Genomic DNA, 57,671 nt, shown 5'->3' on the forward strand with positions numbered 1-57,671 from the left:
TTTGGCCACATTTTTGAGATCTATTACGACACGGTCCGTTATCAGGCGCCCGATGACCAACGACCGTCGCTGAAAAACCTGTCTCAGCGTTACCATGCGCGTGGCGCCTGTCCGCGTCGTCTGGATCACCTCAATCTGTTGGCTGCCGATGTCAGTGAATTCAAGCGCTTTATGGAAACCTGCTTAGGCTCGCGCGTCACAGAGATGATTCAGTTGGATAATGGGCGGATTGGTGGCTGCTGGTTCACCATCAATAATAAAACCTATGATTTGGCCTGTACCGAAGAGCACGGTGGCGGCAACGGACGACTGCATCATGTGACCTACGCCACCGACACGCGTGAAGACATACTGCGCGCGGCCGACATCTTCCTGGAAAACGGCGTGCACATTGAAACCGGCCCACACAAGCATGCCATTCAGGGCACGTTTTTCCTGTATGTCTGGGAACCGGCGGGGAATCGCGTCGAGCTGGCCAATTCCGGGGCCCGACTGATACTCGCGCCAGACTGGCAGACGGTGGTCTGGACGGAAAGCGAACGCAAGAAAGGCCAGGCGTGGGGCCTGAAAACCATTGAGACATTCCATACGCATGGCACACCGCCGATGCCAAAACCGCAAAATCATTAACTTCTTCAACCGAACATCGGATAGCGGTGCTGTCCGATGCGTCATTACATTTCTCCATAGTTATCAGTGGAAAAAATCGCAGCACAGCGCTTATCGCTCCTCTAGGGTGAACTTCCCTACAAGGAGAAAATAACCTATGAGCCTCATCACTTCCGGCAACCGCCGGGACTTTCTTTCCGCTGGCATCAAACTGACGGCAGCAGGTACTCTGCTCGGTGTCGGATTAAGTGGTCGCACTGCTGTGGCGGCGGCCTGTACCCCTGAAAACCTGACGCGCATCGACGTCAGCCACTTTCTGTTGCGCAATGTACGTCTGGAAGAAGCTTTTGTGCGCCATCAGGGCGTTATCACCGCAACGCGCACCGGCTTGTACGATATTGAAGTCAACGGCGATAATATTGCGGGTATCCACGCGGCGGGTTTCAGCAGCACCCTCCCCGCCTGGGATGCGGCGGGTCATATTTTGCTGCCTGCAACGCGCGATATGCACATCCATCTCGATAAAACCTTCTATGGTGACGGCTGGCGCGCCCCGCTGCCGCGTAAGAGCGTGATTGATATGATTCATCAGGAAGAGCAGATTCTTCCTGAGATCGTGCCGACCTCCGAAATGCGTGCCGAGAAGCTGATTGGCCTGCTGCAATCGAAAGGCAGCACCGAAGCGCGCAGCCACTGCAATATCGACCCGATTAGCAAACTGGACGGGTTGGCGCACTTGCAACAGGCGATTGCTAACCACCGTCAGGACTTTACCGTGAAGATTGTCGCCTTCCCGCAGCATGGACTGTTGCGGTCCAGGGTCGAAGGCATGATGCGTGAAGCGATGAAAATGGGCGCCAATTTTGTCGGCGGCCTGGATCCGACCAACGTTGATGGTGCGATGGAGAAATCGCTGGATACGATGTTCAGCATCGCACTGGATTTTGCTGCGCCGGTGGATATCCACCTGCACGAAACCGAGCCGCACGGTGTGGCCGCGATACGCTACATGCTGAAAACGGTTCGTGAGAATCCGCAGCTAAAAGGCAAAGTCACCATCAGCCATGCGTTTGCGCTGGGCACGTTATCGGGGAGTGAACTGGATGCGATGATCGAGGAACTCAAAGCGCAGCAGTTCAGCATCGCCACCACCGTGCCGATTGGGCGCGTGATCATGCCATTGCCGCAACTACGTGCGGCGGGCGTACCGGTATGGTCCGGCACCGATACCATTGCCGACCACTGGCAACCTTTTGGCAGCGGCAGCATGCTGGAAAAAGCCAATGTCTATGCACAGTTGTATCGTGGCCCGGATGAGTTCTCATTGAGTCGCGCCTTGGGTATCGCCACCAATGAAGTGCTGCCGCTGAATAGTCAGGGTGAACAACAGTGGCCGAAGGCGCAGGATAGCGCAACGATGATGTTAGTGGCGGCGAGTTGTTCTGCCGAAGCGGTGGCGCATGTTGCACCCGTGATAGCAACCTTCCATAACGGCAAACAGGTATTTGGCCAGTTAAAGAAAATTTAATCGGAGAATAAAAAGAAGGTTTAAAAGTTATTATTTCGTCGCGCATTGAGTGCGCGACGAAATAGATCAGCAGGATGAATCAACGACTCACTTCATGACCAATCAAGCCACCGATGGCTGCACCACCCAGCGTACCAAAGGTGCTTCCGCCGGTTAATACCGCGCCACCCACAGCACCAACACCCGCACCAATTGCCGTATTACGACCACGATGGGACATACCACAGGCGGTAACTGATAAACAGACTAAAGCGACAATGGCGATACTGCAGCTGCGTTTTAAAAGCATCGAAATCCTCATTACCATTAAAAAATGGAATGCAATTGTTTTTAATTTGATTGTTGTTAAGACACCAAATCGTTGGCGACTTGCACTGCTCGTCGGCGCTAATTTAAGAGGATTTGTGAAGCGATGAAAGGTAAAAATTCCTATTTTCAGGCGGTACTGGCGAAGCGGTGAGAAAGCGCGCGAAACGCCCCTACCCGGCCTCTCACGGAGGTTTAAACCTGCTGTGCTTTACTGCAAATTCCTCCCTTGACTGCCAGCCTACCAACTAGTAGATTAATATTTATTCGGCTGACCTTAGCAACGATTTCAGGGGGCATTGTGAGTGTGATTCATTTTCCTAACCAATATCCTGACTGCCGTCCTTCAGATTGTGAATCAACGCAAGCGGATAAACAGAAGGTTCGCGAATTTGCGTTGAACATTGCTGCGCAATTACGCAACGATCCTGAATTAAATAAGCAGGCACCTTATCTGGTGGATAAAGTGATTCTGTTGTTGATGAAAGAGTCGCGAAGATAAATGGCCGCAAAGCCATTAAACGGAAATAACCAGACTGTTAAGCACCGGTTTAATCATGGGTAAGAACAGTTCGGGGTTATTAAACGCGCGCGCGGCAATCATCGCACCATGCACCGTCGCCATCAGCGATTTGGCCTCCATTTCCGCCCCTTCACGCAGAATAAACACCCCGCGCTTTTCCCCCTTCTGCAACACACCGGCCAGCCACGCGGACAGATCGGCGAAATGTCCGGTGACTTGTGCCGCCACCTCTTCCGGTAAGGTCGGCAGCTCCACTGCCAGCATCACGCAAATACAGAACGGTGAGCTGTTTTCCTTAATGCAGGTTGCCCAGAAGTTCACATATCCGTTCAGCTCAGCCAGCGGATCATCACTGAAATGCTCACTGGTCGCGGCCATGCCGGCTCGTGCCTCCTCACGATAATCATTGACCACCGCCAGCACCAGGTCGGCTTTGCCCGGAAAATGATGATGAATACTGGCTTTACGGATTTGTACGCGTTCTGCCAAATCGGCATAGCTGAAACTTTTATAACCACCAGCTGTGAGCAGCGCTCGGGTGTGGTTAATGATTTCAGTGGCTTTAGGCGAACGTTCAACGGTCATGCAGGGCTCCGGCAGCAAAGATGAAATGGCTGCAAATCAGCAAATTGGCACTGAACCTACTGACCTGCAGCGGTGATGTCAAGGCGCTTCAGAACGCTTACGGCGGCCGGTCATACTTCTGAAGACGCCATCACGCAGAATCAGCGCATGGAACAACGCGGCGGCAAGATGCAGCATCACCGTAACGAACAAGGCTAAAGCAACCCAGGTATGCAGCGGACGCAACCAGGCATACAGATCATTACTGATTGGCGTGATGGGTGGCAGCACCAGACTGCCTCCCAGACTGATCGGATAGCCCGCCGCCGACAGCATCGCCCAGCCGATAAGAGGTTGCGCAAGCATCATTACGTACAACGCCCAATGCGAAAGGTGTGCCAGCGCTTTTTGCCCGTTTGATAACGTCTCCGGCAAGGCCGGTTTGGCGGTGGTAAAACGTAGCCACAATCGCACCACCACCAGCAGCAATATCATTAAGCCCAACGGCTTATGGATCGCCACGAGCAAGCTGTGCAGTGACGAGACGGTGGCGACCATGGCCACGCCGATAAACAGCATGGTCATAATAGCGGCAGCCATCAGCCAGTGAATCGCGCGCAACGCCGGATGGAAAGTCTCTGTGTGTTTCATCAGTGTTCTCCTGCCTGTTCACGGGTACGGGCGTTGTAGGATTTGGCATAAGCCGATGAACGTGCATTGAGGATCGGATCATCCGAGGCGGTGATGCCCTCGGGCAGAATTAGCGGATCGTAATTGATATCGTTACAGGCGCCCTGCTGCTGCGGCGTGGTTTGGTTGATAGTCAGGGTTCCTGCATTGATGGTCTGCCGGTCCGCTGGCCAGGCAATCGAAGCATCGCTGCTTTTATCCTGCGCGTCTGCGACAGTGATGATCAGGTCCCACTGCAGCGGCCCTTTGGCAAGACGCTGTTGCAGATCGTTCTGCAGGAAGTCGCTGTCATTCTTATCGGCGGCATTGATGGGCTGATACTCGCTGTGCGGCACCATACTCCAGCGCACCACATGGCTCTTGCCGGCCGAATCAATAAAGTTGAAGGCGTTAAGGCTATTGTAGCGATCGCTGGCCCAGCTAGAGGAAGGAACATACTGCTGCGCCCAGCCGAAGAACGGTTTGATTTCGGGATGTTTTTCTACAAAGGCCTGAATCTTCGCGGGATCGGGCTTGCCTGTTTTGGCATCCGGCAGCGTGGCGATTTGCAGATCGTAAAACCCTTCCACGCTCTTCACCGGAAACATCGGCATGGCATTCATCCCGGTGCGCCACTGCTGACCATCTTTTTGGTAAAACGCTAACGCCATGCTGCGCACCGGCACGGCATAATCCGGAGCGTTCGGATTGCCACCGGCAATAGCAAAGCGCCCGATCACCGGGGTTTCGCCCGGTGCAAACAGCCCGGCGCGCGACAACACGCTGGCATTGCCGTTAGCGGCAAAGCTGCCGTTTATGCAGACGCCTTTGGCATGATTGCGACGGTAGCCGGGATGCTCCCCGCCTGATTTTTGTAGCACGGTAATGAGCTTATCGGAGGACAACTTATCCGGTGTTAACCAGCCGCCAGCCCAGAGAAATAACGCGATGACTATCAATGGTACCACTGCAATAGCGGCCAGACGGGTGAGTGTCTGGCCGGTCGTCAGAGAAGGCTTGTTCATAGATTCGCTCAACATGGCATAAATTAAGACAAGGCAGTTACCCGAGCTGAATGATTAGCGCGTGGCAATTAATTACACCGTCTTCGTTCACGGCGGTAGAGTCATCAATCTACTAGTAGGTAGATTGCATTGTCAAACGCATTTGAATAGGCCGATGCACCACTGCCGCAGCCGACAGTGAGTGCCTCAGGTTATCTGAAAGAATAAGTTTACAGGTGAATCAGGATTCTTCGCGCGATCCAGCGTGGGTCTTCATCGGTGCAACCACGACATTCACACCCAGATCCTGCAGACGACGCAGAACTGGCACCGGCGTGCCCTGATTGACAATCACCACATCGAACTCGCTGAGATGGGCAAAACGATGCAGCGCCCGGCGTTCAAATTTGGTGTTATCCATCATCAAAATACGTCTCTGTGCAGCATCAAACATCGCTCGTTTGGTTTCGACGGTTTCCGCTGACTGATGAAAGACCGTGTCATCGATGATGGCTGACATGCTGACGAAGAACACGTCGGCGCGCAGGCTGGCGATTTCTTCACGGGTCATGCGACCCATAAAGGCATTACACCAGTGATAAAACTGACCGCCCAGCCCCATCAGCGTGATATCGCGCCCGTTGCGCAACTCATTCATCAGCGTCAGTGAGTTGGTGATCACCGTTAACGGGGCGCGCGCGTGTAACAAGCGCGCCATCTGCAATACCGTGGTGGAATCATCGAGGAAGATCGCCTGTCCTGGCTCCAGGTAAGTGGCCGCCACCTCAGCGATGGCTTGCTTCTCTTCCAGTTGACGCGTCGCGCGGTAGATATCGCTGGACTCGACCAGGCTGGTTGGCGTGGCGGAGACCACCCCACGCGATTTATGCAGCAATCCGCGTTCGACCATCTCATCAATATCACGGTGCGCGGTCATCAGACTGATGCCGAAACGGTCGGTAATATCTTCAATGCGAATAGCGCCTTCTGCCATCACGGCTTCCGCGATCAACTGGCGTCGCGCCAACTGCCGCGCCTGACGGCTGTCGCTGGGTAAGGGTTCGGCCATGAAGACGTTGAGAGAAGAGTCCTGCGGGTTGTGCGCCATATTTCGTCCAGAAAGTGATGCAGAAATGCGGGTTCCAGGTGATTACAACGCGGAAACGCGCCTTTTGCAAATGGTGTGGTGTTTGGACTCACGAGAAGGGTTACAGCGACGCACCGGAGTGCGTCCGCTGAGCAGTATGCGGCCCGCAAGCCGCACGTCATGCATTACTGCTTCAATACAAACGGTGATACGAAATTGCCCGCGTTCTCTTTGGTGATCAAAATGCAGTCAAACAGCTGTTTTTCCGATGCTGCGCCGGTTTTACCGGTTTTCAGGAAGCTGTCAGCCTGCTCTACCGCTTTCTGCGCGAACTGCGCCACGGGCTGCATCACGGTATACGCCAGCGTACCGGCTTTTACGGCATCAACGGCATCCGGCGAGCCATCAAAACCACCGACTTTGATTTGGTTCAGCTTGCCGGCTTCTTTCAGTGCGGCAATCGCCCCCAGCGCCATTTCATCGTTGCCGCTGATCACGCCTTTGATGTTCGGGTTAGCCTGCAGCAGTGACTGCATCTTGTTGAAGCCCTGGGTACGGTCCCAGTTGGCGACTTCCTGACCCACTTTCTTCAGCGTCGGGTACTGTGACAACACGGTATCAAAACCATTGGCACGCGTTGCCGCGTTGTTATCGGATGGTGGGCCCACTAATTCAACATAGTTGGCGGTATCGCCTACCTGTTTCACCCACTCCATCGCGCCCACCGCCGCGCCCTGCGCATTGTTAGAAACCAACTGCGCTTTGGCCAATCCGCTCTGATTCAGCTCAGCGTTAATGATAAACACCGGGATATTCGCCGCGATGGCTTTTTTCACTGAACCGACAGAACCATCGGCGTTAGCCGGATCAAGAATAATCGCCTTGGATTTGTTGGTGATCGCCGTATCAATCAGCTGGCTTTCGGTATTGGTATCACCTTTGTGCGCGCTGACTTTTGCGCTGTAGCCAAGTTTTTCAGCGGCTTTTTGCGCGACCTGACCTTCTGTCAGCCAGTAAGGGTTGGATGGATCGTTGACGATGATGGTCATCAACCCGTTATCAGCCCAGGTCGGTGCAGCGAAGGTGGTGATCGCCATCGCTGCGGCAGCAATAAACAAACGTTTTGTGAACATAGGTGCTCCGTTATTATTTAGGGTACAGGTTTTACGGATAACCGCGCGCTGCCAGACAGCGCGCGTGAGTTAGCGACTGCGTTTGCCGTATTGCAGGGTGTTGAGCAATACTGCCAGCACAATCACGGCGCCAGTGAACACCGTCTGCCAGTAGGCAGAGACGCCGATAATCACTAAGCCATCAGAGAGAAAACCGATTACAAAAGCGCCCAGCAGCGTGCCGCGCACGTTACCGCGACCACCGGTTAAGGCCGCACCGCCAATCACCACCGCGGCAATCGCGGTCAGTTCATAAGTGGTGCCCGCCGTTGGACCGGCTGAAGTGAGCTGTGAAGAGAGCACCAGCCCCGCCATCGCGGCACAGATACCCGACAACACATAAACGCTGATTTTGATGCGTTTCACCGGCACGCCGGAGAGGTCGGCGGCGCGCTCATTACCCCCCGAGGCATAGAGCCAGCGTCCAAACGCCGAACGGCTCAGCAGAAAACCACAGGCCAGTGCTACCACACCCAGCACCAGCACACCGACCGGGATATTGAAGATGCGATTGAAGCCGAGCCAGTCAAAGCCGGTGTTGCCTAGCGCATCACTTCCAGAGAGTTTGTTGTAGGTCAGACCATTGGTGATCAGCAATGCGATACCGCGTGCCACATACATGGTGCCGAGCGTGGCAACAAACGCCGGAACGCGGAACCAGGCAATCAGCACGCCATTCACCAATCCCACCAGCGCGCCAATCACCAGCGTCAATATCGCCACCGCCCACACGGGCAGATACAACACGACACCTAGCGCGTCGAGGTTAATCCCCTGCATCATAAAGCCGGCCATCACGCCAGCCAGACCCAGCGTTGAACCGACTGATAAGTCAATACCGCCATTGAGGATCACCAGCAACATGCCAATGGCGGGTAAGCCAAAAATCGCCACATGCGAAGCCATGGTCAGGAAGTTGGCGCCGGTAAAGTAGTTAGGTGAGAGCAAGGAAAAGGTGATAATAATCACCAGCAACGCAATAAACGCACGCCCTTCCAGCAGCAATCGCGCCAGATTGAGACTTTTATCGGCCTTCTTTTTACTCGCGACGGGCGGCGAATCCAGCGTGTGTGTTCTGTCTGTCATACCGTTTGCTCCGTTTTTCATGTCATGCCACCAGAGACTCGCCTGAAGCGGCCATAATGCGTTCTTTACTCACGCTGGAATCGAAAATGGCGTTAATGCGCCCTTTGCTCATCACCACAATGCGATGCGCAATACTCAGGCATTCGCCCACTTCCGAGGTGGTATACACCACCGCCAGCCCCTTTTTGGCGTTTTCCGCCAGCAGACGAAACACTTCCGCTTTGGCACCGATATCAATGCCGCGGCTGGGTTCATCCAGCAGAATCACTTTGGGACGGGTGGCCAGCATTTTGCCGATCACCACTTTTTGTTGATTGCCACCGGAGAGCGATCCGATGGCCGCCTCGCCGCCAGCGGTTTTCACCGTGACGTTGCGAATACTGTCCGTCACCAGCTGCTTTTCACGTCGCGGTGACAGCACCAAACCGCGCACAAATTCGTTGATACTGGCGAGCGACAGGTTTTCGCCCACTGACATGGTTTGCACCAGACCGTCGCGTTGCCGATCTTCGGGCACCAACGCAAGGCCGATTTGAATACGTTGTTGAATGGTTAAGCCGCTGACATCGGTATCCTGCAGCAGAACGCGGCCCTGGCTTTGATGAATACGCCCGGCGATACACTCCAGCAGTTCGGTGCGCCCCGCGCCCATCAGGCCATAGATGCAGACAATTTCACCGGCTTTCACTGACAGTGAGAGGTTATCCACCAGCCGAATCCCGGTTTTGCTTTTCACCGTCAGGTCTTGCACGGTCAACGCCTGGTCACCAAACTCATACCCTTGCGGCGGCGAACCCAGGTCAAAGTGATCGCCCACCATATTGCGCACGATCCACTCGAGATCGATCTCATCGCGTTTCGCGTACGCGGTCATCACGCCATCACGCAGCACCACGGCGCGATCGGTGATCTCCAGTGCCTCTTCGAGATGATGTGAGATGTATACAATGGCTACACCCTGACTGGTGAGATCGCGGATCACCTGGAACAGCACCGCGACTTCCGCAGCACTGAGCGCCGATGTCGGTTCATCCATGATCAGAATCTGTGAATTCACCGACAATGCACGGGCGATTTCGACAATCTGTTGTTGGCCCAGACGCAGGTTTTCCACCGGCGTCAGCGGATCAATTTCCTCCTCCAGCGCCGCCATCAGATGGGCGGTTATGCGGGCTTCTTCCGCGTAGTCCACCCCACCCGGCTTCATGATTTCGCGCCCCATAAAGATGTTGTCGCGCACGTTCATGTTGGGAGCGAGATTCAGCTCCTGATGGATAATCGAGATGCCGCAATCGCGTGCTTCAGTGGCAGAGCGAAACACTTTCTCTTCGCCGTTGTAGAGAATTTCCCCGGATGTTGGCGTAATGACGCCCGACAAAATTTTCATTAGCGTGGATTTACCTGCGCCGTTTTCACCAAACAACGTGGTGACTTCACCGCGACGGATCTCAAAATTCACGCCTTTAAGTGCATGGGTCGATCCATAGATTTTGCTGATGTTGCGCGCTTCAAGGATCACTTCGCCTTTTAGTAGCGCCGGGTTAACGTTGAATGGTTTCATTTCACCTCCAGACTGACTGGCGTCACCATCCAGTTATTCGGCGCGAGCAAACGGAACACCCCGACCACCTGCACGGTTTTCCCGGGCAGCGCATCACGATCCAACTTATCCAGTACTTTGGCTTTCATGGCGCGATTGATCGCCGAACCGGCGTTTTGATACTCAATCTGGTTGGTAAAATCGCCGAACTGGATTTTTCCGCTGGCATCACGTAAATCGGTGCCGGTAATGGCCGGGCCCGTTTGCAGGCGAATCACATTTCCTTCCGGTAAACCGGCCACTTTCAGTGGGAAAATGCCCATTTGACCGGGCTGCACCACGCCTTCCAGCTTGACGGGGATCACCGGGAGCGGCGAACCCACACCGTATTTCTGTACCGCTTCCTGTTGATTGGCTTTCAGCGCATCGGCGAGGGTTTTGGCATCCACCGCACGCGCTTCCACATCCTGCTGAATACCGGGGAAGGTTTTCTCCCCGTAGCTATCCGGCGAGAAACCTTGCTCTTGCACATCTTGCTCGGAACCGATTTTCACCACTTTTGTGTCAATGGCCATGGCGGCAATCACCGCAACCACCACAACACCGATGATGCTGTAGCGGCGGATGCGCTTGCGGGAGAGCTGCTGTGCCAGCATTGAGACATCGGACATAACGTGACCTCTCACTGTTATCTGCTGCGATAATCGCCGCATTAAATGTTATAAATGTGATAACTCTTGTGATGAGGATTGTGCTGATGTGACTAAATTGTCAACAGGGGGTTCACGAATTTTTCAGGAGCGCGATCTGGATCGCTAAATTCACACCCTAACGCCTTCATCGCTAATAAAAGCCCGCCATACAAGCCTTATTCATGTGATATCTCATTTCATATTGTCGTGTACTACCGCCATTTTCGTGATCAAACTCGCTAACTGAAGTGAAATTTATTCGTTTTATCGAAAAATAATACATTGGATATGTTATCTCCATGAGAAGTGGTGTAAGACATTATTTAGCAAATTCATCACAAGGAATTAACACGACGTGATGGGTCAACTTTTCTTCCCTTCGGAGGTGTACGTGGGTAACAGCGATATCATTCTGGGTCTGGATTCCGGCACCTCCGTGGTGAAAGCGGTGGCGTTTGATCTGGAAGGCACACAGCTGGCGTGCGCCTCCGTGCGTAACCGCTATTACCGCAGCGAAGGTGGTGCCGCGCAGCAATCCATGTCGCAGACCTGGCAAGATGCCGTGGACGCGATACGGATACTGGGCGAGCGTGTGGAAAATCTCTCTTCCCGCGTGGTGGCCGTGGCCGTCACCGCACAAGGGGATGGCACCTGGCTGGTGGGCGCCAATAATCAGCCGGTAGAGGATGCCTGGATTTGGCTGGATGCGCGTGCAGCACACACCGTCGATGCCCTAAACCAGCACGCCCTTGCAGCCGAGCGTTTTAAGTCCACGGGCACCGGGCTGAATACCTGTCAGCAGGGTTCGCAGATGGCGCATATGGACCAGCACTTTCCTGAGCTACTGGCGAAGAGCGAAGTGGCACTGCATTGCAAAGACTGGCTTTACCTCAATCTGACGGGCGTGCGTGCCACCGATCCTTCTGAGGCCAGCTTCACTTTTGGTAACTTCCGCACCCAGCGTTATGACGATACCGTCATCGCAGCGCTGGGACTGGAACATCGACGTCATCTGCTGCCGGAAATTATCGATGGCACGCAAATCACCCATCCATTGACCGCTGAGGCCGCAGCCCTCACCGGCCTGCGCGCGGGCACACCGATATCGCTGGGTTATGTGGATATGGCGATGACCGCGCTGGGCGCAGGCGTGCACACCGGCGAAGCCCATACCGCCTGCTCAATTGTCGGCTCTACCGGGGTGCATCTGCGCAGTGTGACCATTGATGAGGTGTGGTTGAATCCAGCGCAAACTGGCTATGTGATTCCTCTGCCCTGGCCGGGCTATGTGACGCAGGTGCAGACCAATATGGCGTCTACCCTCAATCTCGACTGGCTGTTGAATGTGGCCAGTGAGTTGCTGAGCAGTTTTGGCTGTGAAATTGATCATGCGCGGCTAGTGGCGCATATCGACCAGTGGCTCAACAAAGCCGAACCCGGCACCCTGCTGTTCCATCCCTACATCTCAATTGCCGGTGAACGCGGGCCGTTCGTCAACGCCGACGCGCGCGCCAGCTTCACCGGACTTAACTATCAGCACAATTTTGCCGACCTGGTGCGCGGCGTGATTGAAGGCATCGGCATGGCCGCGCGTGATTGTTATCAGGCGATGGGCAGTACTTTGCCGGGTGAAATTCGTCTTACCGGCGGCGCGGTGCGTTCTCAGCCGTTGCGGCAGATCCTCTCTGCCTGCATTGGCGCACCAGTGCGTATCAGCCAGCGTGATGAAGCCGGTGCAGCGGGCGCCGCGATGATGGCAGCGGTGGCGATTGGCGCCTATCCCTCCATGGCGCAGTGCGTGGAAACCTGGGTGCGCCCGTTGCTGGATGCGTCTGAACCGCCTTCCGCTGAACTGTCGCAGCGCTATAACCAACTGTTTCCCCATTATCAGCAGATCCGCAGCGATCTCCCTGCCGCCTGGCATGCACTGAATAAGTTTTAAGGAGTACACCATGAGTGAAAATACGCTGGATCTGTTTGTCATTGGCGGTGGCATTAATGGCGCGGGCATCGCACGTGATGCGGCCGGGCGTGGCTTGTCCGTGATGATGTGTGAAAAAGATGACCTGGCACAGGGTACCTCCTCGCGCTCGGGCAAACTGGTGCACGGCGGGCTGCGCTATCTCGAATATTATGAATTCCGACTGGTACGCGAGGCGCTGATCGAGCGAGAAGTGTTGCTGAATGCCGCACCGCATATTATCTGGCCGATGCGCTTTGTGTTGCCGCATAGCCCGACCGATCGTCCGGCGTGGCTGGTGCGTTTAGGGCTGTTCCTCTATGACAATTTAGGCGGGCGCAAAAAGCTGCCCGGCACGCGATCGCTTGATCTGATGCGCGATCCCGAAGGCGCCCCAATCCTCGATAGCTACAGCAAGGGCTTCGAGTACTCCGATTGCTGGGTCGATGATGCACGCCTGGTCGCACTGAATGCCGTGGATGCTGCGGAACGCGGCGCCACGATTCTGCCGCGTACCCGCTGTGTGTCGGCCAAACGTATCAGCGGCAAGTGGGAAGTCACGATTCAGGATGAGACCAGCGGTGCACAGCGCACGGTTTATGCCAAAGTGCTGGTGAATGCGGCCGGCCCGTGGGTACTGGATATCGTAAATCAGGTCACCCAGACCAAAAGCAACCGCAGCGTGCGGCTGGTTAAAGGTTCACACATCATCGTGCCGAAATTCTGGGAAGGCCAGCAGGCGTATCTGGTGCAAAACACCGATAAACGCGTCATTTTCATCAACCCTTATGAAGGCGATAAAGCCCTGATCGGCACCACCGATATTCCGTGGCAGGGCAAAGCGGAAGCGGTGACCGCCGATGACAGCGAGCAGCAGTACCTTATCGATGTGGTCAATCGCTACTTCAAAGTAAAACTGCGCGCCAGCGATGTGATTACCCGATTCTCGGGTGTGCGTCCGCTGTTTGACGATGGCAAAGGCAACCCTTCTGCCGTCACGCGTGACTACGTGTTCGATCTCGACGATCAGCAAAACGCCCCGCTGCTGCATGTGTTTGGCGGCAAAATCACCACTTTCCGCAAGCTGGCAGAACACGCTATCCAGAAGCTTGCGCCCTTCTTCCCTGATATGGGTAAAGACTGGACACGCGAGGCCACTTTGCCGGGCGGTGATATGGCAAATGGCGATTTCGAGAGCTTCCTTGAGCAAGTGAAAACGCGCTGGCCATGGTTACCAGCGCCGCTACGCAAACACTATGCGCGCCTGTATGGCACGCGCATTGAGAAAGTGCTGGGTCACGCCCGTGAGATAAACGATCTGGGCCGCCATTTCGGCGCACAGTTGTATGAAGCCGAAGTGCGCTACCTGGTAGAAAATGAGTGGGCGCAGCAGGTGGAGGATGTGCTGTGGCGTCGCACTAAGCACAAGTTGCATCTGACCGAAGTTCAGCAGCAGGCCTTTAGCCAATGGTTTGACGCGACCTATGCTGCGGCCGTGCCGCTGCGTAAGGAGGCGTAATCATGCCCTTAACGCTTTCGCTCAATACCAACCCACTGGTGAATCGTTTTGCCGATCCGCAGGATCTGATTCACACCGTGGCACAACAGATCCGTATCCGCGATCTGCAGTTAACCCATGAATTTATCAATCCTGGCTGGCCAGCCGCCACCATCAACCGCATGTCGCGCCAGATGCAGAAGGCGTTGCGGGCAACCGGGGTGCGCGTGACATCGGGTATGACTGGTCCCTATGGCCGCCTCAATCATTTTGGTCATCCGGACGTTGACGTGCGACGCTACTACGTTGACTGGTTCAAAACCTTCGCCGATATCACCGCAGAACTGGGGGGCGAGGCGGTTGGATCGCAGTTCGCCATTTTCACCCAGCAGGATTTCAACGATGCGGCGAGGCGGGATGCCTTGATCGATATCGCGATAGACTGCTGGGCCGAGGTGGCGGAGCATGCGCAATCCGCCGGATTGAAATACCTGTTTTGGGAACCGATGAGCATCGGACGCGAGTTTGGTGAGACCATTCCGGCTTGCCTCGCACTGCAGCAGCGTTTGAGCAGTGAGTCCTTTGCCCTGCCGATGTGGATGATGGCGGATATCGATCACGGCGATGTCACTTCAATCGACCCGCGTGATTACGACCCTTACGCGTGGGCTGAAGCGGTGCCGCGCTATTCGCCGATTATTCATATAAAACAAAGCATGATGGACAAAGGCGGCCACAGACCCTTCACATTGCAGTACAATGCGGGCGGCCGTATTCAGCCCCAGCCGCTGCTGGACGCGCTGGCGCGCGGTGGCGCGCAGGATAACGAAATTTGCCTCGAACTGAGTTTTAAAGAGCGTGAACCCACTGACCGCCAGGTGGTGGCGGATATCGCGGAAAGCGTTGCGTTTTGGGCATCGCACATTGATACGGGCGTGCAGGATTTGCATCTGGCTTCCTAAGCCTATTGATCAGGAAATGAAACATGAAACCGGCTCCTACTCCCGCTGAACGCGATGACTCTTTAGCCCTGCGTGCCGCCTGGCTGCACTACGTGGGCGGCCTGACCCAGGCTGAAGTCGCCAAACGTCTGGGATTACCGTCTGTCAAAACCCATCGCATGATTGCCAAGATGGTCGCGGAGGGTGCGGTGAAGGTGTCGATTGATGGCGATATCATGGCGTGCGTGGCGCTGGAAGATCAGCTGCGCGAAAAGCACGGACTGCGTTTTTGCCACGTTGCGCCTGACCTTGGTGAAGAGGGATTGCCAGTGCGAACGCTGGGTATGGCGGGCGCGGATTATCTGCGCAATCTCCTCACGTCGCAGCCTGCGATCACCCTGGGGCTGGGGCACGGCCGCACCCTTTCCGCCGCTATTCACCAACTCTCGCGCATTGACGCCCCGCATATGCGATTCGTTTCGCTGCTGGGCTGTCTGACGCGCAACTACGCGCTCAATCCCCACGATGTTATGCATCGCATAGCGGAAAAAACCGGTGCGCAAGCTTACATGATGCCGGTGCCGTTTTTCGCCAACACGCAGGAAGATCGCGACGTGCTGCTTAAGCAGCGCGGCGTCAGCGAAGTGTTTGCCATGGCGGCGCAGAGTGAGGTGAAGCTGGTGGGGATCGGCACCGTGGAACCTGCCGCGCAACTGGTCGAAGCCGGGATGATCGACGAAGACGAGATCAACGATATCTCGGCTTCTGGCGCTGTCGGTGAGCTGCTCGGTCATTTCTTTGACGCCAGCGGGCAGATGATTCACAACAGCCTGACAGCGCGTACGCTCTCGGTGGATTTAGAGCTTGCCCACCGCGCCGAGATTGTGGCGCTGGTGGGGGGATTAAGCAAAGTCGACGCGATCCGCGCGGTATTGGCCAGCGGGTTGGTGACGGGATTAATTACCGATGAATTAACGGCACAGGCGTTAATCGCAGGTTAGAGTGGCCTCCATTCGTCCGCGAATAATCCAAATACCCAATCGTCGCGCCACTCACCCGCGAGATGATAGCTTTTCCGCAAGGTGCCCTCCTGCTGGAATCCCACTTTTAATAGTGTCCTGCGTGAGGCTTCATTTCCTGCGGTCACAGTGGCAATCAGCTTGCGAAAGCCCAGTTCATTCAGCGCATAACGCGCAATATCGTGAAGTGATTCCGTACCAAATCCCTTGCCCTGAGCTTCTGCTGCCAGCAAAAAACCGACTTCCGCTACGCCGTCACCGCGATCGATAAATCCGGTGACGCCTAACGGCGCTGATTGCCCCTGTTCCATCATCACCAGACACAGCCAATGGGTGCTGCCTTTCTGCCAATGGGGCAATCTTATCTCGAACCTGTCACGTCGAATCTCTTCTTCAGGCTGCGGATCGGCCACATAGCGCATCACACGCTCATCCTGTTGCAGCGAGAGAAAGAATCGCCAGTCATCCGCAACTAACTGGCGATAGTGCAGTCTTTTAGAGGTGATGTTGGGGAACATGTGATCCTTCATTATGACAATGATGATTGTCGACGCTGATGAAAAGTGCCCCTAAATCAGCGTTAACTCCATTGGCTGCTGGCGCAATATTTCCTGATACACCGGCGACAGTTGGCTATCTGTAATCACCTGCTTAAAGGGCACGGTCGGTGCCAGAGCGAAGGGATGTATCTGACCAAACTTTGATGAATCGGTGAGCGCCACAGTGTGCGTCTGCTTTTCCATGATGGCGTTGACCACGTCGCAGCGCAGCATATCACGACCGGTAAAACCGGTGATGGCATCCCAGCCGTCGATACCGATAAAGGCTTTATGGAAGTTGAGGTGCTGGATGCACAATCGCGTCAGCGGCCCGACTACCGACTCACTGCTCTTCTGGAACAGCCCGCCAAGAATGATCACATCACCGCCCTGTTCCCGCAGCAATCCCGCGATGTAATGGCTGACGGTGATAATCGTGATATCACCGCGTTCGCTCAATTCGCGTGCCAGCAACGCGTTGGTGCTGCCGCCTTCAATAAACACCGTTTCACCCGCGTTAACCAGCGAAGCGGCGTACTCCGCCAGACGTTTTTTGACGGCAAAACGCGTTTGCATGCGTGCGCCGACATCGTCGCTTTCTGGCGCCACGGCTGAACCGTGCACGCGGCGCAGAAAGCCGCCCTTTTCCAGAACATTCAGATCCTGACGCACCGTCACCTCGGAAACGCCGGTGGTTTGCGCCAGTTCACTGACGCTGACGCTGCCGCGTTCGCTGACCAGTTGGATAATGTGCTGATGACGTGCGTTCATAGTGCCTGCTTTAATTAAAATTTTATCCAGCTTACCAGAAACTTACTCTAAGCCGAGACTGCGACGACCGTTGCTGTTTAACGCGTCCAAAGTGAATCGATCGCGCCAGCTGGCTTCATAGTCCTCTTTCGGGAAATCACCCGGTGAGGCACCGGTTGCCAGCGCCTCAGCAACCTGAGTGGCGTAAGCGGCATTCTTCTCACACAGGGGTGCAGCCGGAATGTACATCACATTGCCCCAACCTTGCTGATTCTCAACCGGTGCAACCGAATGGATAACATCACAGTGCCACCAGACAGAATCACCCGCTTCCATTGCTGGAATGGAACACAGTCCCTCGATGAGTTCCGGATGCCACTGCTCTGAGATGGGTAATACTTTGCCCGGTGCAACACCGCAGAGTTCATCCTCTGGTACATCTTTCAGCAGCGGACGCAGCAACAGATACGCCATCGCTTCCGGAACCGGCACCACATGCAGCAAGCCCTGACCCAATTGCATATCTGACAATGCAGTCCACCCCTGGAAAGTGCGGAAGACTGAACATTTGGTAGTGGTGCCAGCCTGATATTCATTCACTTCTGTGCGATGTGCCGCGTCCCAGGGATTATATTGATCGAATTGATTATTAAAGATTTTGCTAAACACCTGTTGGTAAGCTGGCAGTAACCAGCGTTCCAGCGCCCCGGAATCCGTATGCGCGCCCAGCCCTTTTGATGTGGTGCCCGGTAAACGACGGCGAATACGATCCGGATAGATGATGCTGACATCAGGGTCAAACCAGCGCGTTCCGTTGGATTCGTAGGTCCACAGGCGATTCAGGAAGGATTGGGTTTGTGCCATGGCGTCGCTCTGACGCGCCGACATCTGTGCTTCGCTCCAGTAGATCGGATAGATTTCAGGGCGTGAGGCATCGAGGCTGCCAAAGAAGTTGTCACCCGGCCCTTTATAGACTTCATCGAAATCATTTTTATCAAGGTATTCCAGCATCGACGCATCCCAGCCCAACGCCTGCTCGCGCGTAAAGGTCTGTTTCACCACCACACAGCCGCGACGACGAATGCGATCCTTCACTTCATCGGAAATGCGCCCTGCGGCGATGTCATCCCAACGTACCTGTGGCCATGCCGTGCCGTTTCGCGCTTCTTCCTCACGAGCTACAGCAATTTCGCTGAGGATTTTACTTCTGACCTGCTCAAACAGGCCCTCAACATCGCCGATTTGCGCTCTGAGCACCTGTTTCATCAAGCGGATATGCTGCTTTGCATCTTCAGGTTGTTGTAAAGAGGTAAAGGATGTATTCATTTTGTCGCTCCGATTGTTTCGAATGAAACATAAGTTAGCTTCATTCATAACAATCTGTCGGCATTTCACCTAACTGCAGCGCACGATTTTAAGAAACCCATCACAAAAAAATTAAGAACAACGTCCAACCGAAGGTGCACCGGAGTGGCTCTCCGGTGCCGGGAAATGAGGAAAAATGTCGGGAAATCAAGAGGAAAAAGACGGTGGTATGTGGGAAGGAAATGGCCTGGCAGGTACTATTCCAGCCAGGCGTGATACCGCTGATGGAGTTCAGCCAGATTTTTTACATTGAGTTTGCGCATTGCAGACTGTTTTTGGCTGCTAATGGTTTTAATACTTTTGTCTTTGGCAACAGCAATATCCGTTACGGTACGACCGCGATAAATGGAGCGGATGATCGTTCTTTCCGTGGTACTGAGTGAAAGCATCGCTTCTTCATACATTCTTGATGAGAATACCTGTCGTAAAGATGAACCCTTTTGCGGTGCAGTGGGTTTGACTTCAAATCCCCAGACTCGGTGTTCAAGTACTGCCGTCACCGCATCTTCAACCTCGCGCTGATTGCATTTCCTGTTTAATATGGCTTGCACACCTGATTTTTTATATTTTTGTAATAGCCTGATATCCGATGCGCGGGTTAAAATTATCACTGATGCTGTGGGCAAGTAAGATTTTATCAGCATAGAAATAACATCTGCATTGCCAACCTCAGTATCGATAATAATCAGATCCAAATCTCTATCAATGATGTTGATCTGTTCATCATGGGTTTGGATGGGATGGTGAGTCACCGTCACAGCATTTAATGTTGTCAACATGGCGCGAATACCATAATAGGTGATCGCGCTGGGTGTCATAATAGCGATATTTTTATTTTTGATTTTGCTTGTCGTTATTTTAATGACGCTATGCATTGTTGATGTTCCTCAATTGTGATCACGCCAATATGCAATTATTACAGATTCATCTGAACGATATTAGCCGATGCCATGCGATTAATCCGATGCGGATATTATTGGCTAGATTGAAGGCTTTCAACATACTGGCGTAAATGTCACTTAAAAGTCACCAGCATGGAGATAATTCACATATTAATCATATAGATAACCCTGTGACAAAGCTGTTACCTACCTGATTGTCATCATCAGCATGCCCTTTTGTCAGACCGTGTTATAATCAGCCGCATGAAAAGTGTGCGTTGAAGATGCGCCGTGGGGATCAGGCAGAAGTGACCATTATTTTTTTTACCGATACCGGTCTGATCAGGCTGGAAGATAAAGAGATTATTCTTAGCAGGCAAAGTAAAATATGCCTGACGTACCTGTGTGAGCATGAAGGTAATATCGTTTCCAAAGAAGCATTACATGACGCTTGCTGGAGAAACCATGGTGCTGTGGTCTCCGATAATACCGTACGACAAACCCTTTTTCGCATCCGGAAATCACTCGCCTCACTGGAAGTAGAAGGCGAAATTCTTGAAACACTGGGATACATGGGATATCGCTTAAAACCCGGTTGCATCACTCTCGTTTCAGACTCACAAAATTATTCGTTACCGGAACGCCAGGATGGTTTGAATCAAAAACAAGAAACATCAGCGATCTCTGTTTCTGATACATCGAAATCAGCGCTTAAGAATAAACCGACAAAGATAAAACTCAGGGTACTTACGCTGCTGCTTTGCTGCCTGTTTTTTATCGTGGGCACTGTGATTCGTGGCCAACAACTTATCCACCCATTGCGGTATGGCGAACCACTTCTGCTTGATGGGCACAGCTTTCTGTTTTCGCAATACGTGGAAAATGACAAACATGACTCGGCAAGACGCGTGAGTTACTGGCTTAACAAAATGCAGGTTTCCATTACGCCGCACAGCAAAATCTACATTAATGCCGATCGTGGCAACGCGATTAATTTCTTTGTGTGTAAAGGCGAAATTGAACTGGCGACAACATCTTGCCAGACATTTGCGGTTATCGGGAGAAACCATCCATGAGAATGGCTGTTTCCGCGGCATGTTGCCTGTTGGCATTGTTGCTGGGTTGGTTTTCGCTGCCCTATTTTGTACGGCCATTTTCTGGCGATTGCCGGGCCGAGACCTATATCATCTATGACGAACCTGACCGGACCGTAGTCAGTCATGGCTACTGGGATATTTTAAGCGGCAGTCGTGAAGGTCATTTAAATGCTTATCTGGCATTTATGTCGCCGCAGGGGCTTGAAAGCAGGATTAATGTTGATCGCACCGTGAATCTTGATTATGACTACCATCCTGATTCCGTAACGGTTTCCACTCGCAAATCTTTTCGTATTGCGGGTCCTGATACGCAGGATCCCGTTATCGGAAAATATATTGATCCGCTGGCGGACGAGAATTTCACCGCCCGCATCTACCTGTTTAAAGTGGGAAACCAGGTCATTTCAGGCTTCCATTATCGGCCGCTTAACCGGTGTATGAAACCTGGATTTTGAAGCGAGTCAGACCGGTCGATCATTTGTTCTGGTAAAAATCCCAACGGTTGCCGTACAAATCCTCGAAAACCACAACCGTGCACACCACGAAATAATTGCTCAGCTTTATCTTCGCAACCCGGTTTTGCCGTTAGCAATGCCACTACAGGAACGGTCATTTTCATCTCCCTTTTAAATACAATAAGCCAAGCCAAACTAACGCAGCTTATTCCTGTTGTCAGTCTGAAAACGTGCGTTGCCTGATATGCCTGGTTCGCGCCATAATCGCGAAAATAACGCAAGGAGTGTTGCATGCCAGAACTGTCGAGTTGGTTAGCCTTTGCATTGGTGGCGTTGGGATTGGTGCTTACGCCCGGCCCCAATATGATCTACCTGGTTTCGCGTTCGCTGTGTCAGGGCAAGCGGGCGGGTTATATTTCCCTCGGCGGCGTGGCGTTAGGTTTTGTGTTTTATATGCTGTGCGCGGCGCTGGGTATCACCGCGTGGTTGCTTGCCGTTCCATGGGCCTATGATGCGCTGCGTTTCAGTGGCGCACTCTATTTGCTGTATCTTGCGTGGCAGGCACTCGAGCCTGGCGGCCGCTCGCCATTTGCCGTGCGCGATCTCCCTGCCGACAACCCGCGTAAATTGTTCACCATGGGTTTCCTCACCAACCTCGCGAACCCAAAAATCGCCATGATGTTTCTGTCGCTATTACCGCAGTTTATTAGCCCGCATCACGGTAGTGTGCTGATGCAGTCGCTGATATTGGGCGTCACCCAAATTGTAATTAGCCTGACGGTCAATGCGATTTTCATTACTACCGCTGGCCAGGTGTCGACATTTTTACTGACGCGCCCCAGCTGGCAGCGTTTGCAGCGCTGGCTGATGGGCACGGTGCTGGCGGGCATGGCCGTCAAACTCGCATTGGATGCACGAAAGTAAGTTGCGATTTAATTGGGCGCGTCGGGGCGCGCCCAACAATCCGTTAGTGAGCCAACATCTGAATGATTTTGTACGCCGCGATGACGCGATCGTCATTCGGGAACCATTTATTCGCCAGCATAATCACCGCAATCTTCTGTGACGGAATAAACACCCCGTAGGTTGAGAAACCATTGGTCGAACCGGTTTTGTTATACCACGCCTGTTGTGGCGCAGCCTGCGGTGGCGTGATCAACGTGGCCGACATCCCTTTCATGATGCGCTGACCGCTGTTGCCTTCCACCAACTGCTTTGATGAGACAGGCAACGGATAGTATTCCCACATCATCGCCTGCGTAAACGCCTCGGTTTTGAAGTAGCCCTGATGCGTGGTGGCGATCGCCTGCTGCCACTCCGTCGCGACCTTCTGTTCATCAAGTTGAATCGCCAGCCAGCGAATCAGATCAGCGGATGTCGATTTCAACCCATACGATTCAGCATCCAACGGGCCTGGCGTCACACGTACCGGCTTGTCTTGTTTATTGTAACCTTGCGCATATTGGCCCATCTCTGACTGAGGCACCTGAATATAAGTGTGCTTCATGCCCATCGCGGGTAACAGTTGCTGCTCCATCGCGCTGATAAACGGCTGATGCAAGCTTTTGGCGGCAATCATGCCGAGCATACCAATCCCCAGATTGGAGTAGACACGCTGAGTGCCCGGCTGAGCCGGCGGTTGCCAGTTTTTGTACCAGTTCATCAACTGCTGCTGATTGGTGACATCGTCCGGCACAAACAGCGGCGTGCCCGTGGTGTGAGTAGCAAGGTTAAGCAGTGACACCTGATCAAACGCACTGCCCTTTAGGTCGGGCAACCATGTACTGGCTTTGTCACTAAACTGCAGTTTTTTCTGCTGAGCCGCATAGCTCGCTAAGGTAGCGGTAAAGGTTTTGCTGAGTGACCCGATTTCAAACAAGGTCTGCGCGGTAATTGGCTGCTGAGTCTCTTTGGATGCCACACCGTAATTGTAAAACTCGGTTTTGCCATCGTGCAGAATAGCCACCGCCATGCCAGGGATTTGATATTGCTGCATCAACGGTTTGATGATGGCGTCAGGTGAAGGGGTTTGTGCGAGGACGCTGGTGCTTGCCAGCAGCGTTAGCGCAGTAAGAGATAAGCGCATGAAAATTCCTTTTATTTCAGTTAAGCCACAATTTCAGCACGTGATTATAAAATTCCGTCACGGTTTCTCCTAACCAAATATTCTGCTATCTGCGGGAAAGTGAAGGCGATCACAAGCGAGAAACATTTCATTAACCATTAATTGATCTTTTCCCCGCCAGCTTTTATAGCTTATGAAAATTATTTCACGAATCAGAAATAATTTTCAAAACGTACCCCGGCTCGTTTTTCCGCGTTAAGTCGTCACGGCTGAGCCTCTAAATTCAGCGTCTGCTCCGGGGAAAAACATGAAAAAAATCGCCATCCTTCTTTCCAGCCTTGCGTTAGCGGGCACACTCTCCAGCACCGCACGTGCCGCCGATGAATCACCACAGTTCCGTTGCAAACCTGGCGAAACTTACTACATGAACGTCATGGTGACCGGTGTTGAATACTGGTTTCCGGTGTACGAGATGTTTAAACAAGCTGCGCATCAGCTGGGCTGCAAAACCGTTTATGGTGGCACGCCCGCTTATGACGTCAACCAGCAGTTAGCCAGTTTCGAACAGATTCTGGCGCAGAAACCCGCCGGGATTTTCCTCCATCCGATGAATCCCGACCCCTTTATCGAGCCAATTAATCGTGCGGCAGAGATGGGCATTCCGGTGGTAACCTTTGCCGCTGATTCCCCCAACAGCAAGCGTGTCGCTTACATCACCTCAGACAACTTCCGTGAAGGTAAAGCCGCCGCCGATGAACTCGGTAAAGCCATGGGCAAAGGCGCGGAGTATGCGGTGCTGGAAAATCCAGGGCAGGATAATCATGACCGTCGGGTTACGGCTTTTATCAATGAGATGAAAACCGCGTTTCCTGACAGCAAGCTGGTTGCGCGCGCCGCCACTAATCAGGATCCATCAAAAGCCTACAACGCCGTGCTGTCGATGCTACAAGCGAATCCAAACCTGAAAGGCATCTTCATGCCTGAAGCCAGTTCCGCAATCGGTGCCGCACAGGCAGTGGTGGAAAACGGTGGCAAAGTGAAAGTGATGACGGTGGACGTCAACGCCAAAGTACTGGATATGATCAAAAGCGGCGAGGTATTTGGTGCTATCAACCCCAATCAGGGAATACAGGGCTACATGGGCTTTATGACGCTGTTCCTTGCCGCCCACCCAGAATTGATTGACCCCATGAATGATGCCAAACGCAACGGTGTGAATCCCTTCTCGTTCCCAATCCTCGACAATGGTTATGCCGTGGTGACTAAAGAAAATGCCGATGATTTCCGCTGGGACCGTTACCTGAAACGTCGTGGAACCAAAGGCATCAACGAGTAAGGGGAAAGATGATGACGGCACTGCTTGAGTTACGCAGCATCAGCAAACGCTTCGGCGCAGTACAGGCGTTACAGGACGTTGATCTTACGCTAAGGTCCGGTGAAATTCATGCGCTGGCCGGTGAAAACGGCGCGGGTAAGTCTACTCTGATGAATATCATTGATGGCATTCTGCGCCCCGACTGCGGTGAAATAGTGTTGGAGGGGCAATCCGTAACCATACGCTCGCCGCGTGAGGCGCAGCGGTTAGGCATCGGGCTGGTGCATCAGGAGATCGCGTTGTGCCCGGATATTACTATCTATGAAAATATCTGGATGGCGCATCAGCAGCGCGGCTTTCTATTACCGCATAAAACCTTGAGGGAAAAAGCGCAGCAGGTTATGAATCGTCTTGCGCCGATTCCAGTGAGTAAAAAGGTTAGTGAACTGTCGTTGTCACAACAGCAACTCGTAGAGATTGCCAAAGCACTGACGCTGGATTGTCGTTTGCTGATTCTGGATGAGCCCACTGCAGCGCTCACGGAACCAGAAGCGCAGACGCTGTTCACCATCGTGCGTCAACTGCGCGATCAGGGCATCACGGTGGTGTATATCAGTCATCGTATGGCCGAGATTTTTGCGCTTTGTCAGCACATCACCATTCTGCGCGATGGCCGGACGGTGCACAGTGCGCCATTGAACAGCATGACACCGGATGAAGTCATTACGCGCCTTGTCGGTCGCGAATTGTCGCAACTCTATCCCGATAAACGCCCCTCTCATCGTGCCGCACCGCTGCTGGAGGTACGATCTCTTAGCGATAGTCAGCGTTTTTACGATATCAACTTCGAGCTGTATCCCGGCGAAATTCTCGGCATAGGTGGCTTGATGGGCGCCGGCCGTAGCGAAATCGCTCAGGGCGTGTGCGCATTACAGCCGGTAACTCACGGCACGATACGTATCAAAGGGCAGCCAGCAACACTGAAAAATTACGCCGCCAGTATCCAACAGCACATGGTTTATTTATCCGAAGATCGTAAGGACGCCGGGCTGTTTTTAGCAATGCCAATTGACTGGAACATCTCGGCGCTGGATGTCCGCGCGATTAGCCATCGCGGTTTGACGCTAAGCCCAAGCCGCGAGCGTGCGCAAGCGGAAGCGCTGGCGTATCAGGTCAAACTGAAACGCGGCAAATTGAGCGACCCGGTGTCATCGCTTTCTGGCGGCAATCAGCAGAAAGTGGCGCTAGCGCGCGTGCTGTCGGTGCACCCCGAAATCATCTTTCTTGATGAACCGACGCGCGGCGTTGATGTCAGCGCCAAGGCAGAGATCTACCAGATCCTCGCCCAATTAGCACATAACGGTGTCGGACTGGTGGTGATTTCATCAGAGTTACCTGAGCTGATTGGTTTATGTGACCGCATTATCGTGATTCATGAAGGTCACATCACCGGTGAAGTGACCGGCGATGCAATGACCGAGGAGAATCTGATGAGACTGGCTGCTGGCATTCCCCCTGAAGTGGAGGCGCTATGACCATGAATACGACCTTGCCCGGAGCAGGCAAATCCCGGCTGTCATTGTTTGGCGGCCTGCACAAGCAGCGGGAAATCGGCTTGATTGCGATCATCGCGTTAATCTTTATCGTGATGAGTTTTACCTCACCCTACTTCCTGACGTGGGCCAATATGAAAGCGATGCTGTTGTCGTTTTCGATTGAAGGCATTGTGGTGATCGGTATGACGATCTTGTTGATCGTCGGCGGTCTCGATCTCTCGGTCGGCGCGGTGGTGTGCCTTTCTATGGTGGTCGCGGGACAACTGTTTCTCAGTGGGGTGGATCCCTGGCTGGCCAGCCTGGGAGGAATAGCGGCCGCCGCACTGGTAGGCTTGCTGATGGGTTTAACAGTGACCAAAATCGGCCTGAGTCATTTTATTGCCTCGCTGGCAGCGATGGTGATTGTGCGCGGGCTTTGCATGATCATCACCCAGGGCACGCCGCTGTCGCTGTTCACACTTCCCGTCAGTTTCAAATTTATCGGCCAGGGTGCCATGTGGGGCATTCCGTTTGTCATCCTGCTGTTCTTTGTATTGGTCGCCCTGTTCGATTTCCTGCTGCGCAAAGCCACGCTGTTCCGCAAAGTATTTTATACCGGCAGTAATGAACGTGCGGCGGCCTATTCCGGCATCAACATCAACCGCATAAAACTGTGGGTCACGGTACTCACCTCAACGCTAGCAGGTGTAGCCGGCATTATTTATATGGCGCGGTTAGGCTCAGCTACCCCGACCTTTGGCGTAGGGATGGAACTGAACGTGATAGCGGCGGCGGTGATAGGCGGCGCAAGCCTGAAAGGCGGCACTGGCTCGATTCTGGGCGCGGTTTTAGGTGTCGCACTGCTCTCCATCGTGACCAGCTCACTGATCCTGATTAATGTTTCCGTCTACTGGCAGGACTTGATCAAAGGTTTAATTCTGCTGGCGGCGGTGTCGATTGACCACCTGCTGAACAAATATCGGGCAGCATAAGGACGCATCATCGATGGAATTCGCCAGCGAACATCCAGCATTTCACAGTGCACGCCAGATCTATCAGGTATTGGTGATGTATTACCTCGACGGCAAAAAGCAGTCGGAGATTGCGGTGGAAACCGGGTTGTCGGTCGCCAGCGTGAATCGCCTGATTCGTCAGGGCAAAGAGAGCGGCATGGTAGAAATCACTATCAAATCGCCCTGGTTGTCGGCCCACCAACTCGAAAGTGATCTGCAGCAATGGGGTCAACTGCAACAGGTGGTGGTGGCACCCAATGTCGCGCGCAGTGATGAGCAGAATTTACAGATGGTGGGCGCGGCGGCGGCGGATTATTTGCTATCACGTCTGAAAGATGGCGACGTTATTGCGATCACCGGTGGCAAAGGCGTGAGCGCTCTGGTGGAGGCACTGCGTCCTTCGCGCAAATACGATGTTCAGGTCGTGCCTGCATTGGGTTGCGTGCAAGGAAAGCACTATACCGACGTGAATCATGTTGCCTCTGAAATGGCGGCTCGGCTTGGCGGCCATGCCTGGCAGATTCATGCCCCGCTCTTCACTGACTCTGCTGCTGAACGTGACATGTTGATGAGAATCAGTGCCGTAGACCGGGTGCTGGATAAAGCGCGTAACGCTACGCTGGCAGTGGTCGGTCTTGGTTCTATTCACAGCGACAGTTCCAGCTACTACGATTTGAATCTGGCAGCTCGTCATGCATCCGCCAGCATCGAAACCAGTGGCGCACGCAGCGAACTGCTAGCCTGGTTACTCGATGCACAAGGCCAGCCCGCGCCGTTTGACGCCAATCAGCGGCTGGTTGGGCTGACCTTATCGGAGCTACAACGTATTCCCTTTTCTATGGCGGTGGTGGCCGGACGCGACAAAGTGGATCCCATCCACTGTGCGCTGCAAGGCCAGTGGCTAAAAGGCATGGTCACCGACGAATCCACCGCAGCAGGCGTACTCGAAATGGCCAAGAGCCGGGGAGCAATCCATGGAGAATAATGCAACACGCGAGCAGCGACTCAGCGCTTTACGACAGCGCACGTCCACACCAGTGCTGATTGTCGGTGGCGGCATCAACGGCATCAGCACCTTTCGCGAACTGGCATTGCAGGGTATTCCGGCGGTTCTGGTGGAAAAAGGTGACTGGTGCCAGGCGGCCAGCGGTGCGCTTTCTCGTATGATCCACGGCGGACTGCGCTATCTGGAAACCGGCGAGTTTACGCTGGTCAAAGAGTCGGTGATGGAGCGTGACCGGCTACTGAAAAACGCGGCGCACTATGTTTTTCCGCTGCGTACCACTGTCCCGATCGACAACCTCGGCGGCGGACTGCTCAATGCTACGCGGCGTTTTTTGCGTCTGAGCGACAAACCCACTCGCCGCGGCGCTCTGCTGATCAAAACTGGCCTCAGTCTCTACGATGTCTACACCAGGCAGTACGGATCGATGCCCAAACATCAGGTGCGCGGTGAGGCAGCCACGCGCGACCGCTGGCCAGGATTTGCCCCCTGGGTGAAATACAGCGCCAGCTACTACGATGCCTGGATCAGTGCACCGGAACGACTGGGTTATGAATTGATTGAAGATGCCGAGCGTGCTTGTCCGGAGGCACTGGCGCTGAATTATTTGCAACTGGTGAGCGCCGATGGCGAATCCGTTACGTTACAGGATGCACTCAGCGGTGAGCACTTTACTCTGCAGCCGCATGTATTGGTGAATGCCGGCGGCGCGTGGATAGATCAGCTCAATCAGCATCTGGCGCCCACGGAACATTTCACCAAACTGATTGGCGGGACCAAGGGTTCGCATTTGATCATTGATCACCCCAAACTGTTACAGATGCTCGATGGGGAAATGGTCTATTTCGAAAACCAGGAAGGCCGCGTCTGCATTATGTTTCCGTGGTTTGGCAAAGTGCTGCTCGGTTCCACGGATATCCGCGTGGACGATCCCGATAGCGTGGTGTGTGAAGAGGAGGAAAAAGCCTACATTCTTGAGTCGCTGCGCTTTGTTTTTCCTGACGTCGTGGTGCCGGAATCGTCGATTCTCTATACCTTTTGCGGTGTGCGTCCGCTTCCGGCCAGCAACGCCAAAGTTAACGGGCAAATCTCGCGCAATCACTCGCTGGTGCTGCTGCCGCCTGATGCCGCACATGCTTACAGCTTGCTATGCCTGGTCGGCGGCAAATGGACCACCTTTCGTCAGTTTGGTGAAGAGGCCGCGGATCGGGTATTGCGTCTGATCGGAGAAAAGCGCCGTGTGTCGAGCGGCGATCTGCCCATCGGCGGTGGACGCGACTTCCCTGCACCTTCCGGGCAAACCGCGTGGCTTGCCCAACTCGCGCATCTGCATTCACTGCCCTTGTCCCGCGTATCGCAGTTAGTCCGCCGTTATGGCAGCCGCGCCCTGCCAATCCTGCAATTGATCCAGCAACAGGGGGAGCAGCCGCTACAGCATCATGCGGGGTATAGCGCGCTGGAACTTCGTTACCTTATTGAGCATGAGCAGGTTCAACAACTTGAAGACCTGCTGGTGCGCCGCACGTCGCTGGCGATTTGCGGCGAATTGGCCCCCTCACTGGTGGCAGAAATTGCTCAACTGATGGCGGATCTGCGCGGCTGGAATGTCACTCAACTGCAAAACCATCTGCAAAACACTTGCGCCAGTCTGGCGCGACAGCACGGCCTGACCGATCTCAACCCCACTCTTTTCCAGGAGGAAACACGCCATGTTAGTCAGCAATAAAGTCCGCATGAATCGTCTGTTTCAACACGGTAAGTGCCTTGATGTGGCTATCGACCACGGTATTGCGAATGAGCCCGACTTTCTGATTGGGTTAGAGAACATCGAAGGTGTGATGGAGAACCTGATCGCCGCGCAACCGGATGCCATTCAGGTGAATTACGGCCAGGCCGATCTGTTGCAACAGGTCGCGGGACGGAAACCGGCGCTGGTGATGCGCACGGATGTCGGCAACGCCTATAACGCGGCGCGCCATCGCGAAATGTGGGCGGTGTTGCACAACCCGGATGAGCCAATCCTCGCCGCGTTGCAGATGGATGCGGCTGCGGTGGTAGTGAATCTCTATCTGATCCCCGATGAACCCGGCATTTTCCGTATGTGCGTGGAGAACATCGGCCGTCTGCGTCAGGCTTGCGATCGTTATGCGATGCCGCTGATGATCGAACCTCTGGTAATGGCGCCGGCAGGACAAGGCGCGGCTTACGGTTCGATCGGTGATGTAGAGAAAATCGTACCGCTGGTGCGTCTGGCGCGTGAACTCGGCGCCGACATTATCAAAGCCGACCCCACGGAGAAGGTGGAAGATTTTCACCGCGTGGTGGAAGCGGCGCGTTGTCCGACGCTGGTGCGCGGTGGCGGCAAAGGGGAACTGGCACCGGTGCTGGCCAAAAGCGCGGCGTTAATGGCGCAAGGTGCCAGCGGCATGGTGTACGGCCGGAACGTGTATCAACACGATAATCCGTCTCGCGTGGTGAAAGCGCTGATGGCGATCATTCACCGGGGCGCCAGCGGCGCGGAAGCCCTGGACATTTATCAGCAGGGTTGAGTTTTACCTGCACCGGCGCTTAAGCGGTGCGCCGTCTTCGTCTGTGAATCGGAGTCGGATATGAGTCAACTTCTCGGCATAGATGCCGGAAACACCATGATCAAAGCGGTACTGTTCGATCTCAGTGGCCGCGTACTGTCGGTTGCCGAATGTGCGGGAGAAACCCTCCAGCCGCAAGAAGGTTATGCGGAGCGTCCGGTAGAAGATATCTGGCACGGGGTCAGCGTGGCCGTCACGCGCTGCCTGCAACAGGCGGGCAGCGCGGCGAATGAGGTTATTGCCGTGGGCGCGGCGGGTCACGGTAACGGCTTGTATGCACTTGATAAGCAGCAGCAGCCGTTGTTCGGCATTCAATCCATCGACCATCGTGCCATCGAAACCGTGCAGGGCCTGGAAGCCAGCGGTAACGATAAAGCCATCTATCAACTTTCGCTGCAGAAGCCCTGGCCCGCCGCCACGCCCGTGCTGATCAGCTGGATTAAACAGCATCAGCCCGATCGCTGGGCGCAGATCGGCCATTTGTTGTGTGCTAAAGATGTCATCGCCCATTTCCTCTGCGGGGCTATCAGCGCTGAGGTTTCCGATGCCGCCGGAGCCGGATTAATCGATTATCGACAGCGCAATTACAGCCACGAGTTGATGGCGTTGTATGGCATTGAAGAGGCGCTTAACCTGCTGCCGCCTCTGGGCGAGTCTTGTGCGGTGGTCGGACACGTGACCGCGCGCGCCGCGCAACTCACCGGGTTACCGTCAGGTATTCCGGTGGTGGCCGGCATTTTTGATGTGGTGGCCAGTGCCATTGGTTCTGGCGTGGTGAAAACCGGCGAGGCTTCTATCGTCGCAGGAACCTGGAGCATCAATCAGGTGGTGGTCGATAAACCGGATTATCAGCGGCCCGTGTTTATGAATTCAATTATTGAAAATGATCGCTTTATGGCGATTGAAGCCAGCGCCACCTCGGCCGCCAATCTCGACTGGTTCCTGCGTGAGTTCGATGATGGACGCGCTGGCAACGGCGCGGCGGACAGCAGTGATACCGTGGCCCATGTTGAACCCAACCCGCAGTTGCCGCTCTATCATCCTTACCTCTATTCCGGTCGTAAATCTGAACCCGCAAAAGCGGGGTTTTATGGCTTGAGCGGCTGGCATACGCGCGCAGATATGCTGTTCGCGCTGTTTGAAGGCGTGACATTTGCCCATCGCGCACACATCGATCGCTTGCGCGCAGCAGGGATTCCGTTTACCCACGCGACCCTTTCTGGTGGCGCGGCGCGCAGCTGCATCTGGCCGCAAATGTTTGCTGATGTGTTGGGCGTTCCGATTCGCGTGGCTGAGTGCAAAGAGACTGGCGCGCTGGGTGCTGCGCTTTGTGCGGGCGTCGGCGTAGGTGTCTGGCCCGATCTGGCCATGGCGGCACAGCAAGCAGTACGCCTTAATCCCGGCGAGTTACAGCCACGCCCGGAACGCTTTGCGTTTCATGATGCACGTTATCGGGTGTTTAAAAGGCTGGAGCTGGCGATGAGCGAAATGTGGCATGAAGTTGGTTGAATTCACTGGTTATTTTTTTGCCAGGCGGTAATGTTGTGTTCTCGTCGAATTCAATAAGGATAGCGTCGTGCAGATCAATCAACTACCGTTTGGCATTACCGACTGGAGCACCCTCGAGACCGAAAAACATCCGGGCGACAGCGGGTTTGCGCTGTGGCGCACTCAGCGTTTTGGCGATATTCGTGTGCGCATGGTGGAGTATTCGCCGGGTTATCTCGCCGATCACTGGTGCAGCAAAGGTCATATATTGCTGTGTCTGGAAGGCGAAATGATCACCGAACTGGAAGATGGCCGCACTTTTACCCTGACCCCGGGCGTGAGCTATCAGGTTGCCGATAATGCCGAGGCGCACCGCTCTTCCACTGCACAGGGTGCAAAGTTATTTATTGTCGATTGACGTTTGAAGGGCTATGCACTGTTTGAAAAAGTGCCGGGAATGTTGCCCTGCAAATACGATGACGCTTTTCGAACCAGCCATTTTCGGTCGTGACATCTGTCATGCAATCAACTGTTATTTAATTAAATCCTTCGATATCTCCCTGTAAAACGCAGGCGCTGCCGTTCACGAACAGTGCCCGCCTCAGTATTACTTCGCCTTAGCGTAAGCGGCGGTCAGATCGACGCGCTGCCAGAAGGATTGCTCAGCATTACCCGACAACGGATAACCGTTTGGCAAGGCGGTTTTCACCATCAGGCGACGAATCTGCGCGTCAGACAGGTGCGGCAGCGCCGTTTTCAGCAGGATCTCTGCGCCCTGCGGTATCTGCACCGGCGTATTTTTCACATTGGCTTTTGGCAGATTGTAGCTCAGCGTGAAACGATAGAATTGCTTCATATCCGGCGCGCGGTAAGGATCGTCCTTGCCGGTTGTGCGTGCGCATTCAGCTAGCGAAGTACCACACTCCTTCTCCAGCGCGGCACGCAGTTGATCGCGCGCCTCTTTGAACAGCACCTGATAGCGTGCATCGTTGAGGTAAGTCGCCACGTTGCGCTCTGCCACCATACGTGAACCCATCACGTCCAGCGGATAGTGCACGCCTAACACCAGACGCGAATATCCATAACGCGCACCGCGTGTCACCAGTGCCTCAAAGCGTTCCGGCACCATTTCGGCCATCAGCAGCGCATCGGTATAACCGGTATTGGTGTGCCCGCTGGGGAACGATCCGCCGTCCGCGGTATAGCGCACATTGTCTTTCACCACCACATCATCGGGTACCAGATGGATGGTATTGCCTTCATGCAGGAACGGGCGCGGATAGTTAAAGTGTTTTTTGGCAGCGCTGGTGCTGACTTCACTGGCCTTAATCAGCGCAGCGGCTTTGCTCAGTTCGCCTTTGTCATAAGCCGCGATGAAGGCTTTACCCAGACGCGGTCCCATGGCATCAGACAGGAAATACAGCGAGCCGATCGCTTCCGCATCCTGCAACGCCTGATGACGCACGTTCTGCGTGGCATTCAGGTTGATATCAGTCACGGTGGCGCGGTTAGCCGTCAATACGCTGTCTGGCAATGTGCTGAAACCTGATAACAGCGCGATGCCAGCCTGCTGATTTTGCTTCACGTTGAAATCATAGCCACTGCTTTTCAGCCAGGCTTTGTCTGCCTGCGTGCTGGTCTGTTTGGCTTTTTCCAGTTGCTCACGTTTCAGTGACGCACTGTCGCCTTGCAGCCAGGTGCGCTGAGCCTGCAACGACTGTTGCTCCAGCTGCGTATAGCCTGGGGTTGAACCGGTAGACGTTTGTGCAGCCAGTGCGGCCGCCTGCGGCAGTGTTGTCGCATGGGCCTGTTGAGCGAGCAGTAAAACCGTTGCAATCAGTGTGTAGCGGGTTTTCATTATTTTCCCCTGTTATCAGAATATTACCTTGCCGGGGAAACACGCTAGCACCCTGTTATGACAGATTTATTTCATTTATCGGCACTCGTTCGAACAGTTTTGTACGCAAATTTGTGCGAGCGATCCACAGCCGCCGCCGTTGTCATTTTTGCATTGCGATTGCTGTACATAACAGTTTTGCTGGCAGGACGAGAGATCGCATTTGGCCGCCACCGGCGTCAGTTGCACCACGGGCGATTTTCTTTCCGGTTGCCACTGGGTTTGCGCCATTGCACCCGCACTGAACAGCATCATCAACACCATTATCCACTTCATGGGAAATTCCTCGCGAAAAGGTTCTAAACAGTATGGCCTCTTCTCTGCCAAACGCCATATTGGAACATTTGATTCAAGCCCTGCTTTCACCGCCCTCTTGTTGTGCAAAGCGTTGCGCACTAACGGTGCAATGCACGCATCAGACCATTAAAAACACCCATTAATAATCAATTCCTTACGAAGAAATAGTTCACAACAAACCTGATGGTACGAAAGTTGCAGGGTTAATCAGGTAGACAAAGGAGAAAGTGATGAAAGCGATTGTGATTGGAGCGGGCATTGGCGGCATGAGCGCGGCGATTGCGCTGGAGAGAGCGGGTTTCGAGACTGCCGTTTTTGAAGCGGTCAAAGAGATGAAGCCAGTCGGTGCGGCGATCTCGATCTGGCCCAACGGCGTAAAGTGCCTGAACGCGCTTGGCATGAAACAGCAACTGCAGGCACTGGGCGGCAATATGGCGTTTATGGCCTATAACGATGCGCACAGTGGCAGCACCCTGACCCGCTTTAGCCTGTCACCCCTGGTGCAGCAGGTGGGCGAATACCCTTATCCGGTCGCTCGCGCCGAGTTACAGGGGATGCTGATCGATACCTATGGTCGCTCACGCATTCAGTTCGGTAAACGCGTGACCCACGTCGAGCAAAGCACCACCGGCGTCACCGCCTGGTTTGATGATGGTAGTCAGGCTGAAGGCGATTTCCTGGTCGCCGCCGACGGTACGCATTCCGTGATCCGCCACTATGTGCTAGGTGAAAATGTAGAACGACGCTACGCCGGTTACGTTAACTGGAACGGCTTAGTGACCATAGATGAAAGCATCGCCCCAGCCGATCAGTGGACAACCTTTGTCGGTGAAGGCAAGCGCGTCTCCCTGATGCCAGTGAGCGGCAACCGCTTTTACTTCTTCTTCGACGTACCTTTGCCCAAAGGCTTAGCAGAAGATCGTTCCACCCTGCGCCAGGATCTGAAGAATTACTTTACCGGCTGGGCCGATCCGGTGCAGCGCCTGATCGATAGCATTAATCTCGACACCACCAACCGGGTCGAAATCCACGATATCGAACCCTTTAGCCGTTTCGTCAAAGGTCGTGTGGCCTTGCTCGGCGATGCCGCCCACAGCACCACGCCAGATATCGGCCAGGGCGGTTGCGCCGCGATGGAAGATGCGGTGGTGCTGGCGCAGACGCTGGCCTCGCATTCGCTGGGTATCGAAGATGGATTGCAGCGCTACGAGGCGCGCCGCGTGGAACGCACCAAAGATTTGGTGTTGAAAGCACGTAAACGCTGCGACGTGACGCATGCCAAAGATGCCGAAATCACCGCTGCGTGGTACGCCGATTTGAAAAACGAAACCGGCGAGCGAGTGCTGGCCGGCATGTGCGACACCATTGAAGGTGGCCCGTTGGGTTAATGCCAGGGCGCACGCCGTGCGCCCTGCTTATCACGCCTCTTCTAAACCGCGATTCTTCAGCATCGGACCAATCTCCGGTGCTTTTCCACGCCATGCCAGCCACAGATGTTGCAGATCGCTACTGTTACCGCGTGAAAGGATATGATCGCGGAATTGCTGACCATTCTCACGACTCAACCCACCACGTTCAACGAAAGCCTGATAACCATCATCGGCTAACATTTGCGTCCAGATATAGGCGTAATAACCAGCCGCGTAACCGCCGCCCCAGATATGACGGAAGTAGGTGGAGCGATAACGTGGCGGCACCGTGGTTAACGCGATGTTTTCCGCCGCCAGCGCCTGTAATTCAAAGTGACTGACATCCTGCGGGTTGTCATGCGTGGTCAGCGAATGCCATTGCAGATCCAGCAAAGCCGCCGCCAGCAGTTCGGTCATGTCGTAGCCCTTGTTGAACTTAGACGCGCGAACCATCTTCTCGCGCAGTTCCACGGGCATCGCCTCACCGCTCTGATAATGACGGGCATAGTTGGCAAACACCTTTTCATCGCTGGCCCAGTGCTCGTTAATCTGCGAAGGGAACTCGACGAAATCGCGTGGCGTAGCGGTACCGGACAGGCTTGGATAACGTTGGGTGGCAAACAGACCGTGCAGCGCATGACCGAATTCGTGGAAAAGGGTAATCACCTCATCCCAGCTGAGTAACGCGGGTTGTCCCGCCTGCGGTTTGGTGTAGTTGCAGACGTTGTAGATCACCGGCTTGGTGCCCAGCAACGTGCTCTGGTCAACAAAGTTGCTCATCCAGGCACCGCCGCTTTTGTTATCCCGCTTGTAGAGGTCGGTATAGAACAGCGCCAGCGGCGTATCGTCAGCATCAAAGATTTCATAAACGTTGACGTCCAGATGATACACCGGCAGATCGTGACGCTGCTGGAAGCGGATGCCAAACAGTTGGCTGGCAGACCAGAACACGCCTTTTTCCAATACATTATTTAGCTCAAAGTACGGGCGAATTTGGCTCTCATCCAGAGCGTATTTGGCTTTTCTCACTTGTTCAGCGTAGAAATTCCAGTCCCAGGCACGCAGCGGGAAAGTGTGGTGCTGTTGTTCAATGATCTGCTGGATGTCTGACGCTTCTCGTTCAGCGCGTGCTCGCGCAGCCGGAACAATATTACGCATAAACGCAAAGGCAGCATCCGGCGTTTTCGCCATCTGATCCTGCATGCTCCACTCGGCGTAAGTCTTGAAACCGAGCAGCTTAGCCTGCTCTGCGCGCAGCTGTGCCATGCGTAACACAATCGCGCGTGTGTCGTTGTCATCGCCCTGTTCACTGCGTGTGAGCGCCTGGTTGAACAGCGCCTCACGCGTGGCGCGCACTTCCAGTGACTGCAACGCAGGCTGTTGCGTGGTGTTCTGTAACGGCAGCAGCCATTCGCCGTGCAATCCACGCGCCTCCGCTGCGGCTTTGGCATGTGCTAACTCTTCGTCACTCAATCCCGCCAGCGCCGCTGCGCTGCTCACCGTATACGCGCCCGCTTTGGTCGCCGCCAGCAGCTTATTGCCAAAACGGGTACTCAACGTGGCGAGTTCCTGATTGCAGGCACGCAGCCGCTCTTTATCTGCGTCGCTCAGGCTGGCCCCAGCCAGCTGGAAATGCTGCCAGGTCACTTCCACCAAACGCATCGATTCCGCATCCGGACAGGCAGCGCCGCGATGCTGGTAAACGCTGTCGAGGCGGGCAAACAGCTGGCTGTTGAGATGGATTTCATCATTTAGCGCCGTGAGTTTAGGCGTGATTAGCTCATCAACTTCCTGCAACACATCACTAGTGTTGGCTGACGTCATGGCACCAAATACCAGATTGACGCGGTTTAACAACTGTCCACTGCGCTCCAGAGCTTCATAGGTGTTGGCAAAAGTAGCCGGTTCAGGATTAGTGGCGATGGCGGCAATTTCCTGACGCTTCTCTTCAATACCCGCTTCAAGCGCCGGAAGAAAATCGGCTTCCTGAATCAGGTCAAAAGGCGGAGTTTGATAGGGCAATGCACTGACGGTGAAAAACGGATTGGCTCGTGAAGTCATTATCGCTCCTGATAATCAGTAACTCCGCAACCGGTGCGGCGGGATGCTCCTATCCTGGCAGTTTCAACGTCACTCAACAACCGCTCTGCTGGCGCTGATACACACTGATGATTTCACCCGCTACCGCCACGGCGATTTCCGCTGGCAGTTTGCCTTTCACATCCGGCAGGCCGAGCGGACAGCGCAGCCGCGCCACTGCATCCGCAGCGATCCCTTTGCCTTCCAGCCGATAGCGAAAGCGCTGCGCTTTGGTAGCCGAACCAATAACGCCGGCATAGCGAAAATCACCGCGCCGCAAAATGGCTTCGCTTAGCGCCAAATCGAGCGGATGGTCGTGGGTCATCACAATGAAGTAGCTGTCGGGCGCGGCCTCTTTGACGCAATCGATTGGGTCCTCTACCTGACGCACCGTGACACCCGGTGGCACATAGCGAAACTGGGCGGCGCGGCTATCAATCCAGGTAATGTGACAGGGTAACGTTGCCAGCAGGTTTACCAGCGCCTGCCCGACGTGGCCTGCGCCGTAAAGCTGGATTTCAGGTTGCTGCTGCATCAGCAATTCAAACAGCAGCGTGGCATGCCCGCCGCAGCACTGGCCGAGGCGCGCAGCCAGCGCAAACTCTTCGCTGCGCGGCTGCTGGCAACGCTGCTCCAGCATCTCGCGCGCCAGCGCAATGCACTGATATTCCAGATGACCGCCGCCGATGGTGAGATAAGTATCGCTGGCGCTGACCACCATTTTACTGCCGCGATCGCGCGGGACCGATCCGCGCTGGCTCAGCACGGTGACTAAAACGCAGCTCTCACGTTTCTCACGTAAACTGTGCAGTACGGCGATCCAGTCATGATAAATCATCATCCGCTCCTGAGAGGCGCTGAACGCCCCAGAAAACGCGCTCCGGCGTGGCGGGTGCATCCAGTTGCGGATGGCGGCGGTAGTTACCCACGCTGGCTACGGCATCCTGTAACGCACACCACACCGCAATGCCCAGCATAAACGGCGGCTCACCCACGGCTTTCGAATGGAATACCGTGTCCTGCGGATTTTTACGGTTCTCTACCAGCGTGACGCGCAAATCATGTGGGACATCGCTGATGGCGGGGATTTTGTAACTCGCCGGGCCGTCTGTTAGCAGCTTGCCCTGATCGTTCCACACCAGCTCTTCGCAGGTTAACCAGCCCATGCCCTGCACGAAACCGCCCTCCACTTGCCCAATATCCAGCGCCGGATTGAGCGAGGCGCCAACGTCATGCAGGATATCCGCGCGCAGCAAACGATATTCACCGGTTAAGGTATCCACCAGCACTTCGCAGCACGCCGCGCCATAAGCGAAGTAATAAAAGGGTTTGCCGCGTCCGGCATTGCGGTCGTAATGGATGCCGGGCACTTTGTAAAATCCGGTGGCGGATAACGGCACCTGATTCAGCCACGCCTGCTGCGCCACCTGCGCAAAAGTAAAGTGCAACTCGCCAACGCGCACAATGCCATTGCTAAAGGAGATGGCGTCGACCGTGCAGTGATGCTGCTGACACAGCATTTCCGTCATGCGATCGCGCAATATCTGCGCGGCATTCTGCGCCGCTTTGCCGTTAAGATCGGCCCCGCTGGAGGCCGCCGTGGGTGAGGTGTTCGGCACTTTTCCGGTGTCGGTCGCCGTGACCTGAATCTGGCTGATATCGATTTGCAGCACTTCCGCGACAATCTGCGCCACCTTGGTATTCAGTCCCTGACCCATTTCGGTGCCACCGTGATTGAGCTGCACCGTGCCATCGGTGTAGATCAAAATTAAGGCACCGGCCTGATTGAGGAAGCTGGAGGTAAAGGAGATGCCAAACTTCACCGGCGTTAAGGCCAGACCGCGTTTCATATAACGATGACTGGCGTTAAACGCTATGATGTCCGCGCGACGCGTGGCGTAATCGCTGCTGGCTTCCAGCTGTTCCGTTATCTCCATCAGCAGATTATCCTCCACCTGCTGATGGTAATGGGTGATGTTGCGATCCTGCTTGCCGTAATAGTTTCGCTTACGCAGTTCGAGCGGGTCCAAACCGCGCTCGCGGGCGATATGGTCCATGATCTGCTCAATCGCCACCATGCCCTGAGGCCCGCCAAAACCGCGATAGGCGGTGTTAGACGCGGTGTGCGTGCGGCAGCGATAACCGGTGATCAGCGCATCGCCGAGGTAATAGGCGTTATCGGCGTGGAACATCGCACGATCGACAATTGATCCGCTCAGATCGAGGGAATACCCGCAGTTTCCCGCCAAATCGATTTTGACACCACAGAAACGACCTTCATCATCAAAGCCCACATCGTAACGCACAAAGAAGGGATGGCGCTTACCGGTGAGACGCATATCATCGCGTCGCGCCAGACGCATTTTTACCGGATGCCGCGTCTGGCGCGCGGCAATCGCACACAAGCAGGCCACACCCGCAGCCTGCGTCTCTTTACCGCCAAACCCGCCGCCCATCCGGCGCATATCAATGGTGACTTTGTTCATGGTGATATCCATCACTTCGGCCACCAGCTTCTGCACTTCCGTCGGGTTCTGCGTCGATGAGAAAACCTGCAGGCTGTCGTCTTCACCTGGGATCACTAACGCGGTCTGGGTTTCCAGATAGAAGTGCTCCTGACCGCCTATATGAAATTCACCCTGAATACGATGCGGCGCACGCGCCAGTGCCGCTTCAGCATTACCCCGTTGATGGACGTGCGGCTGCTGCACAAAGTGACGCTGTTCCAGGGCTTCACGCACATCCAGGATCGCCGGCAGTGGCTGATATTCGATGATGGCGGCGGCAGCACCGGCGCGCGCGGCTTCGGGTGAATCCGCTGCCACCGCAATCACGATCTGCCCCAGATATTCCACGATATCCATTGCCAGTAACGGATCGCCCGGCTCTAACGGACCCACATCATTCAGACCCGGCACATCGCGCCAGGTTAGCACGCTCACCACGCCGGGCACGGCATAGCAAGGCTGCACATCGATATGTGTGATCCGCGCATGCGCATGCTCACTCAGACGTGGGCACAAATGCAGTAGACCAGGCAGATCCGGCCGATCATCTATATAAATCGCTTCACCCGTGACGTGTTTATCGGCGCTTTCATGCTTCTGACTGCGGCCCACACCGGTTTTCATGTCGCTGGCAAACTGGCTTTTTAACAGCGTTTCGCTGAGTGCGGGTCGGTTATGAGACATAGCGCGCCACCTCGGTGAGGGTCAGTTCGCCACAGGTTTGCGCGTAGTAACGACGCAATAGATTGCGCGCGACCTGCAAGCGGTAGTCGGCGCTGGCGCGAAAATCGCTTAACGGCTGGAAATCCTGGCTGAGCGCCGCGCAGGCTTGCTCAATGGAAGCTTGATTCAGTGGCTGACCATTAAGCGCGGCCTCGGCTGCGGTTGCCCGTTTGGGCGTTGCGGCCATGCCGCCAAAGGCCAGTCGTGGCTGCACCACCACGCCTTCTTTAAGCTGAATGTTGATGGCGATAAACACCGCCGAAATATCATCATCCAGACGTTTTGCCACTTTCCATGCCACGAAATCAGGTGACACCGTCACTTTCGGTATCACTATTGAGTGAATGAATTCCCCTGGCTGCAACACGGTTTGCCTGTAGCCAGTGAAGAACTGGTCCAGCGGCACTTCACGTAGGCTTTCTCCCTGCTGCAACACCAATCGCGCATTGAGTGCCAGCAACATGGGCGCACAATCACCGATCGGTGAAGCATTGCCGATATTGCCGCCGAGCGTACCCTGATTGCGGATCTGTAATGATGCAAAGCGCTCCAGTGTGGCACTGAATGCAGGAATTCTCGCTGCCAGGAAATGGTAGCAATGGTGAAGCGGTGCAGCAGCGCCCAGATGAATATCCTGCTCATCCTCAGAACAAACGCTTAACGCCTCAATCTGTTCCAGCGCAATTAGCAGCGGTAAACGTTGATACTGCTGGGTAATTTGCAAAGTGAGATCGGTGCCGCCGGCCAGCAGTCGCGCTTCAGGATACTGCTGATACAGCGACGCCAATTGTGCCAGGGTTTTGGGGACGAAACAGCGACTGCCGTTGGCTTCGAGAATTTGTACTTCCCGGTTATCCAACGCCTGTAAGCGCTGAACCAGTGCCGACTCATCCGCCGTAAAATTATCTTCTGCGGGTTGCTCACAAGCTTGCTGTGCGGCGGCCATAATTGGCCGGTAGCCCGTGCAGCGACACAGATTGCCTGCCAGCGCTTGTTCAGCCTGCTGCGGATTCCAGCCCTGTGTATTTTTCTGCAAAGTGAACAGCGACATGACAAAGCCCGGCGTACAGTAGCCGCATTGCGAGCCGTGGCAATCCACCATCGCCTGCTGCACGCTGTGCAGTTCACGGCCCTGTTTCAAATCTTCCACGGTGATCAGCTGTTTGCCTTGCAGGCTGCTAACCAGCGTCAGGCAACTGTTGATGGCCTGATACTGCATTCGCCCCGCCACCACTTTTCCCAGCGTCACCGTACAGGCACCGCAGTCACCTGATGCGCAGCCCTCTTTGGTTCCCCGCCGCTGTTGATGGCTACGCAGGTAGTTAAGCACGGTCAGATTCGGGTCTAAGGCCGTTTCGGTGACCAACCGATTATTCAGCAGAAACTGGATCATACCGTTGCCTCTTCTCGATCGCGCTGCCACACCGGTTTGCCGCTAACCCAGGTTTGCGCAATGTTGCGATCGTCTCCCAGCGTCATCATCACAAACAAGCGCTCCCAGATATCTTTGCTATTACCGCTACGCAGCTTTTGCAGCGGCGAAACCGCCGGGTCGATCACCACGAAATCCGCTTCTTTACCGGGATTGAAGTTGCCAATTTTATCGTCGATGTCAAGTGCATGCGCGCCGCCCAGCGTCGCGTGGTAAAAGGCTTCGCAGGCGCTGAGTTTGTACTGCTGCAACTGCCCAACTTTGTACGCTTCACCCAGCGTTTGCAGCATATTAAAGGTGGTGCCTGCGCCGACATCGGTGCCGATGCCCATGCGCACGCCCTGCTGCCAGCAGCGTTTAATATTGAACAGGCCACTGCCAAGAAACAGGTTCGACGTCGGACAAAATGCGATAGAAGAATCGGTGTCGTGCAGGCATTGCCACTCGTTCTCTTCCAGATGCAGACTGTGTGCAAAGACGCTGCGCTTTCCGGTGAGCTGATGATGGTGGTAAACATCGAGATAGCCGTCCCGCTCCGGGAACAGCGATTTGACCCAGGCGATCTCCTGCTGATTTTCGCTCAGATGGGTGTGCAGCCAGGTATCCGGGAACTCGCTGCGCAGTTGACGGACTTTCTCCAGCAGTTCTGGCGAGGAGGTGGGCGCGAAACGTGGCGTCAAGGCATAGCTCAGACGACCACGCTGATGCCAGCGTTCAATCAGTTCACGTGAATCCTGATAGCTCTCTTCCGGCGTTTCTGTCAGATACGCGGGGGCGTTGCGGTCCATCATCACCTTTCCGGCAATCAGACGCATATCCAGCTGTTGCGCGGCATGAAACAGCGCATCGACCGATTGTTTGTGCACCGTGCCAAACACCAGCGCCGTGGTGGTGCCATTGGATAACAGTTGCTGCAGGAAGAAGGCCGACATCTGTGCCGCGTGATCCGGGCAGTGATATTGGCTCTCAACCGGAAAAGTATATTGGTTTAGCCACTCCAGCAACTGTTCGCCAAATGCGCCAATCATCTCCGTTTGCGGATAGTGAATATGTGTATCCACAAAACCCGGCACAATTAGCTTGCCGCGCAGATCGATCACCGTGGCAGCATCAACGCGCCCTTCTGCAATCTCCCAGCTTTCAAGTGACACCACCTTGCCCGCGCGGAACGTTAGCAAGCCGTCTTCGAGGTAGCGCGCATGCGCAGCGATATCATCGGGCTGAGAAGCCAGTGCGGTGAAATCAAAAAAGCTGGCGCGCAGTAGCGTTTCAGAGGCGTAAGGCATAACGGTTCCTTGATAAGTAAAAGTGCAATGAGTTGCCTTCAAGGTTTATTGCAAACGCTATGCCAATGAGGATTTATAAAAATATCGCTATCTATCAACAACTTAAAAACTACACATTCAATTTCATGTCCCTTTGGAACCGCAATCGAATGCGCAATCGGTTGCGAAAATAAGCAACCGATTGCATGGGGATAAAAAGCGTGTCAGGTATGAGATGCCTGAGGAAATAAGCGTAATGACAACACGAACTGCGCACCATTTAAGTGCAGCGCCGCACGCTTGTAGTGCACAGATTTTACTTCAGGAAGATTCCGGTGTGGCAGAGGAAGGATTTGGGGGTGCTAATAAGCGCTGATAGTGAAAACAAATGAGAGGGAATACGATGAGACAGATGAAATAAGAGAATTAATACAGAAATGTTAAACATCATCATGGCATGCGGATGTATTAGCATAAGAAAAACCGCATAAAAATCGTCTCGTTAAAACTCAAAAAAGAAGATTATTATCTGCTTTTCCTTGAACCCCGTTGATATTAATTGGGATTTATCTCTATTAAAACTAATATCAGCCTTCCAGGGAATATCATCACTTAAGAGCGACGTTTATGTTTAATCGCATGATATCAGGAGTGGCCAGTGCCATTCTGTTAACTGTATCACCCTTAACGCACGCAGCCAGTTCATTACCCACGCCGACAGAAGCTGACTGGATCGCAAAAGAATTTAGCTTTAATAGCGGTGAAAAATTAAAAGATGTGCGCATTCACTACATTACTTTAGGTGATAAGAATAAACCAGCGGTATTATTACTGCACGGAACCAATCAACCTCTGAGTGCCTTACTGGCACCGGGATTTGCCGGGGAGTTATTTGGCCCGGGACAGGCGCTGGATGCCAGCAAGTATTTTATTATCATCCCGGAAGGCATTGGTTCAGGAAAATCATCCAAACCTTCTGATGGCTTGAGAATGGCCTTCCCGCATTACGATTACGACGATATGGTGACAGCACAATATCGGCTGATTAAAGAAGGTTTGGGCATTTCGCATTTACGCCTGGTGATGGGCTATTCCATGGGCGGGATGCAGACGTGGCTGTGGGGTGAAAAATATCCCGGCATGATGGATGCACTGGTCCCGATGGCGTCGCAGCCGAATGAGTTATCGGGCCGCAACTGGATGCTTCGCCGCATGCTGATTGAATCGATCAAAGGCGATCCTGCCTGGGCTGAAGGCAACTATCAACAGCAACCCCCTACGCTTAAAACCGCCAATATCATGTTCAGTATTGCCACCACCGGCGGTACGCTCGCTTATCAACATAAAGCTCCGACGCGCGCACTGGCGGATAAACTGGTGGATGCACGTCTTGCTGCGCCTGTCACCGCGGATGCCAACGACTTCATTTATATCTGGGGTTCGTCGGCAAATTATAATGCCATGCCTGGATTGAGCCGTATTACCGCACCCATGCTGATCATTAATTCAGCAGATGATGAACGTAATCCGGTTGAAACCGGCATTTTGCAGAGTGAATTTCCCAAGATAAAGAAAGCGGAGTTACTGCTCATTCCGGCCAGTGCTGAAACCAGCGGTCATGGCACTATGATGCAAGCAAAGTTTTATAATAAAAAACTGCAGACCTTCTTAGCCGAGACCGCTAAGCCTTAGTATCTGGGTTAAATCCGCCTGTTTACTGGAAGTCACACTCATGACTTCCCCTTTTAATAAAAAAATCATTGTTACTACGCCTTCATCTTTTTCAATTAAACGTTCTCAGGGAATAGTTATGTTTCATAGAATAAAGATCCGCACCGCCCTCAGCATCATGGTTTTTTCATTAACAGCATTATTGCTGTTCGTCGGTATTTTAGGGTTATTTGCCGTACAGTCTGGCAATAAATCCTTTGCCACCGTTGATACCGAAGTTTTGCCGGGCCTGGTGGCGCTCAATGAAAGCTCAGAACTTTTATTACGTGGACGACTGGATTTGCGTTTATATGAATCACTGGTGGGCAGTGGCGATGCCGAAAAAGCCAAAGTCGCGCTTGAGCGCGCCAGAGGTAAAATAGATAACGCCAGTGCGAAATGGCAGGAATATCTGAAATATCCACAATCCTCAGCAGAGAAGCCAATTGCGGCTGAAATGGCCACCACACGCGATGCGCTGATGAAAGAGTTTATCGATCCGGCTTTTGCCGCGCTCGAAGCAGGCAAACTGGATGAATACCGCCAGCGTGCAGGGAAATCAACGGCGTTGTACGGTGCCTTTGATAAAGCCTCTAAAGCGCTGGTGGCCTTTAAAATTAAAAGTATTGATGTCGCCTACAGTGACTCCAGCGATCGGGTTCAGCATATGGCGTTTACGCTGTACTTTTGTATCGCCTGTGCGCTGGTGTTGGCCGCGCTGGCCTGGTCGGTGATGACCAATCTTATCGTTAAGCCGCTCAATCATGTGATCAACGTGTTTGATCGCATCGCCGAAGGTGACTTACGTGCGCGCATCGATATCTCCGGTAAAAATGAAATTGCGCAATTGTTTGCCGCGGTACAGCGTATGCGCGATGGCCTGGCAAACATGGTGCTGATGGTCCGCAGTGGCACCGATGCGATCGGCTCCGGCGTTGAAGAAATCGCGACGGGCAACATCGACCTCTCCAGCCGGACTGAGCAACAGGCGGCCTCACTGGATGAGACGGCATCCAGCATGGAGCAAATTATGGCGACAGTGAAAAACAATGAGGACAACACGCGCAAAGCTAACGCATTGTCGCAGAAGGCTTCAGAATCTGCTTCGCGTGGTGCAACAGTGGTGTCTGAAGTGGTCACCACCATGAGTTCTATTGAGAAAAGCTCGGCAAAAATCGGCGACATCGTCGGTGTGATTGACGGCATTGCCTTCCAGACTAACCTGCTGGCCTTGAACGCAGCAGTTGAAGCCGCGCGTGCAGGAGAAGCGGGACGCGGTTTTGCTGTGGTCGCTTCGGAAGTTCGAGTGCTGGCTCAGCGCAGCGCCACCGCCGCGAAGGAAATTGGCCTGATGATCAATGACTCGCTCAGCAATATTGAGCAGGGTTCAGGACTGGTTAAAGATGCTGGCGTCACCATGAATGAAGTGATGCTCGATGTGAAAAAAGTGGTCGATATCATGGATGAAGTGATGCTGGCTTCCGGCGAGCAGACGCGCGGCATCTCGCAGATCAACATCGCTATACAGCAGATGGATGGTGTAACACAACAGAATGCCTCACTGGTGGCTGAAGTGGCAACCGCTGCCAGCTCACTGCAACAGCAGGTGGTGAATTTGCAGCAGTCGGTGACGCAGTTCCAGGTTGATGAGGACGCGATGCCATTGGCCACTGACCGTTATACCGACTCGCATCAGCTGTCCCTCGTCGCGTTAAGTTAAGCGGTATCAGCGAGTGCATTTGAGCGCTCGCTTCGTTAAGTATAGTGTGCCCGTATCTTTATCAGGACGACGGGCGCGCTGACTCCCTTCCCTTTTAGTGCCTTAATACTCTTCCACCGCGCAATCGGTTCCCTACAGTTTTAGATGGGATTACCGATAACAGAGAACGTATTCCGTATTTTCAGTGACGCAGGACGCATTCTGGAAAAATCAAACCTCTAATGTGATCCAGTTGGGTGGAAGGTAAACATGTTTAAAACAATACGCTCGCGTTTAATCGCTATCAGCGTGGTCATCACGGCAGTATCTCTTATCGCACTTGCCACTTTTACCTACACCACCGTGCGTGGAAAGACACTTGAAAGCATTGATGAGCGCATTGGCCAGCTCTCCCGCGTTCATGCGGCTGAACTGGCTGGCTGGGCAGAAGAAAAACAACGTATCACCGGTTCGATCAAAACGGCTTTTGGTCGTCATGACGATGCGGTCCCTTTTCTGCGTGCGGCGATCGAAGCTGGCGAGTTTGATGATGCCTATATCGTCTATCCTGAGCCTCATTCCCATGTGTTCGTCCATCCTATGCCAGCCACCTATGATGGCAGCCAGCGTCCGTGGTATCTGGAAACGGTAAAAGCTGGCCATCCGGTGTTGCTGGACCCCTATGTTGATGCCTCAACCGGCAAGCTGACCATTACTTTTGCTCAGCCGATTGTCGATAACGGAAAAACATTGGGTGTGATCGGCAGCGATCTACACCTGGATACCGTCTCCAATACGGTGAATGCGATTCATCCACTGGAGAAGAGTTTTGCATTCCTGGTGGACAGCAGCGGTAAATTGATTGCCGCGCCGAAGTCTGACCTTATTCTCAAGGCGGTCACTGAGTTGTCACCTTCACTCGACCTCAAAGTTATCCAAAATCTGGCCAGTCAGGGTGGGCATGCTGAACTGACCATCGGCGGTGAACAGCAGTTCGTTTACGCCTCTCCGGTAAAAGGGACGCCGTGGTCACTGGTGATCGCCGTTGATCGTGATGAAGTGACGGCATCGCTGACGACATTACAGCGGGAAAGCATCCTCATCACCCTGGTGAGTCTGATTATTACCGCGCTGATTGCCGGGCTGGTGTTCAACCAGCAGTTGCGTCGCCTCGCCATTTTACGCGACGCCCTGGAAGACGTTGCTTCAGGGGAAGGTGATCTGACGCGTCGCCTGGAAGTGCGCGGCGGCGATGAGCTGGCGCAGATATCAGCGGCATTCAACCGCTTTGTTGAAAAACTCTCGGGCGTGCTGCTCCGCGTGCGTGAAGGTGCCAACAACATCGCGCTTGCTTCCAGTGAAATCAGCGGTGGCAACAATGATCTGGCCTCTCGTACCGATGAACAGGCAGCAAGCCTGGAGGAAACGGCCGCCACGTTAGAAGAGCTGACTTCAACGCTGAGCAATACCGCCAGTAATACTGAGCAGGCGCGCCAGTTTGTTAGTGGCGTGGCCTCCGCGGTCAGAGACAACGGTGCCGTAATGAACGATGTTTCGACACGCATACAGGAAATCTCGAACGATTCGCAGAAAATGTCCGAAATTATTAAGGTGATTGACGGCATTGCTTTCCAGACCAATATTTTGGCACTGAATGCCGCTGTTGAGGCTGCGCGAGCGGGAGAATCAGGAAGAGGCTTCGCGGTGGTTGCCAGCGAAGTGCGTAGTCTGGCGCAGCGCAGCGCGGGTGCCGCGCGCGAGATCAAAACACTAATTGATGACACGGTTGCACGCGTGACGTCAGGCAGGGAGCTGGTTGTGAAAGCCGATCAGGGAATGACCAGTATTGTGTCTGATATCCACAATATGACGCAGCTGATTGAAGAAATTGCCCATGCCAGCCGCGAACAAAGCGATGGTATTGGTCAAATCAATATCGCGATGGGGCAAATTGATACCACCACGCAGCAGAATGCGGCGTTGGTTGAAGAGTCAGCCAGTGCAGCCCAGTCCATGTCCGAGCAGGCCGCCGTAATGGCAGAACTGGTCAGTACGTTTAAATTGATGGAGAGCGCTGATGCGGTGATACCCAAAGCTGAAAGCCAAGTGAAAAAACCGGTTCTCTCTCCGCTAAAATCGCGTACAGCGCTGGCTACAGCGGGAAGCTCCCCAGAGGATAACTGGAGTTCTTTCTGATTCACTGTGCCAAACAGGCGCCTGGTATCGTGGTGATAAACCGCGATGCCAGGTTCGCTTTCGTTCGCAACGCTGAGCAAACAGCAGGCCGAATCCGGTTATGAATTGAATACCTCTCACCGCCAGCCAGATAGCACACGTCAGGCTCGGTGAGTCATAAAAGCAGCAGCATGTCTTGAATCAACCAAAGCATGCAACCTGTTAGCATGAATTGACCCATGTTACGCAGCGCTGTGCCCGTGCCTCCGCCCTCCTCAAAGCCAGATTGTTGCGCATGTTAAATTCCCTCCACAGCGGCTAATCCCACATTTATCGCAACGCACAAAGACCATGAGCCTGCATAGATGGTTTATGATGTATACGGTTTATGGATTGGAGAGCTGATTACAGCCGGGTAAATTTGCTCAACCAGGCACTCACAAAATGATCTCGCTTCCCCCGCCCATAATTCGTAGAGTTTCATTGTTGGTTTTTAAATTTAAAATCAATTGGTTAACATTGACGTACAATTGTTTAAGGAACAGTGAGATGATTATTTTTGTCACTGGCGCCACCGCCGGTTTTGGTGAGAGCATCACCCGTCGCTTCATCGCTAATGGTCATAAAGTGATTGCCAGCGGACGCCGCGCAGAGCGTCTGAAAGAGCTAAAAGAGGAGTTGGGTGCCAACCTTTATACCGTTCAGTTGGATGTGCGTAATCGCGCCGCTATCGATGAAGCTATCGCTGCGCTGCCCGCAGAGTGGCGTGAAATCGACGTGCTGGTGAATAATGCCGGTCTGGCATTAGGGATCGAGCCCGCGCACAAAGCCAATATTGAAGACTGGGAAAATATGATCGACACCAACAACAAAGGTTTGGTGTACATGACGCGTGCCGTGCTGCCCGCCATGGTGGAGCGCAATGTCGGTCACATCGTAAACATCGGCTCCATCGCGGGCAGCTGGCCTTATCAGGGCGGCAACGTTTATGGCGCGACCAAAGCATTCGTGCGCCAGTTCAGCCTCAATCTGCGTACCGATCTGCACGGTACCGCGCTGCGCGTCACCGATATCGAGCCGGGCTTAGTGGGTGGCACCGAGTTTTCTAATGTGCGCTTCAAAGGCGATGATGGGCGTGCGGATGCCGTTTACGAAGGCACCACCGCGCTGACAGCGGAAGATGTCACTGAAGCGGTGTATTGGGTCACGACACTGCCTAAACACGTCAATATCAATACGCTGGAAATCATGCCGGTCTCCCAGACGCTTGCGGGTCTGAAAGTGCATAAAGGCTGAATATTGTCACGGGCGCACAGGTTGCGCCCATCGCTTACGCCCGGCCCCAACCAGCGACAATAATCAACATGCCGCTAAACGCTACAAGCGCGCCAATCCAATCCCATGTACTGAGCTTGACGCCATCCACCACGCGCAGCCAAATTAGCGCCGTCACCACATAGACACCCCCGTAAGCCGCGTACACACGACCGCTTGCTGCCGGATGCAGCGTCAGCAACCAGACAAACAACGCCAGACTCGCCGCTGCAGGCAGTAAAAGCCACGCGGTCATTCCCTTCTTCAGCCACAGCCACGGCAGAAAACAGCCGACAATTTCGGCAATCGCAGTCAAAAAAAACAGTAAAGTGGTTTTCACCAGCATAGAAAATCTCTCTCTCGCCTAAACAAAAGGCTCACCGCTGGTGAGCAAAGTTGCAGCGATGATATACTAGCCCTCATGGTTGTGACAGCCGGGTTTCTGGCTGTGCTGGTGTTAACTAAAGGAAATCACAATGAAAAACCTGTTTTCTCTCCTGCTGACTGTGACGTTAACCTGCGGCGCGCTGCTGACTGCACCGCTGGCATCGGCCCAAACTGACCGCCTGATCATTGAGAACGGCAACAGTGCTTCCAGCAACGAAGCCGCGCGTCAAAGCAAAGAACAGTGGAACGACACGAAGAATCTGCGCAATAAGGTCAACACGCGCGTCGAGAAAGAGTTCGATAAAACCGATAAAGCTTTTGACACCCGTGATAGCTGCGAGAAGAGCTATAACGTCAATGCGTATTGGGAACCGAACACTCTGCGCTGCCTTGATCGTCGTACCGGCCGTACGATCGCCCCTTAATTCGCTGTTGCTGCTATAGTTTTCAAGGGAATTCAGAACCAAGGAGAGTGTGATGAAAAAACGTAATGCAGTGATGTTGATGGCAATGCTGGCGTTGCCGATGCTGGCGCAGGCTTCCTGTGAAACTGTTAAAGCGGATATCAGTAAGAAGATCGTCAGTAACGGCGTGGCCGAATCGGACTTTACGCTGGATATCGTGCCTAACGATCAGGCCGATCAAGCGGGCGGCCAGGTAGTGGGTCACTGCGAAAATGACAGCCAGAAAATTGTGTACAAGAAAAACGGCCGAGACAGTGAAAGCAATGTCCCGGCAAGCGCAGGCAGTTCACAGGATGCTCCCGCGCAGTAATACTGAAAGGGCGGCTAATGGCCGCCCTTTTCTATTCTGCCTCTGGCCGCTGACGCGGCATCAACCACGCAATCCACAACGTTAGCATCGCAATCACTAACGCCACCACAAACACCCAATGCAGCGAAGCAGCGATCTGTCCGGTCCACTGATGCAACGTCGCTTCGGACAGTGACTGACGGCTTTCATGTGACATGATTTGCTGCATCGGATCACTGGCCTGTGGCAGACGCTGCGCAAGATTGAAGTTCAGTACCGCGCCCATCAGCGCAGTACCAATCGCTGAACCCAGCATGCGGCTAAACATAATAGACGCGGTGCAGATGCCACGAATGTCGTAGTGCGCATGGTTTTGCACCGACACCAGAAAAGTGGTGCTGGTCATGCCCATGCCGGTGCCGATGACAAAAGCAGTGAGCCCGGCTTGCATGATTGAACTGTCGGTACGCAATAGCAGCAGCAGCGCGCTGCCCGCAATCAATAACAAGGCACCGAGTTGCGCGGTAAAACGGTAGGAAGTGATCAGCATTAATCGGCCACTCAACGTACTGGCCAGCGGCCAGCCAATCGACATCATCGCCAACGCGCTACCCGCCTGCAGCGGCGTACCACCGGTGATACCCTGAATCCAGGTTGGCAGAAACGCGCTGATGCCCATCATGGTGGCACCGATGATCAGATTACCGGCATTGCCTGCCAGAATTAACCGGCTGCGCCAGATAGCCAGAGGAAACAGCGGAGCCTCAGCTCGCTGTTCATGCTGTTTTAATTGCCAGCCCGCCAGCAATGCCAATAACAGGAATGCCAGTAACCAGTAACCAAGGGCATCCGCCTGCAACAGCGCCACTAACAGTGCCGTAACGCAAATCATCAGCCAGCAGCTGCCGGTAAGATTCAGTGTTGCCCCTTTGTGATGCTCACGCGCCGGTAAGAAACGCGCTAACAGCAGCATGGAAAACAGACCGATCGGCACGTTCACCCAGAAAATCACCGACCAGTTAAAGTGCTGAACCAGCCAGGCACCACTCAGTGGCCCAATAATAGCCGCGACACCCCAGACGCTGGAAAGCCATCCCTGCACGTGGGCACGTTCGCGCGGGGAGTAGATGTCGGCCACAATGGTGCTGGTGAGCGGCATAATCGCGCCTGCCCCCAGCCCCTGAAACGCGCGAAACAGAATTAACCACGTCATGGTATGCGCAAAACCGCACAATACCGAGCCGATTAGGAATAGCGAAACGCCAATGAAAAAGAGTCGTTTACGCCCCCACATATCAGCAAGCCGACCATACAGTGGCACGCTCACCGCCTGAGTCAGCAAATAGATAGAGAAGACCCAGCCAAACTGCGAGAAACCGCCGAGTTCAGCAATAATGGTCGGCATCGCGGTCGCCACAATGGTGACTTCAATCGCGGCCATAAACATGGCGAGCATGCAGGCGATAAGGATCCAGTGGCGATGTTCCGTGTTCAATTCTGCAGTTTCAGTCATACGTCTCCCTTTTTCTCTCAAGGCTAGCTGATTTTCCATCAGACGAGTTTCCTCTGCGTGCGCCCATTATGTGACAATGTCACATAATTCGATGAATTTTTTTTATTGTCAGATGATGCCTTACTTCATGCGGGTTAAGAAGGTTTTAACCGCCCTTCTATCTGTCTGATTTTGCCGTGAAAACTGGCGCAATACGCTAAGCATTGCTATAGCTTTTAACAGCACTTTCCAGTTATTCGCTGGAAAAGCACCATCTAACAGTCATTTTATCTGCAATTTATTAACGTGAAGGATTTTCGTATGTGGTTTGTTCTCCACTACGCCTTCAACCGTGAAATGACATAACAAGATCGAACAATTTGTCGAATCAGGGAGACTTTCGCATGCAAAATGCATCGCTCGTTAGTAGAGCCGGGCTGGCACTACTGGCCATCGTCGCGGTGATTGCCCTGCTGGTTTGGGGAATCGGGTTGAATACGTTGCGCGACCGGCAAGAAGACTTAATTTATCTGGGTCAGCAGCATCTGTTTTTAGTGTTTTGGTCAATGTTTTTCGCCCTGCTGATTGGCATTCCGAGCGGGGTTTTGCTCAGCCGCCCGTTTGCTCGTCGTTGGGCTGAATATGTGATGCAGATCTTTAACGTCGGGAATACCTTGCCGCCGCTGGCTGTTCTCGCACTGGCCATGGTCATTGTCGGGATTGGCGATCGGCCTGCGTTAATCGCCCTGTTCCTCGCCTCATTGTTACCTATCGTGCGTAATACCTATTCCGGATTAAGCGCCGTACCGCCGTCACTGATTGAAGCTGCCAACGGCATCGGCATGACCAAATTCCAGCGTTTACGTCAGGTAGAAATTCCCAATGCCTTGCCAGTGATTCTGGCGGGTGTGCGCATTGCGACCGCCATCAATGTCGGTACGGCACCGCTGGCCTTCCTGATTGGTGCCAGCAGTTTTGGCGAACTGATTTTCCCCGGCATTTACCTCAATGACTTCCCTACGTTGATCCTCGGCGCCGTGGCCACCGCCCTGTTTGCGTTGATCCTCGATTTGCTGCTGGCAGCATTGGGTCGTTTCCTCAGCCCGCACTCTGCGGCTTAACACAAGGAGCTAAGTGATGGGTAAAACGCATAACTTAACGCGCTGGGTGAAACACACCGCGCTGGCACTGGCCGCCACACTGGCCATCAGCCAATCCGCCGCCGCGGCAACACCGATTGTGATGGCAACCAAGAGCTTTACCGAACAGCATATTTTATCTGCCATGACCGTGCTCTGGCTGCAAAAGAAAGGTTTTCAGGTGGTCCCTAAGACCAATATCGCCACCACGATTGGTCGTAATGCGATGATCAACAAGCAAATCGATATGACCTGGGAGTACACCGGTACCTCGCTGATCATCTTTAACCACATCAACAAACCGATGTCATCTGAAGAGGCTTATAAAACCGTTAAACAACTCGATGCCAAACTGGGCCTGGTGTGGCTCGATCCCGCGCCAATGAACAACACTTATGCATTTGCCATGCAGCGTGCACGCGCCGATAAAGAAGGCATCAGCACCATGTCACAGCTCGTTGCCAAACTGGAACAGGTGCGCAAAACCGACCCCGACCACAACTGGAAACTCGGGCTCGACTTAGAGTTCTCCGGCCGTTCCGATGGCCTGAAGCCGTTGCAGAAAGCCTACGACATGCCGCTAGATCGCCCGCAGATTCGCCAGATGGACCCGGGATTGGTGTACAACGCGGTACGTGATGGTTTTGTCGATGCGGGCTTGATTTATACCACCGATGGCCGAGTAAAAGGCTTTGAACTCAAGGTGCTGGAAGATGATAAGCATTTCTTCCCAAGTTACAACGTCACGCCAGTCGTACGTCTGGATGTGTTGAAAAGCCATCCGGGGCTGGATGCGGCCCTCAATCAACTCTCACCGCTGATCACCGACGAAGCGATCACCGAGATGAACAAACGTGTTGATATCGATCATCAGTCACCGCAGCAGGTGGCGCGTGATTTCCTGCAATCGAAAAACATGCTGTAAGGAGGCGTCATGGAGACTTTGCATTACATCATGAGTAACTGGCACACCCTGATGGCCTTAACCTGGCAGCATACCTGGCTGGTGCTGGTTGCAGTGGGATTCGCCATCATTGTTGGCGTGCCATTGGGCATTTTGATTGTGCGCTTTAAATGGCTGGCGACGCCGGTGCTCGGTATCGCCACCATCGTACTGACGATTCCAACCATCGCGCTGTTTGGTCTGATGATTCCGCTGTTTTCCATGATCGGTCAAGGTATTGGTGCGCTGCCCGCTATCTGCGCGGTATTCCTTTACTCCCTGCTGCCGATTGTGCGTAACACCCACACCGCACTGGAAAACCTGTCGCCAGGGCTGCGTGAAGCCGGTCGCGGCATAGGCATGACTTTCTGGCAGCGCCTGCGCTGGGTCGAAATTCCGATGGCGCTGCCGGTAATCTTCGGCGGTATCCGTACTGCGGTTGTCATGAACGTTGGCGTGATGGCGATTGCCGCAGTCATCGGCGCAGGTGGATTGGGATTACAACTGCTGGATGGCATCAGCGGCAGTGATGTGCGCATGCTGATTGCCGGTGCATTAATGATTTGTTTATTAGCGATTGTGCTTGATTGGCTACTGCACCGTTTGCAGTCGGCGCTGACTCCTAAGGGGATTCGATAATGATAAAACTGGAAAACCTGACGAAAACCTTTACACAAAAAAACGGCACCGCCTTCAACGCCGTGGACAACGTCAGCCTGGAAGTACCTGCCGGAGAGATGTGCGTGCTGCTCGGCCCTTCCGGCTGTGGCAAAACCACCACGCTGAAAATGATTAACCGTCTGATCCCAGCCAGCAGCGGAAAGATTTTGATCAACGGTGAAGACACCAGCGGACAAGATACTGTGACGCTGCGCCGAAATATCGGCTACGTAATTCAGCAGATTGGTCTGTTCCCCAACATGACCATCGAAGAAAACATTACCGTGGTGCCGCGCATGCTGGGCTGGGATAAAAAGCGCTGCCGCGAACGTGCTACCGAGTTAATGAGCATGGTGGCGCTCGATCCCAGCAAATTCCTGAATCGCTATCCACGAGAAATGTCCGGCGGTCAGCAGCAGCGTATCGGCGTGATCCGCGCGCTGGCTGCTGATCCACCGGTACTGCTGATGGATGAACCGTTTGGTGCTGTCGACCCAATCAACCGTGAAGTGATTCAGAATGAGTTTCTCGAAATGCAGCGCCAGTTGAAGAAAACCGTAATGCTGGTAAGCCATGATATTGATGAAGCACTCAAACTGGGTGACCGCATCGCGGTGTTTGGACAGGGCAAAATCGTACAGTGCGCTAGCCCCGACGAGCTGTTGGCAAAACCGGCCAATGATTTTGTCGGCTCTTTTGTTGGACAGGACCGCACGCTGAAACGCCTGCTGCTGGTGCAGGCGGGCGACGTCACCGATCAACAGCCAACTATCACCGTGCAGCGCAGCACGCCGTTGCAGGAGGCGTTCGCCACCATGGATGACAACGACATGCGATCGGTCACCGTGGTAGATAATGATGGCAAGCCGCTGGGATTTGTGAAGCGTCGCGAAGCACGTAATGCTGCCGGACGCTGCGAGGAGATGCTGCATACCTTCAAAGTGACGGGTAAGGCTGAAGAGAATCTGCGCGTGGTGCTATCCAAGCTGTATGAGCACAACACCGTCTGGATGCCGATCGTCGATGAGGAAGGACGCTACAGCGGTGAGATTTCGCAAGACTATATCGCGGATTATCTCAGCTCAGGACGTACGCGCCGCAGACTGAATCCTTAACAAGACGCTCGGCAGCCTGAATCCAGACAAACCGCACAACAGCTAAAGCGTTGGAAGAGGCGGCAGAGGAGTAAAGCGTCCTGCGCCAGGGATGGCGCGGGCCGAGCCCCAGGGATGGTTTATGGCGTCTTTACGATCTGCCGCCTCTTCCGACGTACGCACCAACTCACAGTCAGTGGTTTAGATCCCCAACTCTTCCGACGTACGCACCGACTTACAGCCAGTGGTTTAAATCCCCACCTCTTCCGACGTACGCACAAACTCACAGCCAGCGGTTTAGCTCCCCAACTCTCCCAACGCAACCACAGACTCAAATCAGTGATTTTCCTCCACCGCACCGATAACCCGCTCATCACCCCGCTCAGATGGCAGCACGATATTCA

General features: G+C 54.0%; 53 protein-coding genes (2 of these 53 only partly in view). 29 read left to right on the top strand and 24 right to left on the bottom strand.

Annotation, left to right across the window (positions count from 1 at the left end; translation table 11 throughout):
* Both QMZ65_RS00765 and QMZ65_RS00770 read left to right on the top strand, forming a co-directional pair.
* Positions 1-630 carry the 3' portion of a VOC family protein gene (locus QMZ65_RS00765; RefSeq protein ID WP_283215202.1) on the top strand. It extends 351 nt beyond the left edge of the window, so the window shows 630 of its 981 coding nt (coding positions 352-981); the start codon falls outside the window, past its left edge; it ends in the stop codon at positions 628-630.
* A 136-nt stretch (positions 631-766) separates the two neighbouring features.
* Positions 767-2,137, top strand: a complete 1,371-nt coding sequence (locus tag QMZ65_RS00770; RefSeq protein ID WP_283215203.1) for an amidohydrolase — start codon at positions 767-769, stop codon at positions 2,135-2,137.
* Between the two features lie 79 nt (positions 2,138-2,216).
* On the opposite strand, the gene QMZ65_RS00775 is transcribed toward QMZ65_RS00770, so the two are convergent.
* The gene (locus QMZ65_RS00775; RefSeq protein ID WP_034823502.1) at positions 2,217-2,426 is read right to left on the bottom strand and encodes a YMGG-like glycine zipper-containing protein; all 210 of its coding nucleotides are present in this window, start codon (positions 2,424-2,426) and stop codon (positions 2,217-2,219) included.
* Between the two features lie 318 nt (positions 2,427-2,744).
* Here QMZ65_RS00775 and QMZ65_RS00780 point away from each other — a divergent pair, with 318 nt between their 5' ends.
* On the top strand, positions 2,745-2,945 hold the full coding sequence (locus QMZ65_RS00780) for a hypothetical protein (RefSeq protein ID WP_283215204.1): 201 nt from the start codon (positions 2,745-2,747) through the stop codon (positions 2,943-2,945).
* A gap of 15 nt (positions 2,946-2,960) precedes the next feature.
* Here the strand turns inward: QMZ65_RS00780 and QMZ65_RS00785 are convergent, their stop codons facing one another.
* From QMZ65_RS00785 to QMZ65_RS00820, 8 genes are all read right to left on the bottom strand, one after another.
* Complete coding sequence (locus QMZ65_RS00785) at positions 2,961-3,551, bottom strand: TetR/AcrR family transcriptional regulator (protein ID WP_097117131.1); 591 nt, start codon at positions 3,549-3,551, stop codon at positions 2,961-2,963.
* A gap of 78 nt (positions 3,552-3,629) precedes the next feature.
* Positions 3,630-4,181, bottom strand: coding sequence for a cytochrome b (locus tag QMZ65_RS00790; RefSeq protein WP_283215205.1), 552 nt, complete (start codon positions 4,179-4,181; stop codon positions 3,630-3,632).
* Positions 4,181-5,224 (bottom strand): catalase family peroxidase, encoded by a 1,044-nt coding sequence (locus QMZ65_RS00795; protein WP_283215206.1) that lies wholly within the window; start codon positions 5,222-5,224, stop codon positions 4,181-4,183. Before QMZ65_RS00795 ends, QMZ65_RS00790 begins: the two co-directional genes overlap by 1 nt.
* A 220-nt stretch (positions 5,225-5,444) precedes the next feature.
* The gene (locus tag QMZ65_RS00800; protein ID WP_160832932.1) at positions 5,445-6,311 is read right to left on the bottom strand and encodes a DeoR/GlpR family DNA-binding transcription regulator; all 867 of its coding nucleotides are present in this window, start codon (positions 6,309-6,311) and stop codon (positions 5,445-5,447) included.
* A gap of 164 nt (positions 6,312-6,475) precedes the next feature.
* The gene (locus QMZ65_RS00805) at positions 6,476-7,423 is read right to left on the bottom strand and encodes a D-ribose ABC transporter substrate-binding protein (protein WP_034823484.1); all 948 of its coding nucleotides are present in this window, start codon (positions 7,421-7,423) and stop codon (positions 6,476-6,478) included.
* A gap of 69 nt (positions 7,424-7,492) precedes the next feature.
* Positions 7,493-8,548, bottom strand: coding sequence for an ABC transporter permease (locus QMZ65_RS00810; RefSeq protein WP_283215207.1), 1,056 nt, complete (start codon positions 8,546-8,548; stop codon positions 7,493-7,495).
* A gap of 22 nt (positions 8,549-8,570) precedes the next feature.
* Positions 8,571-10,109, bottom strand: coding sequence for a sugar ABC transporter ATP-binding protein (locus QMZ65_RS00815; protein WP_097117125.1), 1,539 nt, complete (start codon positions 10,107-10,109; stop codon positions 8,571-8,573).
* Positions 10,106-10,759 (bottom strand): DUF2291 domain-containing protein, encoded by a 654-nt coding sequence (locus QMZ65_RS00820; RefSeq protein ID WP_160832933.1) that lies wholly within the window; start codon positions 10,757-10,759, stop codon positions 10,106-10,108. Before QMZ65_RS00820 ends, QMZ65_RS00815 begins: the two co-directional genes overlap by 4 nt.
* A gap of 379 nt (positions 10,760-11,138) precedes the next feature.
* Between QMZ65_RS00820 and QMZ65_RS00825 the strand changes: the two genes are divergently transcribed.
* The 4 genes from QMZ65_RS00825 to QMZ65_RS00840 are packed head-to-tail and all read left to right on the top strand — an operon-like array spanning position 11,139 to position 16,180.
* The gene (locus QMZ65_RS00825; protein ID WP_283215417.1) at positions 11,139-12,722 is read left to right on the top strand and encodes an FGGY-family carbohydrate kinase; all 1,584 of its coding nucleotides are present in this window, start codon (positions 11,139-11,141) and stop codon (positions 12,720-12,722) included.
* A 10-nt stretch (positions 12,723-12,732) separates the two neighbouring features.
* The gene (locus QMZ65_RS00830) at positions 12,733-14,259 is read left to right on the top strand and encodes a glycerol-3-phosphate dehydrogenase (protein ID WP_211727930.1); all 1,527 of its coding nucleotides are present in this window, start codon (positions 12,733-12,735) and stop codon (positions 14,257-14,259) included.
* A 2-nt stretch (positions 14,260-14,261) separates the two neighbouring features.
* Positions 14,262-15,200, top strand: coding sequence for a sugar phosphate isomerase/epimerase family protein (locus tag QMZ65_RS00835; RefSeq protein ID WP_283215208.1), 939 nt, complete (start codon positions 14,262-14,264; stop codon positions 15,198-15,200).
* A 23-nt stretch (positions 15,201-15,223) separates the two neighbouring features.
* Positions 15,224-16,180: a sugar-binding transcriptional regulator gene (locus QMZ65_RS00840; RefSeq protein WP_160832935.1), complete on the top strand. Its 957-nt coding sequence runs from the start codon at positions 15,224-15,226 to the stop codon at positions 16,178-16,180.
* Here QMZ65_RS00840 and QMZ65_RS00845 read toward each other — a convergent pair.
* The 4 genes from QMZ65_RS00845 to QMZ65_RS00860 form a co-directional block, all read right to left on the bottom strand.
* Positions 16,177-16,716 carry a GNAT family N-acetyltransferase gene (locus QMZ65_RS00845; protein ID WP_283215209.1) on the bottom strand — a complete coding sequence of 180 codons (540 nt, stop codon included), beginning with the start codon at positions 16,714-16,716 and terminating at the stop codon, positions 16,177-16,179. The two genes, QMZ65_RS00840 and QMZ65_RS00845, sit on opposite strands and share 4 nt — an antisense overlap.
* Before the next feature lie 51 nt (positions 16,717-16,767).
* Positions 16,768-17,508 carry a DeoR/GlpR family DNA-binding transcription regulator gene (locus QMZ65_RS00850; RefSeq protein ID WP_034823463.1) on the bottom strand — a complete coding sequence of 247 codons (741 nt, stop codon included), beginning with the start codon at positions 17,506-17,508 and terminating at the stop codon, positions 16,768-16,770.
* Between the two features lie 42 nt (positions 17,509-17,550).
* Positions 17,551-18,813 (bottom strand): DUF1479 domain-containing protein, encoded by a 1,263-nt coding sequence (locus tag QMZ65_RS00855; protein ID WP_283215210.1) that lies wholly within the window; start codon positions 18,811-18,813, stop codon positions 17,551-17,553.
* A 236-nt stretch (positions 18,814-19,049) separates the two neighbouring features.
* On the bottom strand, positions 19,050-19,727 hold the full coding sequence (locus QMZ65_RS00860; RefSeq protein WP_283215211.1) for a LuxR C-terminal-related transcriptional regulator: 678 nt from the start codon (positions 19,725-19,727) through the stop codon (positions 19,050-19,052).
* A 290-nt stretch (positions 19,728-20,017) separates the two neighbouring features.
* Between QMZ65_RS00860 and QMZ65_RS00865 the strand changes: the two genes are divergently transcribed.
* From QMZ65_RS00865 to QMZ65_RS00875, 3 genes are all read left to right on the top strand, one after another.
* Positions 20,018-20,809: a winged helix-turn-helix domain-containing protein gene (locus QMZ65_RS00865; protein ID WP_283215418.1), complete on the top strand. Its 792-nt coding sequence runs from the start codon at positions 20,018-20,020 to the stop codon at positions 20,807-20,809.
* Positions 20,806-21,285, top strand: a complete 480-nt coding sequence (locus QMZ65_RS00870) for a hypothetical protein (RefSeq protein WP_141399001.1) — start codon at positions 20,806-20,808, stop codon at positions 21,283-21,285. Before QMZ65_RS00865 ends, QMZ65_RS00870 begins: the two co-directional genes overlap by 4 nt.
* 291 nt (positions 21,286-21,576) lie before the next feature.
* A complete protein-coding gene (locus QMZ65_RS00875) occupies positions 21,577-22,209 on the top strand; it encodes a LysE family translocator (protein WP_283215212.1) in 633 nt (210 codons plus the stop codon).
* 43 nt (positions 22,210-22,252) lie between these two features.
* On the opposite strand, the gene ampC is transcribed toward QMZ65_RS00875, so the two are convergent.
* Positions 22,253-23,371 (bottom strand): class C beta-lactamase, encoded by a 1,119-nt coding sequence (gene ampC, locus QMZ65_RS00880; protein ID WP_283215213.1) that lies wholly within the window; start codon positions 23,369-23,371, stop codon positions 22,253-22,255.
* A gap of 286 nt (positions 23,372-23,657) precedes the next feature.
* On the opposite strand from ampC, the gene QMZ65_RS00885 reads away from it, so the two are divergent.
* The 8 genes from QMZ65_RS00885 (at position 23,658) to QMZ65_RS00920 (ending at position 32,710) form a co-directional block, all read left to right on the top strand.
* A complete protein-coding gene (locus QMZ65_RS00885; RefSeq protein WP_034823457.1) occupies positions 23,658-24,686 on the top strand; it encodes a substrate-binding domain-containing protein in 1,029 nt (342 codons plus the stop codon).
* Between the two features lie 8 nt (positions 24,687-24,694).
* Positions 24,695-26,200, top strand: coding sequence for a sugar ABC transporter ATP-binding protein (locus QMZ65_RS00890; RefSeq protein WP_283215214.1), 1,506 nt, complete (start codon positions 24,695-24,697; stop codon positions 26,198-26,200).
* Positions 26,197-27,192: an ABC transporter permease gene (locus QMZ65_RS00895; RefSeq protein WP_097117112.1), complete on the top strand. Its 996-nt coding sequence runs from the start codon at positions 26,197-26,199 to the stop codon at positions 27,190-27,192. The genes QMZ65_RS00890 and QMZ65_RS00895 overlap by 4 nt, the downstream gene beginning before the upstream one ends.
* A gap of 13 nt (positions 27,193-27,205) precedes the next feature.
* Positions 27,206-28,198, top strand: coding sequence for a sugar-binding transcriptional regulator (locus QMZ65_RS00900; RefSeq protein WP_160832941.1), 993 nt, complete (start codon positions 27,206-27,208; stop codon positions 28,196-28,198).
* The gene (locus QMZ65_RS00905; RefSeq protein ID WP_283215215.1) at positions 28,188-29,942 is read left to right on the top strand and encodes a glycerol-3-phosphate dehydrogenase/oxidase; all 1,755 of its coding nucleotides are present in this window, start codon (positions 28,188-28,190) and stop codon (positions 29,940-29,942) included. Before QMZ65_RS00900 ends, QMZ65_RS00905 begins: the two co-directional genes overlap by 11 nt.
* A complete protein-coding gene (locus QMZ65_RS00910; protein ID WP_211727935.1) occupies positions 29,926-30,765 on the top strand; it encodes a class I fructose-bisphosphate aldolase in 840 nt (279 codons plus the stop codon). Before QMZ65_RS00905 ends, QMZ65_RS00910 begins: the two co-directional genes overlap by 17 nt.
* Positions 30,766-30,825: 60 nt before the next feature.
* Positions 30,826-32,313 (top strand): FGGY-family carbohydrate kinase, encoded by a 1,488-nt coding sequence (locus QMZ65_RS00915; protein ID WP_283215216.1) that lies wholly within the window; start codon positions 30,826-30,828, stop codon positions 32,311-32,313.
* A 67-nt stretch (positions 32,314-32,380) separates the two neighbouring features.
* Entirely contained in the window at positions 32,381-32,710 is a 330-nt protein-coding gene (locus tag QMZ65_RS00920) for a DHCW motif cupin fold protein (protein WP_034823450.1), read from the top strand.
* 189 nt (positions 32,711-32,899) lie between these two features.
* Here QMZ65_RS00920 and QMZ65_RS00925 read toward each other — a convergent pair whose 3' ends face one another.
* The gene (locus tag QMZ65_RS00925) at positions 32,900-34,150 is read right to left on the bottom strand and encodes an acid phosphatase (protein ID WP_283215217.1); all 1,251 of its coding nucleotides are present in this window, start codon (positions 34,148-34,150) and stop codon (positions 32,900-32,902) included.
* Between the two features lie 75 nt (positions 34,151-34,225).
* The gene (locus tag QMZ65_RS00930; protein WP_283215218.1) at positions 34,226-34,465 is read right to left on the bottom strand and encodes a hypothetical protein; all 240 of its coding nucleotides are present in this window, start codon (positions 34,463-34,465) and stop codon (positions 34,226-34,228) included.
* Positions 34,466-34,716: 251 nt separating this feature from the next.
* Between QMZ65_RS00930 and hpxO the strand changes: the two genes are divergently transcribed.
* Positions 34,717-35,874, top strand: a complete 1,158-nt coding sequence (gene hpxO, locus QMZ65_RS00935; RefSeq protein WP_283215219.1) for an FAD-dependent urate hydroxylase HpxO — start codon at positions 34,717-34,719, stop codon at positions 35,872-35,874.
* Between the two features lie 30 nt (positions 35,875-35,904).
* Here hpxO and dcp read toward each other — a convergent pair whose 3' ends face one another.
* The 5 genes from dcp to guaD all read right to left on the bottom strand — a co-directional run bounded on the left by dcp (position 35,905) and on the right by guaD (position 43,922).
* Positions 35,905-37,956 carry a peptidyl-dipeptidase Dcp gene (dcp, locus tag QMZ65_RS00940; protein ID WP_283215220.1) on the bottom strand — a complete coding sequence of 684 codons (2,052 nt, stop codon included), beginning with the start codon at positions 37,954-37,956 and terminating at the stop codon, positions 35,905-35,907.
* 73 nt (positions 37,957-38,029) lie between these two features.
* Positions 38,030-38,812 carry a xanthine dehydrogenase accessory protein XdhC gene (xdhC, locus tag QMZ65_RS00945; RefSeq protein WP_283215419.1) on the bottom strand — a complete coding sequence of 261 codons (783 nt, stop codon included), beginning with the start codon at positions 38,810-38,812 and terminating at the stop codon, positions 38,030-38,032.
* Positions 38,799-41,165, bottom strand: coding sequence for a xanthine dehydrogenase molybdopterin binding subunit (gene xdhB, locus QMZ65_RS00950; protein ID WP_283215221.1), 2,367 nt, complete (start codon positions 41,163-41,165; stop codon positions 38,799-38,801). Before xdhB ends, xdhC begins: the two co-directional genes overlap by 14 nt.
* Complete coding sequence (xdhA, locus tag QMZ65_RS00955) at positions 41,155-42,597, bottom strand: xanthine dehydrogenase small subunit (RefSeq protein WP_283215222.1); 1,443 nt, start codon at positions 42,595-42,597, stop codon at positions 41,155-41,157. The genes xdhB and xdhA overlap by 11 nt, the downstream gene beginning before the upstream one ends.
* Complete coding sequence (gene guaD / locus QMZ65_RS00960; RefSeq protein WP_283215223.1) at positions 42,594-43,922, bottom strand: guanine deaminase; 1,329 nt, start codon at positions 43,920-43,922, stop codon at positions 42,594-42,596. The genes xdhA and guaD overlap by 4 nt, the downstream gene beginning before the upstream one ends.
* 606 nt (positions 43,923-44,528) lie before the next feature.
* On the opposite strand from guaD, the gene QMZ65_RS00965 reads away from it, so the two are divergent.
* From QMZ65_RS00965 to ydfG, 4 genes are all read left to right on the top strand, one after another.
* Entirely contained in the window at positions 44,529-45,593 is a 1,065-nt protein-coding gene (locus tag QMZ65_RS00965) for an alpha/beta fold hydrolase (protein ID WP_283215224.1), read from the top strand.
* Positions 45,594-45,711: 118 nt separating this feature from the next.
* Entirely contained in the window at positions 45,712-47,331 is a 1,620-nt protein-coding gene (locus QMZ65_RS00970; protein WP_097117100.1) for a methyl-accepting chemotaxis protein, read from the top strand.
* A 249-nt stretch (positions 47,332-47,580) separates the two neighbouring features.
* Positions 47,581-49,506: a methyl-accepting chemotaxis protein gene (locus QMZ65_RS00975; protein WP_097117099.1), complete on the top strand. Its 1,926-nt coding sequence runs from the start codon at positions 47,581-47,583 to the stop codon at positions 49,504-49,506.
* A gap of 528 nt (positions 49,507-50,034) precedes the next feature.
* Positions 50,035-50,781: a bifunctional NADP-dependent 3-hydroxy acid dehydrogenase/3-hydroxypropionate dehydrogenase YdfG gene (ydfG, locus tag QMZ65_RS00980; RefSeq protein WP_097117098.1), complete on the top strand. Its 747-nt coding sequence runs from the start codon at positions 50,035-50,037 to the stop codon at positions 50,779-50,781.
* A 34-nt stretch (positions 50,782-50,815) separates the two neighbouring features.
* On the opposite strand, the gene QMZ65_RS00985 is transcribed toward ydfG, so the two are convergent.
* The gene (locus QMZ65_RS00985; protein WP_176505722.1) at positions 50,816-51,145 is read right to left on the bottom strand and encodes a YnfA family protein; all 330 of its coding nucleotides are present in this window, start codon (positions 51,143-51,145) and stop codon (positions 50,816-50,818) included.
* 130 nt (positions 51,146-51,275) lie between these two features.
* On the opposite strand from QMZ65_RS00985, the gene QMZ65_RS00990 reads away from it, so the two are divergent.
* A complete protein-coding gene (locus tag QMZ65_RS00990; protein ID WP_160832952.1) occupies positions 51,276-51,611 on the top strand; it encodes a DUF1283 family protein in 336 nt (111 codons plus the stop codon).
* A 52-nt stretch (positions 51,612-51,663) separates the two neighbouring features.
* Positions 51,664-51,960 (top strand): DUF1161 domain-containing protein, encoded by a 297-nt coding sequence (locus QMZ65_RS00995; protein WP_034823436.1) that lies wholly within the window; start codon positions 51,664-51,666, stop codon positions 51,958-51,960.
* Positions 51,961-51,991: 31 nt separating this feature from the next.
* Here the strand turns inward: QMZ65_RS00995 and QMZ65_RS01000 are convergent, their stop codons facing one another.
* Complete coding sequence (locus QMZ65_RS01000; protein ID WP_160832953.1) at positions 51,992-53,452, bottom strand: MDR family MFS transporter; 1,461 nt, start codon at positions 53,450-53,452, stop codon at positions 51,992-51,994.
* Between the two features lie 383 nt (positions 53,453-53,835).
* On the opposite strand from QMZ65_RS01000, the gene osmY reads away from it, so the two are divergent.
* From osmY to osmV, 4 genes are read left to right on the top strand one after another with little or no spacing between them, the layout of a single operon-like run.
* On the top strand, positions 53,836-54,552 hold the full coding sequence (osmY, locus tag QMZ65_RS01005; protein ID WP_034823434.1) for an osmoprotectant ABC transporter permease OsmY: 717 nt from the start codon (positions 53,836-53,838) through the stop codon (positions 54,550-54,552).
* A gap of 16 nt (positions 54,553-54,568) precedes the next feature.
* A complete protein-coding gene (locus tag QMZ65_RS01010) occupies positions 54,569-55,495 on the top strand; it encodes a glycine betaine ABC transporter substrate-binding protein (RefSeq protein WP_097117096.1) in 927 nt (308 codons plus the stop codon).
* 9 nt (positions 55,496-55,504) lie between these two features.
* The gene (gene osmW, locus QMZ65_RS01015; RefSeq protein WP_034823432.1) at positions 55,505-56,152 is read left to right on the top strand and encodes an osmoprotectant ABC transporter permease OsmW; all 648 of its coding nucleotides are present in this window, start codon (positions 55,505-55,507) and stop codon (positions 56,150-56,152) included.
* The gene (osmV, locus tag QMZ65_RS01020; protein WP_097117094.1) at positions 56,152-57,288 is read left to right on the top strand and encodes an osmoprotectant ABC transporter ATP-binding protein OsmV; all 1,137 of its coding nucleotides are present in this window, start codon (positions 56,152-56,154) and stop codon (positions 57,286-57,288) included. The genes osmW and osmV overlap by 1 nt, the downstream gene beginning before the upstream one ends.
* 315 nt (positions 57,289-57,603) lie before the next feature.
* On the opposite strand, the gene QMZ65_RS01025 is transcribed toward osmV, so the two are convergent.
* A protein-coding gene (locus tag QMZ65_RS01025; RefSeq protein ID WP_283215225.1) for a nucleobase:cation symporter-2 family protein crosses the window boundary here: on the bottom strand, positions 57,604-57,671 show its final stretch. 1,303 nt of this gene lie beyond the right edge of the window; the window shows 68 of its 1,371 coding nt (coding positions 1,304-1,371); the start codon falls outside the window, past its right edge; the stop codon is at positions 57,604-57,606.

Origin of the sequence: Pantoea sp. EABMAA-21 (assembly GCF_030053335.1) — a bacterium.
Taxonomy (GTDB): Bacteria; Pseudomonadota; Gammaproteobacteria; order Enterobacterales; family Enterobacteriaceae; genus Pantoea; species Pantoea communis.

Excerpts from the sequence above, each read along its gene's own strand:
- ampC (WP_283215213.1), bottom strand. The coding sequence starts at position 23,371 with ATGCGCTTATCTCTTACTGCGCTAACGCTGCTGGCAAGCACCAGCGTC.
- QMZ65_RS00890 (WP_283215214.1), top strand. The coding sequence starts at position 24,695 with ATGATGACGGCACTGCTTGAGTTACGCAGCATCAGCAAACGCTTCGGC.
- QMZ65_RS00855 (WP_283215210.1), bottom strand. The coding sequence starts at position 18,813 with ATGAATACATCCTTTACCTCTTTACAACAACCTGAAGATGCAAAGCAG.
- QMZ65_RS00785 (WP_097117131.1), bottom strand. The coding sequence starts at position 3,551 with ATGACCGTTGAACGTTCGCCTAAAGCCACTGAAATCATTAACCACACC.
- ydfG (WP_097117098.1), top strand. The coding sequence starts at position 50,035 with ATGATTATTTTTGTCACTGGCGCCACCGCCGGTTTTGGTGAGAGCATC.
- QMZ65_RS00905 (WP_283215215.1), top strand. The coding sequence starts at position 28,188 with ATGGAGAATAATGCAACACGCGAGCAGCGACTCAGCGCTTTACGACAG.
- QMZ65_RS00925 (WP_283215217.1), bottom strand. The coding sequence starts at position 34,150 with ATGAAAACCCGCTACACACTGATTGCAACGGTTTTACTGCTCGCTCAA.
- QMZ65_RS00800 (WP_160832932.1), bottom strand. The coding sequence starts at position 6,311 with ATGGCGCACAACCCGCAGGACTCTTCTCTCAACGTCTTCATGGCCGAA.
- osmV (WP_097117094.1), top strand. The coding sequence starts at position 56,152 with ATGATAAAACTGGAAAACCTGACGAAAACCTTTACACAAAAAAACGGC.
- QMZ65_RS00770 (WP_283215203.1), top strand. The coding sequence starts at position 767 with ATGAGCCTCATCACTTCCGGCAACCGCCGGGACTTTCTTTCCGCTGGC.
- dcp (WP_283215220.1), bottom strand. The coding sequence starts at position 37,956 with ATGACTTCACGAGCCAATCCGTTTTTCACCGTCAGTGCATTGCCCTAT.
- QMZ65_RS00790 (WP_283215205.1), bottom strand. The coding sequence starts at position 4,181 with ATGAAACACACAGAGACTTTCCATCCGGCGTTGCGCGCGATTCACTGG.
- QMZ65_RS00870 (WP_141399001.1), top strand. The coding sequence starts at position 20,806 with ATGAGAATGGCTGTTTCCGCGGCATGTTGCCTGTTGGCATTGTTGCTG.
- QMZ65_RS00865 (WP_283215418.1), top strand. The coding sequence starts at position 20,018 with ATGCGCCGTGGGGATCAGGCAGAAGTGACCATTATTTTTTTTACCGAT.
- QMZ65_RS00975 (WP_097117099.1), top strand. The coding sequence starts at position 47,581 with ATGTTTAAAACAATACGCTCGCGTTTAATCGCTATCAGCGTGGTCATC.
- QMZ65_RS00875 (WP_283215212.1), top strand. The coding sequence starts at position 21,577 with ATGCCAGAACTGTCGAGTTGGTTAGCCTTTGCATTGGTGGCGTTGGGA.
- QMZ65_RS01000 (WP_160832953.1), bottom strand. The coding sequence starts at position 53,452 with ATGACTGAAACTGCAGAATTGAACACGGAACATCGCCACTGGATCCTT.
- QMZ65_RS00850 (WP_034823463.1), bottom strand. The coding sequence starts at position 17,508 with ATGAACGCACGTCATCAGCACATTATCCAACTGGTCAGCGAACGCGGC.
- QMZ65_RS00830 (WP_211727930.1), top strand. The coding sequence starts at position 12,733 with ATGAGTGAAAATACGCTGGATCTGTTTGTCATTGGCGGTGGCATTAAT.
- QMZ65_RS00985 (WP_176505722.1), bottom strand. The coding sequence starts at position 51,145 with ATGCTGGTGAAAACCACTTTACTGTTTTTTTTGACTGCGATTGCCGAA.
- xdhB (WP_283215221.1), bottom strand. The coding sequence starts at position 41,165 with ATGTCTCATAACCGACCCGCACTCAGCGAAACGCTGTTAAAAAGCCAG.
- osmY (WP_034823434.1), top strand. The coding sequence starts at position 53,836 with ATGCAAAATGCATCGCTCGTTAGTAGAGCCGGGCTGGCACTACTGGCC.
- QMZ65_RS00805 (WP_034823484.1), bottom strand. The coding sequence starts at position 7,423 with ATGTTCACAAAACGTTTGTTTATTGCTGCCGCAGCGATGGCGATCACC.
- QMZ65_RS00825 (WP_283215417.1), top strand. The coding sequence starts at position 11,139 with ATGGGTCAACTTTTCTTCCCTTCGGAGGTGTACGTGGGTAACAGCGAT.
- xdhA (WP_283215222.1), bottom strand. The coding sequence starts at position 42,597 with ATGATCCAGTTTCTGCTGAATAATCGGTTGGTCACCGAAACGGCCTTA.
- xdhC (WP_283215419.1), bottom strand. The coding sequence starts at position 38,812 with ATGATTTATCATGACTGGATCGCCGTACTGCACAGTTTACGTGAGAAA.
- QMZ65_RS00845 (WP_283215209.1), bottom strand. The coding sequence starts at position 16,716 with ATGTTCCCCAACATCACCTCTAAAAGACTGCACTATCGCCAGTTAGTT.
- hpxO (WP_283215219.1), top strand. The coding sequence starts at position 34,717 with ATGAAAGCGATTGTGATTGGAGCGGGCATTGGCGGCATGAGCGCGGCG.
- QMZ65_RS00990 (WP_160832952.1), top strand. The coding sequence starts at position 51,276 with ATGAAAAACCTGTTTTCTCTCCTGCTGACTGTGACGTTAACCTGCGGC.
- QMZ65_RS00815 (WP_097117125.1), bottom strand. The coding sequence starts at position 10,109 with ATGAAACCATTCAACGTTAACCCGGCGCTACTAAAAGGCGAAGTGATC.
- QMZ65_RS00775 (WP_034823502.1), bottom strand. The coding sequence starts at position 2,426 with ATGCTTTTAAAACGCAGCTGCAGTATCGCCATTGTCGCTTTAGTCTGT.
- QMZ65_RS00835 (WP_283215208.1), top strand. The coding sequence starts at position 14,262 with ATGCCCTTAACGCTTTCGCTCAATACCAACCCACTGGTGAATCGTTTT.
- QMZ65_RS00970 (WP_097117100.1), top strand. The coding sequence starts at position 45,712 with ATGTTTCATAGAATAAAGATCCGCACCGCCCTCAGCATCATGGTTTTT.
- QMZ65_RS00810 (WP_283215207.1), bottom strand. The coding sequence starts at position 8,548 with ATGACAGACAGAACACACACGCTGGATTCGCCGCCCGTCGCGAGTAAA.
- QMZ65_RS00885 (WP_034823457.1), top strand. The coding sequence starts at position 23,658 with ATGAAAAAAATCGCCATCCTTCTTTCCAGCCTTGCGTTAGCGGGCACA.
- guaD (WP_283215223.1), bottom strand. The coding sequence starts at position 43,922 with ATGCCTTACGCCTCTGAAACGCTACTGCGCGCCAGCTTTTTTGATTTC.
- QMZ65_RS00965 (WP_283215224.1), top strand. The coding sequence starts at position 44,529 with ATGTTTAATCGCATGATATCAGGAGTGGCCAGTGCCATTCTGTTAACT.
- QMZ65_RS00795 (WP_283215206.1), bottom strand. The coding sequence starts at position 5,224 with ATGAACAAGCCTTCTCTGACGACCGGCCAGACACTCACCCGTCTGGCC.
- QMZ65_RS00820 (WP_160832933.1), bottom strand. The coding sequence starts at position 10,759 with ATGTCCGATGTCTCAATGCTGGCACAGCAGCTCTCCCGCAAGCGCATC.
- QMZ65_RS00900 (WP_160832941.1), top strand. The coding sequence starts at position 27,206 with ATGGAATTCGCCAGCGAACATCCAGCATTTCACAGTGCACGCCAGATC.
- QMZ65_RS00840 (WP_160832935.1), top strand. The coding sequence starts at position 15,224 with ATGAAACCGGCTCCTACTCCCGCTGAACGCGATGACTCTTTAGCCCTG.
- osmW (WP_034823432.1), top strand. The coding sequence starts at position 55,505 with ATGGAGACTTTGCATTACATCATGAGTAACTGGCACACCCTGATGGCC.
- QMZ65_RS00995 (WP_034823436.1), top strand. The coding sequence starts at position 51,664 with ATGAAAAAACGTAATGCAGTGATGTTGATGGCAATGCTGGCGTTGCCG.
- QMZ65_RS00910 (WP_211727935.1), top strand. The coding sequence starts at position 29,926 with ATGTTAGTCAGCAATAAAGTCCGCATGAATCGTCTGTTTCAACACGGT.
- QMZ65_RS01010 (WP_097117096.1), top strand. The coding sequence starts at position 54,569 with ATGGGTAAAACGCATAACTTAACGCGCTGGGTGAAACACACCGCGCTG.
- QMZ65_RS00915 (WP_283215216.1), top strand. The coding sequence starts at position 30,826 with ATGAGTCAACTTCTCGGCATAGATGCCGGAAACACCATGATCAAAGCG.
- QMZ65_RS00860 (WP_283215211.1), bottom strand. The coding sequence starts at position 19,727 with ATGCATAGCGTCATTAAAATAACGACAAGCAAAATCAAAAATAAAAAT.
- QMZ65_RS00895 (WP_097117112.1), top strand. The coding sequence starts at position 26,197 with ATGACCATGAATACGACCTTGCCCGGAGCAGGCAAATCCCGGCTGTCA.
- QMZ65_RS00930 (WP_283215218.1), bottom strand. The coding sequence starts at position 34,465 with ATGAAGTGGATAATGGTGTTGATGATGCTGTTCAGTGCGGGTGCAATG.